49 protein-coding genes, 1 tRNA gene and 2 pseudogenes (1 of these 52 cut by a window edge) are annotated in these 56,557 nt (G+C 66.1%); 37 read left to right on the top strand and 15 right to left on the bottom strand.

The window, feature by feature from the left end; translation table 11 throughout:
- Positions 1-585 carry the 5' portion of a LysR family transcriptional regulator AmpR gene (ampR, locus tag AC5P7X_RS19745; RefSeq protein WP_053501019.1) on the bottom strand. Its footprint begins 282 nt before the window's first position, so only the first 585 of its 867 coding nucleotides appear in the window; the start codon lies at positions 583-585; its stop codon lies off the left edge, out of view.
- 174 nt (positions 586-759) lie between these two features.
- Here ampR and blaL2 point away from each other — a divergent pair, with 174 nt between their 5' ends.
- The 4 genes from blaL2 to AC5P7X_RS19725 all read left to right on the top strand — a co-directional run bounded on the left by blaL2 (position 760) and on the right by AC5P7X_RS19725 (position 5,348).
- Positions 760-1,674, top strand: a complete 915-nt coding sequence (gene blaL2, locus AC5P7X_RS19740; RefSeq protein ID WP_053501017.1) for a L2 family extended-spectrum class A beta-lactamase — start codon at positions 760-762, stop codon at positions 1,672-1,674.
- Between the two features lie 84 nt (positions 1,675-1,758).
- A complete protein-coding gene (locus tag AC5P7X_RS19735) occupies positions 1,759-2,988 on the top strand; it encodes a cation:proton antiporter (protein ID WP_095377239.1) in 1,230 nt (409 codons plus the stop codon).
- Positions 2,989-3,090: 102 nt separating this feature from the next.
- A complete protein-coding gene (locus tag AC5P7X_RS19730; RefSeq protein ID WP_346607920.1) occupies positions 3,091-4,647 on the top strand; it encodes an ArnT family glycosyltransferase in 1,557 nt (518 codons plus the stop codon).
- Positions 4,648-4,706: 59 nt separating this feature from the next.
- Positions 4,707-5,348 carry a hypothetical protein gene (locus AC5P7X_RS19725; protein ID WP_053501011.1) on the top strand — a complete coding sequence of 214 codons (642 nt, stop codon included), beginning with the start codon at positions 4,707-4,709 and terminating at the stop codon, positions 5,346-5,348.
- A gap of 133 nt (positions 5,349-5,481) precedes the next feature.
- Here the strand turns inward: AC5P7X_RS19725 and AC5P7X_RS19720 are convergent, their stop codons facing one another.
- A complete protein-coding gene (locus AC5P7X_RS19720) occupies positions 5,482-6,228 on the bottom strand; it encodes a DUF3011 domain-containing protein (RefSeq protein ID WP_346607918.1) in 747 nt (248 codons plus the stop codon).
- Between the two features lie 158 nt (positions 6,229-6,386).
- Between AC5P7X_RS19720 and aspS the strand changes: the two genes are divergently transcribed.
- From aspS to queC, 18 genes are all read left to right on the top strand, one after another.
- Entirely contained in the window at positions 6,387-8,138 is a 1,752-nt protein-coding gene (gene aspS, locus AC5P7X_RS19715; RefSeq protein ID WP_495215274.1) for an aspartate--tRNA ligase, read from the top strand.
- A gap of 16 nt (positions 8,139-8,154) precedes the next feature.
- Complete coding sequence (locus AC5P7X_RS19710) at positions 8,155-8,502, top strand: DNA primase (RefSeq protein WP_495215273.1); 348 nt, start codon at positions 8,155-8,157, stop codon at positions 8,500-8,502.
- A 31-nt stretch (positions 8,503-8,533) separates the two neighbouring features.
- Positions 8,534-9,055 carry a GNAT family N-acetyltransferase gene (locus AC5P7X_RS19705; protein WP_005418521.1) on the top strand — a complete coding sequence of 174 codons (522 nt, stop codon included), beginning with the start codon at positions 8,534-8,536 and terminating at the stop codon, positions 9,053-9,055.
- A gap of 75 nt (positions 9,056-9,130) precedes the next feature.
- Entirely contained in the window at positions 9,131-9,763 is a 633-nt protein-coding gene (locus tag AC5P7X_RS19700; RefSeq protein ID WP_032954421.1) for an esterase/lipase family protein, read from the top strand.
- Positions 9,764-9,938: 175 nt separating this feature from the next.
- Entirely contained in the window at positions 9,939-10,670 is a 732-nt protein-coding gene (locus tag AC5P7X_RS19695) for a YebC/PmpR family DNA-binding transcriptional regulator (protein ID WP_005418519.1), read from the top strand.
- A 105-nt stretch (positions 10,671-10,775) separates the two neighbouring features.
- Positions 10,776-11,297, top strand: coding sequence for a crossover junction endodeoxyribonuclease RuvC (gene ruvC, locus AC5P7X_RS19690; RefSeq protein ID WP_005418518.1), 522 nt, complete (start codon positions 10,776-10,778; stop codon positions 11,295-11,297).
- Between the two features lie 13 nt (positions 11,298-11,310).
- Positions 11,311-11,904: a Holliday junction branch migration protein RuvA gene (gene ruvA / locus AC5P7X_RS19685; RefSeq protein WP_005418517.1), complete on the top strand. Its 594-nt coding sequence runs from the start codon at positions 11,311-11,313 to the stop codon at positions 11,902-11,904.
- Positions 11,905-11,953: 49 nt separating this feature from the next.
- Positions 11,954-13,873, top strand: a complete 1,920-nt coding sequence (locus AC5P7X_RS19680; RefSeq protein ID WP_072167670.1) for a potassium transporter Kup — start codon at positions 11,954-11,956, stop codon at positions 13,871-13,873.
- Positions 13,874-13,998: 125 nt separating this feature from the next.
- Positions 13,999-15,039, top strand: a complete 1,041-nt coding sequence (gene ruvB / locus AC5P7X_RS19675) for a Holliday junction branch migration DNA helicase RuvB (RefSeq protein WP_005418515.1) — start codon at positions 13,999-14,001, stop codon at positions 15,037-15,039.
- Positions 15,029-15,460, top strand: coding sequence for a tol-pal system-associated acyl-CoA thioesterase (gene ybgC, locus AC5P7X_RS19670; protein WP_005418514.1), 432 nt, complete (start codon positions 15,029-15,031; stop codon positions 15,458-15,460). Before ruvB ends, ybgC begins: the two co-directional genes overlap by 11 nt.
- 10 nt (positions 15,461-15,470) lie before the next feature.
- Positions 15,471-16,250, top strand: a complete 780-nt coding sequence (gene tolQ / locus AC5P7X_RS19665; RefSeq protein ID WP_005410752.1) for a protein TolQ — start codon at positions 15,471-15,473, stop codon at positions 16,248-16,250.
- A 24-nt stretch (positions 16,251-16,274) separates the two neighbouring features.
- Positions 16,275-16,703, top strand: coding sequence for a protein TolR (tolR, locus tag AC5P7X_RS19660; protein WP_065196677.1), 429 nt, complete (start codon positions 16,275-16,277; stop codon positions 16,701-16,703).
- On the top strand, positions 16,693-17,748 hold the full coding sequence (gene tolA / locus AC5P7X_RS19655; RefSeq protein WP_069139342.1) for a cell envelope integrity protein TolA: 1,056 nt from the start codon (positions 16,693-16,695) through the stop codon (positions 17,746-17,748). The genes tolR and tolA overlap by 11 nt, the downstream gene beginning before the upstream one ends.
- Before the next feature lie 283 nt (positions 17,749-18,031).
- A complete protein-coding gene (gene tolB / locus AC5P7X_RS19650; protein ID WP_005418511.1) occupies positions 18,032-19,351 on the top strand; it encodes a Tol-Pal system beta propeller repeat protein TolB in 1,320 nt (439 codons plus the stop codon).
- A 64-nt stretch (positions 19,352-19,415) separates the two neighbouring features.
- Positions 19,416-19,934: a peptidoglycan-associated lipoprotein Pal gene (gene pal / locus AC5P7X_RS19645; protein WP_005418510.1), complete on the top strand. Its 519-nt coding sequence runs from the start codon at positions 19,416-19,418 to the stop codon at positions 19,932-19,934.
- Between the two features lie 3 nt (positions 19,935-19,937).
- Positions 19,938-20,756 (top strand): tol-pal system protein YbgF, encoded by an 819-nt coding sequence (ybgF, locus tag AC5P7X_RS19640; protein ID WP_053499377.1) that lies wholly within the window; start codon positions 19,938-19,940, stop codon positions 20,754-20,756.
- Positions 20,757-20,932: 176 nt separating this feature from the next.
- Positions 20,933-21,634: a 7-carboxy-7-deazaguanine synthase QueE gene (gene queE / locus AC5P7X_RS19635; RefSeq protein ID WP_065178898.1), complete on the top strand. Its 702-nt coding sequence runs from the start codon at positions 20,933-20,935 to the stop codon at positions 21,632-21,634.
- A gap of 77 nt (positions 21,635-21,711) precedes the next feature.
- The gene (queC, locus tag AC5P7X_RS19630; RefSeq protein WP_005410745.1) at positions 21,712-22,377 is read left to right on the top strand and encodes a 7-cyano-7-deazaguanine synthase QueC; all 666 of its coding nucleotides are present in this window, start codon (positions 21,712-21,714) and stop codon (positions 22,375-22,377) included.
- Between the two features lie 65 nt (positions 22,378-22,442).
- Here the strand turns inward: queC and AC5P7X_RS19625 are convergent, their stop codons facing one another.
- Positions 22,443-23,438: a DUF2268 domain-containing putative Zn-dependent protease gene (locus AC5P7X_RS19625; RefSeq protein ID WP_495215272.1), complete on the bottom strand. Its 996-nt coding sequence runs from the start codon at positions 23,436-23,438 to the stop codon at positions 22,443-22,445.
- A gap of 167 nt (positions 23,439-23,605) precedes the next feature.
- Here AC5P7X_RS19625 and AC5P7X_RS19620 point away from each other — a divergent pair.
- Positions 23,606-23,681, top strand: a tRNA-Lys gene (locus AC5P7X_RS19620).
- Positions 23,682-23,753: 72 nt separating this feature from the next.
- Here the strand turns inward: AC5P7X_RS19620 and AC5P7X_RS19615 are convergent.
- Positions 23,754-24,071, bottom strand: a complete 318-nt coding sequence (locus tag AC5P7X_RS19615; protein ID WP_206620868.1) for a hypothetical protein — start codon at positions 24,069-24,071, stop codon at positions 23,754-23,756.
- A 78-nt stretch (positions 24,072-24,149) separates the two neighbouring features.
- Positions 24,150-24,506: a hypothetical protein gene (locus AC5P7X_RS19610; RefSeq protein WP_253136189.1), complete on the bottom strand. Its 357-nt coding sequence runs from the start codon at positions 24,504-24,506 to the stop codon at positions 24,150-24,152.
- A 755-nt stretch (positions 24,507-25,261) separates the two neighbouring features.
- On the opposite strand from AC5P7X_RS19610, the gene AC5P7X_RS19605 reads away from it, so the two are divergent.
- The 7 genes and pseudogenes from AC5P7X_RS19605 (at position 25,262) to AC5P7X_RS19575 (ending at position 33,363) form a co-directional block, all read left to right on the top strand.
- Complete coding sequence (locus AC5P7X_RS19605; protein WP_329843610.1) at positions 25,262-26,113, top strand: alpha/beta hydrolase; 852 nt, start codon at positions 25,262-25,264, stop codon at positions 26,111-26,113.
- 667 nt (positions 26,114-26,780) lie between these two features.
- Entirely contained in the window at positions 26,781-27,638 is an 858-nt protein-coding gene (locus tag AC5P7X_RS19600) for an MBL fold metallo-hydrolase (RefSeq protein WP_134972925.1), read from the top strand.
- Positions 27,635-28,804 carry an SLOG cluster 4 domain-containing protein gene (locus AC5P7X_RS19595; RefSeq protein WP_253136180.1) on the top strand — a complete coding sequence of 390 codons (1,170 nt, stop codon included), beginning with the start codon at positions 27,635-27,637 and terminating at the stop codon, positions 28,802-28,804. The genes AC5P7X_RS19600 and AC5P7X_RS19595 overlap by 4 nt, the downstream gene beginning before the upstream one ends.
- Before the next feature lie 2 nt (positions 28,805-28,806).
- On the top strand, positions 28,807-30,015 hold the full coding sequence (locus AC5P7X_RS19590; protein ID WP_329843655.1) for a methyltransferase domain-containing protein: 1,209 nt from the start codon (positions 28,807-28,809) through the stop codon (positions 30,013-30,015).
- Positions 30,016-31,029: 1,014 nt separating this feature from the next.
- Positions 31,030-32,238 carry an MFS transporter gene (locus tag AC5P7X_RS19585; RefSeq protein ID WP_134972406.1) on the top strand — a complete coding sequence of 403 codons (1,209 nt, stop codon included), beginning with the start codon at positions 31,030-31,032 and terminating at the stop codon, positions 32,236-32,238.
- Positions 32,193-32,342: pseudogene (locus AC5P7X_RS19580) on the top strand (alpha/beta hydrolase); the annotation flags it as partial. The gene AC5P7X_RS19585 and the pseudogene AC5P7X_RS19580, both read left to right, overlap by 46 nt.
- 82 nt (positions 32,343-32,424) lie before the next feature.
- Complete coding sequence (locus AC5P7X_RS19575) at positions 32,425-33,363, top strand: alpha/beta hydrolase (RefSeq protein WP_495215271.1); 939 nt, start codon at positions 32,425-32,427, stop codon at positions 33,361-33,363.
- Positions 33,364-33,439: 76 nt separating this feature from the next.
- Here the strand turns inward: AC5P7X_RS19575 and AC5P7X_RS19570 are convergent, their stop codons facing one another.
- The gene (locus AC5P7X_RS19570; protein ID WP_005418495.1) at positions 33,440-33,862 is read right to left on the bottom strand and encodes a response regulator; all 423 of its coding nucleotides are present in this window, start codon (positions 33,860-33,862) and stop codon (positions 33,440-33,442) included.
- Positions 33,863-33,954: 92 nt separating this feature from the next.
- Positions 33,955-34,722: pseudogene (locus AC5P7X_RS19565) on the bottom strand (CPBP family glutamic-type intramembrane protease).
- Between the two features lie 150 nt (positions 34,723-34,872).
- Between AC5P7X_RS19565 and AC5P7X_RS19560 the strand changes: the two are divergent.
- Positions 34,873-35,175, top strand: a complete 303-nt coding sequence (locus AC5P7X_RS19560) for a TFIIB-type zinc ribbon-containing protein (RefSeq protein WP_329843657.1) — start codon at positions 34,873-34,875, stop codon at positions 35,173-35,175.
- 77 nt (positions 35,176-35,252) lie between these two features.
- Here the strand turns inward: AC5P7X_RS19560 and AC5P7X_RS19555 are convergent, their stop codons facing one another.
- The 6 genes from AC5P7X_RS19555 to AC5P7X_RS19530 all read right to left on the bottom strand — a co-directional run bounded on the left by AC5P7X_RS19555 (position 35,253) and on the right by AC5P7X_RS19530 (position 42,205).
- Positions 35,253-35,765, bottom strand: a complete 513-nt coding sequence (locus tag AC5P7X_RS19555; protein WP_005418491.1) for a GNAT family N-acetyltransferase — start codon at positions 35,763-35,765, stop codon at positions 35,253-35,255.
- A gap of 81 nt (positions 35,766-35,846) precedes the next feature.
- Positions 35,847-36,872, bottom strand: a complete 1,026-nt coding sequence (locus tag AC5P7X_RS19550) for a copper resistance protein B (protein ID WP_053499355.1) — start codon at positions 36,870-36,872, stop codon at positions 35,847-35,849.
- Positions 36,869-38,677, bottom strand: a complete 1,809-nt coding sequence (locus AC5P7X_RS19545; protein WP_329843658.1) for a copper resistance system multicopper oxidase — start codon at positions 38,675-38,677, stop codon at positions 36,869-36,871. Before AC5P7X_RS19545 ends, AC5P7X_RS19550 begins: the two co-directional genes overlap by 4 nt.
- Positions 38,678-38,752: 75 nt before the next feature.
- Positions 38,753-39,136 (bottom strand): CopL family metal-binding regulatory protein, encoded by a 384-nt coding sequence (locus AC5P7X_RS19540; RefSeq protein ID WP_329843659.1) that lies wholly within the window; start codon positions 39,134-39,136, stop codon positions 38,753-38,755.
- Between the two features lie 204 nt (positions 39,137-39,340).
- Complete coding sequence (gene recQ / locus AC5P7X_RS19535) at positions 39,341-41,146, bottom strand: DNA helicase RecQ (protein WP_005418471.1); 1,806 nt, start codon at positions 41,144-41,146, stop codon at positions 39,341-39,343.
- 510 nt (positions 41,147-41,656) lie between these two features.
- A complete protein-coding gene (locus AC5P7X_RS19530) occupies positions 41,657-42,205 on the bottom strand; it encodes a Dps family protein (RefSeq protein ID WP_005418469.1) in 549 nt (182 codons plus the stop codon).
- An 86-nt stretch (positions 42,206-42,291) separates the two neighbouring features.
- Between AC5P7X_RS19530 and hrpA the strand changes: the two genes are divergently transcribed.
- Entirely contained in the window at positions 42,292-46,374 is a 4,083-nt protein-coding gene (gene hrpA, locus AC5P7X_RS19525; protein ID WP_329843653.1) for an ATP-dependent RNA helicase HrpA, read from the top strand.
- A gap of 74 nt (positions 46,375-46,448) precedes the next feature.
- Here the strand turns inward: hrpA and AC5P7X_RS19520 are convergent, their stop codons facing one another.
- Positions 46,449-46,973 carry a hypothetical protein gene (locus tag AC5P7X_RS19520; RefSeq protein WP_053500608.1) on the bottom strand — a complete coding sequence of 175 codons (525 nt, stop codon included), beginning with the start codon at positions 46,971-46,973 and terminating at the stop codon, positions 46,449-46,451.
- A 130-nt stretch (positions 46,974-47,103) separates the two neighbouring features.
- Between AC5P7X_RS19520 and AC5P7X_RS19515 the strand changes: the two genes are divergently transcribed.
- Both AC5P7X_RS19515 and AC5P7X_RS19510 read left to right on the top strand, forming a co-directional pair.
- On the top strand, positions 47,104-49,260 hold the full coding sequence (locus AC5P7X_RS19515; RefSeq protein WP_206620877.1) for a RelA/SpoT family protein: 2,157 nt from the start codon (positions 47,104-47,106) through the stop codon (positions 49,258-49,260).
- A 30-nt stretch (positions 49,261-49,290) separates the two neighbouring features.
- Positions 49,291-50,856, top strand: coding sequence for a hypothetical protein (locus AC5P7X_RS19510; protein WP_053500604.1), 1,566 nt, complete (start codon positions 49,291-49,293; stop codon positions 50,854-50,856).
- Here AC5P7X_RS19510 and AC5P7X_RS19505 read toward each other — a convergent pair.
- Complete coding sequence (locus tag AC5P7X_RS19505; RefSeq protein WP_053500602.1) at positions 50,853-52,952, bottom strand: glycosyltransferase; 2,100 nt, start codon at positions 52,950-52,952, stop codon at positions 50,853-50,855. The genes AC5P7X_RS19510 and AC5P7X_RS19505 overlap by 4 nt on opposite strands.
- A gap of 96 nt (positions 52,953-53,048) precedes the next feature.
- Between AC5P7X_RS19505 and mrcB the strand changes: the two genes are divergently transcribed.
- From mrcB to AC5P7X_RS19490, 3 genes are all read left to right on the top strand, one after another.
- The gene (gene mrcB / locus AC5P7X_RS19500; RefSeq protein ID WP_069139358.1) at positions 53,049-55,475 is read left to right on the top strand and encodes a penicillin-binding protein 1B; all 2,427 of its coding nucleotides are present in this window, start codon (positions 53,049-53,051) and stop codon (positions 55,473-55,475) included.
- On the top strand, positions 55,472-56,008 hold the full coding sequence (locus tag AC5P7X_RS19495; protein WP_050562713.1) for a hypothetical protein: 537 nt from the start codon (positions 55,472-55,474) through the stop codon (positions 56,006-56,008). The genes mrcB and AC5P7X_RS19495 overlap by 4 nt, the downstream gene beginning before the upstream one ends.
- Before the next feature lie 457 nt (positions 56,009-56,465).
- The coding region (locus AC5P7X_RS19490; RefSeq protein ID WP_495215275.1) for a transposase at positions 56,466-56,557 on the top strand (92 nt) is incomplete at its 3' end.

The following is a 56,557-nucleotide window of genomic DNA, read 5'->3' as shown; positions in this document are numbered from 1 at the left end:
GTCGCTGCGATAGGAACGCAGCAACGGCAGCGTGGCCAGGTCGCGCGGCTGCTTCAGCCGCCGCGCCAATGCCGGGGCGCACAGCGGCGCGAAGGGCGCATTGAGGATCGCCGTGCAGGCCTGGCCCTGCCAGTCGCCATCACCGAAGCGGATGGCCAGATCCAGCCCCTCGCCGGCCAGGTCGATGCGGTTGTTGTGGGTCTGCAGGCGCAGCTCGATGTCCGGATGCGCGGCCTCGAATGCGGCCAGCCGTGGCAGCAGCCAACCGGTGGCGAAGGTGCCGACCACCCCCAGCGTCAGCACTTCGCGGGCGGGCCCGCCGGTGTAGCGCGCGATGCTGGCCGAGATGCGTTCGAACGATTCGTTGAGCACCGGATACAGTGCTGCGCCTTCATCGGTCAGCGCCACGCCGCGCGGCAGGCGATGGAACAGGCGGATGCCGAGCCGGTCTTCCAGGCCCCGGATCTGGTGGCTCAGCGCGGCCTGGCTGACGCACAACTCGAGCGCGGCACGGGTGAAGTTCTGATGGCGGGCGGCGGCTTCAAAAGCACGCAGCGCGTTGAGCGGCAGGGTCGGGTGCAGCATCGGAAAGCCGTGAGCCAGGGTGATGGCTGATCCTACCGTTCAATAAGGAATTTCGTAAATCTCAACAAGTTGATTACGACAGGTATGAGTTCAACTTATGGCTTGCCATTATTCTTCGCGCTGGTCGGCTGCAGGGGAAGCGCCAATAATCGAGCGGTCACCAGGAGAACCCCTATGCTCGCCCGTCGCCGATTCCTGCAGTTCAGTGGTGCTGCCGTTGCGTCCTCGCTGCTTGCCCCGGCGCTGGCGCAACCGGTTTCCGCCTCGTCTGGCATAACCGCCGCGAACGCCGCCATTGCCGGCGCCGCCGATTTCGCCGCGCTGGAGAAGGCCAGCGGTGGCCGTCTGGGCGTCACCGTGCTGAACACCGGTAACGGCCGTCGCATCGGCGGACATCGTCAGGACGAGCGCTTCCCGATGTGCAGCACGTTCAAGTCGATGCTGGTTGCCCATGTGCTGAGCCTTGCCGATGCAGGCCGCGTTTCGCTCGACACACGTGTGCCCATCGCCGAAAAGGATCTGCTGTCCTACGCCCCGGTGGCGCGCCGCCATGTGGGCAAGGACCTGACGGTGCGCGACCTGTGCCGGGGCACGCTGACCACCAGCGACAACACGGCGGCCAACCTGCTGCTGGAGGTGGTGGGCGGGCCGTCGGCGCTGACGGCATTCCTGCGCGGGCAGGGCGACAGCGTTACCCGCAATGACCGCAACGAGCCGGACGTGAATCTGTTCGCGAAGGGAGACCCGCGCGATACCACCAGCCCGGCCGCGATGGCCACCAGCTTGGCCCGCTTCGCGGTGGGCAATGGCCTGCAGCCGGCATCGCGCCAGCAGTTCACTGATTGGCTCATCGACAACCAGACCGGCGATGCCTGCCTGCGCGCCGGGCTGGGCAAGCGCTGGCGGGTGGGGGACAAGACCGGCAGCAACGGTGATGACACGCGCAACGACATTGCCGTGCTGTGGCCGCATGCGGGCGGCGCAGCGTGGGTGGTCACCGCCTATCTGCAGGGCGCGTCGGTCGATGACGATCAGCGCGCAGCGGTGCTTGCACGGGTGGGGGCGCTGGCCGACGCGATGATCGGATGAGGTAACCGGGGTCATTTGAAAATGGCTTGCCGGATCGGTTCAGCGCGCGCATCCTGCGCGCGTTCCAACCCCACGGAAGACCCCATGAGCCATGAACTGATCTACCTGTTGCTGATCTTCGCGCTGCTGGTGATCCCACGCGCGTTGCAGCGTTTCAGCCTGCCTGCCCCGTTGACCTGCCTGCTGTTCGGCATCATCGGCATGCTCTGGCTGGGGGATCAGGCACATGATGCGGTGATCGGACTGCTGGCCACCCTGGGCATTTCCTCGCTGTTCCTGTTCGCCGGCCTGGAAGTGGATCTGCAGGCGCTGCGCCGGGGTATGTGGCCGCTGCTGGCACATCTGGTCATCCGTACCGGCACGCTGTTCGGCGTCGGCTGGTTGGCCTGGCGTTACGCAGGATTGCCGTGGCAGGCCGCCGGGCTGCTGGCGTTGGCGCTGCTGACGCCCTCCACCGGTTTCATCATGGACTCGCTGTCGCGGCTGGGCCTGAGTGAGGACGAACGGTTCTGGGTGACCAGCAAGGCCATCGCCGGTGAGCTGCTGGCGCTGGCTGCCTTGTTCATCGTGCTGCAGGCCGGCGATCCGGGCCACATGGCGCTGTCCAGCCTGGCGCTGCTGGCGATGATGGTCGGCCTGCCGCTGCTGTTCATCGCGCTGGGCCGCTGGGTGGCGCCGCACGCGCCGGGTTCGGAGTTCTCGCTGCTGGTGATGGTCGGCATGGTGGCGGCCTACATCACCTACCTGCTGGGCGTGTATTACCTGGTCGGCGCGTTCATTGCCGGCCTGGTCGCGCGCCTGCTGCACCAGCGCATGCCGCTGCTGGCCTCTCACGAGAACCTGCACGCGCTGCGTCTGTTCGCCTCGTTCTTCGTGCCGTTCTACTTCTTCAACGCGGGCACCAAGGTGCCCAGCGAAGCGTTGAGCTTCGAGGCGCTGGGGCTGGGCATCGTGATCACCCTGGTGGTGCTGCCGCTGCGCATCGGCGTGGTCTGGCTGCAGCGCCGGGTGATGTTCGGCGAGAGCTTCCGCAGCAGCCTGCGGGTCTCGCTGGCGCTGGCCCCGACCCTGATCTTCACTCTGGTGCTGGCGGCGATCATGCGCGAGCGTTTCCAGATTCCGGCGGTACTGTTCGGTGCGTTGCTGCTGTACGCCGCACTGACCACGCTGCTGCCGTCGCTGGTGTTCCGCACACCCTTCGACGTCGATCCGGTGGAGCAGGAACCGGCGGGCGAGGGCGAGACCGCACCGGTAGCGGCCACCGAAGTCGTCCACGCCGAGCCACCGAAGGCCCCGCTGCCACCGCAGGGCTGAGCCGCAGCCGCGCAGCGGCTTGCACTCCCGTGCGTCAACACAGACACTGCGCGCCCGTGAAGCGCGCCCTGTCGTGGGCGGCCACAGTCAGGAGCAACAGGCGTGACCCAGGAAAGCAACCCAGACCGCAGCCTGTTGCCGGGCAAGATCCTGTTGTGGTTTTCGGCGGTCGCGCTGCTGATCCTGCTGGTCTGCAGCTGGTCGATGCCACCGGTCGATGCCTCCGGTTTCCGGCAGACGCAGACTGCACTGTCGATCGACTGGTTGCTGCGCGGTGGCCCCTGGCTGGACTACGTGACCCCGGTGCTGGGCGCGCCCTGGTCGATTCCCTTCGAGTTCCCGTTCTACCAGTGGTTGGCGGCGTTGCTGTCCAGCCTCACCGGCATGAGTGCGGACAACAGCGGGCGGCTGGTCTCCACTGCTTTCCATGTCGGCTGCGTCTGGCTGGTCTACCGCACGCTGCTGGCATGGCGCCCTGACCGCACGCTGGCGCTGTGCGTGGCCGGCGCCTTTGCCGTCTCGCCGTACGCGCAGTTCTGGGGGCGCTCGGTGATGATGGAGTCCAGCGCGGTGTTCTTCGGCCTGCTCTTTGTCTGGGCGATGGCGCGCCTGCGCAGCCAGCCGCGCGTGTGGGTCGGCCTGGTCGCCATCGTCGCAGCGGTGCTGTCGGCAGCCATCAAGGTCACCTCGTTCTTCGGCTTTGCCGCATTCGTTGCACTGGCCTTCCTGTGGCTGGCCCTGCACGAGCATGGCTGGCGCCCGCAGTGGCTGCAGCAGCATTGGCGCCTGATGTTCTGGGGTGGCCTGTCCGCGCTTGCCGTGCTGGCCACGCTCAGCCTGTGGCTGCAGCACGCCGACGCGCTGAAGGCGCAGTCGGCGCTGGGCCGGCAGATCACCTCCGATGCACTGTCCACCTGGAACTACGGCACCCTGCAGCAGCGCCTGGATCCGGCCACCTGGTGGGGCACCGTGTTCAAGAAGCGCTTCTCCGGTGCGATCGGCTCCAATTGGATCTTCCTCATTTTCATCATTGCCGGGCTGTGGCAGAAGCGCACGCGCGTGGCAGTGGGGATCCTGCTGCTGGCCTACCTGGCGCCGTTCCTGGTCTTCACCAACCTGCACATCGCCCATCCCTACTACCAGGCGGCAAACATCGTGTTCGCCACTTCGATCATCGGCCTGGTGCTGTGGTCGACGGTGCTGGCGGCCGAAGCGGTGGGCAAGCCGCGCCGTGGCGTCGCCCTGGCGATCTTCCTGTGCGTGCTGTCGGTGGGCTTTGGCCTGGTGAAGTCGCTGAAGGACATCAGGGAAGCCCACCAGCCGACACCGGTTTCGCAGATCGCCGAGGCCATCCGGACCGGCACCCCGGCGCAGGGCGTGGTGGTCGCGTTCGGTCAGGACTGGTCCTCCGAGCTGCCGTATTTCTCCGGCCGCCGTGCCGTGATGATTCCGGACTGGGCATCGGACGACGTGCTCGCATCGCTGGCTGCAGATGACGCAGCACTGGGGGGACTGCCGCTGGCCGCGCTGGTCAACTGCCCCAACCAGGTGGGCAGCAGCCCCGGGCGCGTGCAATGGCTGGCCGAGATCACCCGCCGCTATGCCGCCGGTGGCCAGAAGCAGGACGTGGGCGGTTGCGAGGTCTGGCTGCACCCCTGACGTGACGTGGCCGGTCAGCGCGGTTTGCGCGCACCGGCCCGGGTCGTTAGGGTTGGGGCATGAGACTGCCTGCCGTTGTTGCCGCTTCCGCCCTCCTGCTCAGCCTCGCTGCCTGCTCGCAGCGTTCCGATACGGTCGCCCATGATCTGGCGACCGCACCGGCCGATGCCTTCATGGCCGCCATCGCCGCGCATTGCGGCCAGGCCTTTGAAGGCCGGGTGGTGGAGGACACGCCGGCGCCGACCGGCAAGGACCCGTTCGCCGGGCAGCGCCTGGTCATGCATGTGCGCGGCTGTGCCGATCCTGCCCATGAATTGCGGATTCCCTTCCATGTGGGGGATGACCACTCGCGCACCTGGGTGCTGACCCGCACCGAAAACGGCCTGCGCCTGAAGCACGATCATCGCCATCAGGATGGCAGCGCGGATGCGATCACCCTCTATGGCGGCGACAGCACGCCACCGGGCACCGCCGAGCGCCAGCAGTTCCCGGCCGACTCCGATTCGGTGGCGATGTTCCGTCGTGCCGACATGCTGGCCTCCACGCACAACACCTGGGCGATGGAGATCGACCCCGACCAGACCTTCGTCTACGAGCTGGGCCGCCCGGACGGCCGCCGCTTCCGCGTGAAGTTCGACCTGAGCAAGCCGGTCGATCTGCCGCCGCCGCCGTGGGGTGACGACAAAGCGCCCGCACCGTGATCGCGGGGTCGGATGCCTCCTGTAAAGCGCTCCGCCCCCGGAAAGACCCCCAGTAGATCCGCGCCATGCGTGGAAGCGGGATACCTGGTCGGGTCAGAGCCCCGGCCGCTGGCCAGGGATCCGACGCCGCAACTCAACGCGTACCGAAGCGCGCCCGGCAACCGTTGCTCACCCACACCTGGCCCCGTGCGTAGCCCCAGCTGCGGCCCTCCTGGCAGGCGCTGCCGGACAGCTGCTGCTGCAGCACCGGCCGGCCCTGGCGCTCATCCCAGTCACAGTTCTGCGTGCGGTTGTTGTTGCTGCTGCAGGTGATGGAGTAGTTGCTGTTGCCGCCGCCCCAGCCACCGCCCCCGCCGCCACCCCATCCGCGAGCTTCGGCGAATTCGGCGCGGCAGCCGTTGCTGACCCACACCGCGCCGTTGCGCACTCCCCAGGTACGGCCTTCGTCGCAGGGGCTGCCGGACAGCTGGCGGACCAGGCGGGCATTGCGCCAGCCGACCGGGCAGCTGCGTTCGCGATTGTTCTGGCTCTCACAGCGGATGGTTTCGCCGGGCCGGCCATTGCTGCCGCCCCAGCCACCGCCGTTGCCGCCGCCCCAGCCACCACGGGCCTCGACGAATTCGGCGCGGCAGCCATTGGTGACCCAGATGCTGCCATTGCGGCTGCCCCAGGTGCGGCCCTCGTCGCAGGCGCTGCCGGAGAGCTGGCGGACCAGCTGCGCATTGCGCCAGCCTGTGTTGCACACGCGTTCTCGGTTGTTCTGGCTCTCGCAACGGATCACCCCGCTTTGCGCGGCGGCCGGGGCGGAGGGCAGGGCGAGCGTGGCGATGGTGCCCAGGCTCAGGGTCACGGCCAGGCGGGCCAGGGACAGCGGATTCATGGCGGCATCCCATACGGTGGCAGGTGCCTGACTATAGGGAGGGGGATGATCAAGCCGGTGTGACTGGCCGGATTTGCCCCGGCCGGGGCCTCGGCCGCAGAATACGAGGCTTTCCGGCCCCCATCCGGTGCCGGCGTTCTCCAGCGGAGCTTCCCCCAATGCGTACCCACTTCTGCGGCCTGGTCGACGAGACCCTGATTGGCCAGACTGTCACCCTCGCCGGTTGGACCGACGTGGCCCGTAACCAGGGCGGCGTCTGCTTCATTGATCTCCGCGATCATGAAGGCATCGTGCAGGTGACCGTGGAGGTCGACAACGCCGAAGTGTTCGCCGTGGCGGCTTCGCTGGGCTACGAAGACGTGCTGCAGGTGGAGGGCGTCGTGCGCGCCCGCCACGCGGTGAACGACAAGATGCGCACCGGCAAGGTGGAAGTGATCGCCACTGCCATCACTGTGCTGAACAAGGCCGCGCCGCTGCCGTTCCACGCCCACGAGAACCCGGGCGAGGAAACCCGCCTGAAGTACCGCTACCTGGACCTGCGCCGTCCGGAAATGCAGCGCATGCAGCGCACCCGCATCAAGCTGGTGCAGGCCCTGCGCCGCCACCTGGACGAGAAGGGCTTCCAGGACATCGAAACCCCGATCCTGACCAAGGCCACCCCGGAAGGCGCGCGCGACTTCCTGGTGCCGGCGCGCATGCACCCGGGCGAGTTCTACGCCCTGCCGCAGAGCCCGCAGCTGTTCAAGCAGATCCTGATGGTGGCCGGCTTCGACCGCTACTACCAGATCGCGCGCTGCTTCCGCGACGAAGCGCTGCGTGCCGATCGCCAGCTGGAGTTCACCCAGCTGGACATGGAATTCGCCTTCGTGCGCGAGCGCGACGTGCAGGACTTCGTCGAAGACATGATCCGCGCCATCTTCAAGGAAGTGGTCGACGTCCAGCTGGATGCCAGCTTCCCGCGCATGACCTGGGCCGAGGCGATGCGTCGCTACGGTTCGGACAAGCCGGACCTGCGCATCGCGCTGGAGCTGGTCGACGTGGCTGAGCTGGTCAAGGACAGCGAGTTCCCGGTGTTCACCGGCCCGGCCAACGATGCCGAAGGCCGCGTCGCCGCGCTGCGCATCCCGGGCGGTGCAGCGCTGAGCCGCAAGCAGATCGACGAGTACTCCGCGCATGCCGCCAAGTACGGCGCCAAGGGCCTGGCCTACATCAAGATCGCCGACAACGGCGAAATCAGCTCGCCGATCCAGAAGTTCTTCAGCGAGGCCTCCTTCGCTGCGCTGGTGGCCCATGTTGGCGCCGGCAACGGCGACATCGTGTTCTTCGGCGCTGGCGGCTACAACAAGGTCTCCGACTTCATGGGCGCGCTGCGCCTGAAGGCTGGCAAGGACTTCGGCCTGATCGCCGATGGCTGGGCGCCGCTGTGGGTCACCGACTTCCCGATGTTCGAATGGGACGAGGAAGAACAGCGCTACGTCGCGCTGCATCACCCCTTCACCGCACCGGCCGTGGATGACATCGCCGACCTGCGCGCCAACGCCCGTACCGCCGTCTCGCGCGGCTACGACATGGTGCTCAACGGCAATGAAATCGGCGGCGGTTCGATCCGTATCCACCGTCCGGACATGCAGAGCGCAGTGTTCGAGCTGCTCGGCATCGGTGCCGAAGAAGCCCGCGCCAAGTTCGGCTTCCTGCTCGACGCGCTGAACTACGGCGCGCCACCGCACGGTGGCATCGCCTTCGGCATCGATCGCATCGCCGCGCTGATGGCCGGCACCGAATCGATCCGCGACGTCATCCCGTTCCCCAAGACCACCGGTGCACAGGATCTGATGACCGACGCGCCGTCGCCGATCGTCGACGCGCAGCTGGCCGAAGTGCACATCCAGGTTCGCCCCAAGACCAACTGATCAGGAGATCCAGGCAATGACCGAGTTTGCGTTTTCGCTGGAGTGGGAAAAGCTGGGCAATGAAGGCTCCGAGGCCAACCTGGTCACCGAGCGTGCACGTGTGTTCGGTGGTTGGCTGGTCCGCGTCGGTACCAACCCGGCGGCAATGGCCCTGACCTTCGTCGCCGACGGCGAAGGCCGTTGGGACGGTGAAGACTTCGGCGTCGAGGATTACGAGGACGACGAAGAGGAAGAGTACGACGAGGACGACGAAGAGGAAGAGTACGACGAGGACGAGGAAGGCGAGGAAGAAGACGACGAGGACGAAGAAGAGTACGAGGAAGAGGACGAGGAAGAAGAAGCGGAGTCGCCTGAAAAGGCTTGACCCCCGCTTCGCCCTGGCGTCAACTTCCTGCATGTATTCGATCCGCCGCGCCACTGTGGACGATGCGCCGACCCTGTCGGCGCTGGCCGCCCGCACGTTCACCGAAACCTTCGGCCATCTGTACCCGCCGCAGGACCTGCAGGCCTTCCTGGAGGAGGCCTACACGCTCGAGCGCCAGCGCGTGATCCTGGCCCATCCCGATTACGCGGTGTGGCTGCTGGAACTGGATGGGGAGGCGGTCGGCCATGCCGCCGCCGGCCCCTGTGGCCTGCCGCATCCGGATGTGAAACCCGGTGACGGCGAACTCAAGCGCCTGTACCTGATCAAGACGCAGCAGAGCTGCGGCTGGGGCAGCCGGCTGCTGGAAACCGCGCTGGCCTGGCTGGAGCGCGAAGGCCCGCGCACGCTGTGGCTGGGCGTGTGGTCGGAGAACTTCGGCGCGCAACGCTTCTACGCCCGCTATGGTTTCGAGAAGGCCGGCGAGTACCTGTTCCCGGTTGGCGATACCAACGATCTGGAATTCATCCTGCGCCGCGCACCGCGCGCGGCCTGACGTTCACCGCCGCTTGCTGCGCGCGCGTGTTCAATCACCTCACGTTCCTGCCCCGCTGACCGCCAGGCTGTTTGCATGACTCCCCCCGTATTGCTGCTGCATGGCATCTGGAATGCCCGCGCCTGGGTCGGGCCGCTGGCCTGGCGCCTGCGCGCGCGTGGTTTCCAGGTGCATGCGTTCGGTTACTCCTCGGTGTTCGGTGGTCCCGACGTGGCGGTGCCCCAGCTGCTGGAACGGTTGGCCGACGCCGGGCCGTTGTCGCTGGTCGGCCACAGCCTGGGCGGGTTGCTGGCGCTGGAAGCGCTGCGGCGCAATCCGCAGCTGCCGGTGCAGCGGGTGGTCTGCCTGGGTTCACCGCTGCGCGGCAGTGGCACCGCACGCTCGTTGTCCGAGCACGGCTGGGGCCTGGCGCTGGGACGCAGCAGCGAGCTGCTGCTCGATGGCCTGCCGGACTGGCAGGGCAGGGCCGAGGTTGGCCTGATTGCCGGCTCGGTGCCGCACGGGCTGGGCAGCCTGCTGGGTGCCATCGACGATGCCTCCGATGGCACCGTGGCACTGGCCGAGACCCGGCTGCCGGGCCTGGCCGACCATTGCGTGGTCCGCACCAGCCACAGCGGCCTGGTGGTGTCGCCCGACGCCGCGCGGCAGACCGCGCATTTCCTGCGCCATGGCAAGTTCGACCACAGCCGCGACGCGGCGGCAGCATAGGGGCGGGGGAGGCAGGCCGCCCTGTAGAGCCGGGCCCATGCTCGGCTGCATTCCGTCGGGCCCATTGAGCCGAGCATTGGCTCGGCTCTACAACAATACGGGCCTAGACACGGTTGCAGCGCCCGATCAGGTAGAATCCGCGCCTTGATCCTGAAGCAGCCAGACGGTAGCACCCATGGGTAGAGGCCCCTCCATCGAAGCCCGCAAGAACGCGTCCGACGCGAAGCGCGGCAAGATTTTCACCAAGATCATCCGCGAGATCGGCGTTGCCGCGCGCGGCGGTGGAGGCGACCCCAACAACAATCCGCGCCTGCGCGTGGCCGTGGACAAAGGCCTGGCCGTGAACATGTCCAAGGACGTGATCGAGCGTGCCATCAAGAAGGCGACCGGTGAGCTGGAAGGCGTCGACTACGAGGAAGTCCGCTACGAGGGCTACGCCCCGGGTGGCGTGGCCGTGATCGTCGACTGCCTGACCGACAATCGCGTGCGCACTGTGGCCGACGTCCGCCATGCGTTCAGCAAGTGCGGTGGCAACATGGGCACCGAGGGCTCGGTGGCCTTCATGTTCAAGCGCCTGGGCGTGCTCAGCTTCGCCGCAGGGGCCGACGAGGAAGCCATCACCGAAGCGGCCATTGAGGCCGGTGCCGATGACATCGTGGTCTACCCCGATGACGGCTCGATCGATGTGGTCACCAGCCCTGACGCGTTCAACGCGGTGAAGGATGCGATGGCCGCCGCCGGCCATGTCGCCGACCACGCCGAGATCACCTTCCGCGCGGACAACGACATCAAGGTTGAAGGCGATGTCGCCCTGCAGGTCAAGAAGCTGTTGGACATGCTCGAAGACCTGGACGACGTGCAGGACGTGTATTCCAACGCCGAACTCGGCGCCGACGCCTACGCCTGAGCCGTCTTCGACGGCCTGGGCGCGGGCCGTTGAACGGTCACCGCGGACAGTCATGAGCCCCTACGCCTGCCAGCGCATCCCGTTCCGCCCCGCCAGGAGTGCAGCATGACCCGCATCCTCGGCATCGACCCCGGTTCGCAGCGGACCGGGGTCGGCATCATCGATGTCGATGCCGCCGGCCGCGTCACCTACGTGCACCACCAGCCATTGGTGCTGCTGGGCGCCGACGACTTCCCGCAGCGCATGAAGCTGCTGGTGCTGGGCCTGGCCGACCTGTGCCGCGAGTACCAGCCGCAGGAAGTGGCCATTGAAAAGGTGTTCATGGCCCGTAATCCCGATTCGGCGTTGAAGCTGGGCCAGGCCCGGGGCGCGGCGATCTCGGCCGTGGTGCTGCGCGACCTGCCGGTGCACGAATACGCCGCCAGCGAGATCAAGCTCGCCGTGGTTGGCCGTGGTGGCGCCGAAAAGCAACAGGTTCAACACATGGTCGGGCTCATGCTCAACCTGAAAACCAAGCTGCAGGCCGACGCGGCCGACGCGTTGGCGGTGGCGATCACCCATGCCCACGTACGGGCAACGGCCAACCGCCTGGGGCTCAGTGCCCGCCAGGCGTGGGGCCGCAAATGAGGAGCTGCACGCAATGATCGGTCGACTGCGCGGCATCGTCGCCTACAAGGCGCCGCCGTGGCTGGTGGTGGATGTGAACGGGGTGGGCTACGAACTGGAGGCGCCGATGAGCACCTTCTACGACCTGCCCGAGCTCGGCCGCGAGGTCACGCTGTACACCCACTACGCGCAGAAGGAAGACAGCGTTTCGCTGTACGGCTTCCTGCGCGAGGGGGAGCGGCGCCTGTTCCGCGACGTGCAGAAGGTCAGTGGCATTGGCGCGAAGATCGCGCTGGCGGTGCTGTCCGGCGTTTCCGTCGAGGAGTTCGCGCGCATGGTCCAGGCCGGTGACATCACCGCGCTGACCCGCATCCCCGGCATCGGCAAGAAGACTGCCGAGCGCATGGTGCTGGAACTGCGTGACCGTGCCGCCCAGTTCGGCGCCGGCGGCGCGCTGCCCACCGGCAGCGGCCCGGCCCCGGCCGACCCGCTGTCCGATGCCACCGTGGCCCTGCAGCAGCTGGGCTACAAGCCGGCCGAAGCGGCACGCATGGCCCGCGACGCCTTCAATGAAGGCGACGAAGTGGCCACCGTGATCCGCAAGGCGCTGCAGTCGGCGCTGCGCTGAGCCGCGTCCCTTTCCTTCAACGAACCGCCTGAGCGTCGCCAGGAGTCCCATGTCCAGCAGTCAAACCCCGCACGCAGCTGCCCCCGGCAGCCACGGTCACGCCCCTCCAGCAGGAGGCATGGCGCTGATCATCGGTGCGATCGGCGTGGTGTTCGGCGATATCGGTACCAGCCCGCTGTACACGCTGAAGGAGGCGTTCTCGCCACACTACGGGCTCAACAGCGACCACGACACCGTGCTGGGTGTGCTGTCGCTGGCGTTCTGGGCGCTGAACATCGTGGTCACGCTGAAGTACGTGACCATCATCATGCGCGCCGACAACGACGGCGAGGGCGGCATCATGGCGCTGATGGCGTTGACCCAGCGCACGCTGCGCAACGGCTCGCGCTCGGCCTACGTGGTCGGCATCCTCGGCATTTTCGGTGCCTCGCTGTTCTTCGGCGACGGCGTGATCACCCCGGCGATATCGGTGTTGGGTGCGGTGGAGGGCCTGGAGGTGGCCGCGCCGGGCCTGCATGCCTTCATCGTGCCGATCACGGTGGTGGTGCTGTTGATGGTGTTTGCGGCGCAGCGCTTCGGTACCGAGAAGATCGGCAAGGCCTTCGGCCCCATCACCTCGGTCTGGTTCATCTCGCTGGCGGCGATCGGCATCTACAACATCGTCGATGCTCCGGAAGTGCTCAAGGCGTTCAACCCCTGGTGGGCGATCCGCTTCTTCATGGAGCACAGCTGGCATGGGATCTTCATCCTCGGCGCAGTGGTGCTGGCGGTGACCGGTGGCGAGGCGCTTTACGCCGACATGGGCCACTTCGGCGCCAAACCGATCCGCCACGCCTGGTATTTCTTCGTGCTGCCGTGCCTGGTGCTGAACTACCTGGGGCAGGGCGCACTGGTGCTCAACCACCCCGAGGCGCTGAAAAACCCGTTCTTCGAGGCGGTGCCGCCGTGGGCGCTGTACCCGATGATCATCCTGGCCACCATGGCGGCGGTGATTGCCTCGCAGTCGGTCATCACCGGTGCGTTCTCGGTCTCGCGCCAGGCGATGCAGCTGGGTTACATCCCGCGCATGCGCATCAAGCACACCTCGCACGACACCATCGGCCAGATCTACATCCCAGGCATCAACTGGGGCATCGCGGTGATGGTGATCGGCCTGGTGCTGGCCTTCCGCAGCTCGTCCAACCTGGCGGTGGCCTACGGCATCTCGGTGTCGGCCACCATGCTGATCGACACCCTGCTGCTGGCCCTGGTGGCCCGTTCGCTGTGGCCGAAGGCGCGCGCCTGGCTGCTGCCGCTGTGCGTGGTGTTCTTCATCATCGACCTCGGCTTCGTCATCGCCAACGGTGCCAAGCTGCTGCAGGGCGCCTGGTTCCCGGTGGTGCTGGGCATCTTCCTGTTCACCATGATGCGGACCTGGCGCCGTGGCCGCGAGCTGCTGCGCGATGAGATCCGCAAGGACGGCATCCGCCTCGATACCTTCCTGCCTGGGCTGATGCTGGCACCGCCGGTGCGCGTGCCGGGCACTGCAGTGTTCCTCACCGCCGACCCGACCGTGGCCCCGCATGCGCTGATGCACAACCTCAAGCACAACAAGGTGCTGCACGAGCGCAACGTGTTCCTGCACGTGGAGACCCTGCCGATCCCGTATGCGATGGAAGGGCAGCGGCTGAAGATCGAATCGGTGGGCGACGAGTTCTACCGCGTCTACGTGCGCTTCGGCTTCATGGAGACCCCGGACGTGCCACTGGCGCTGATGCGCTCGTGCGACCACGGTGGCATCTACTTCGACCCGATGGACACCACCTTCTTCGCCAGCCGCGAAACCATCGTGGCCACCGCCAACCGCGGCATGCCGATCTGGCGCGACAAGCTGTTCGCGCTGATGCACCGGAACGCCGCGCCGGCCACGGGCTTCTTCCGCATTCCGGGCAACCGATTGGTCGAACTCGGGGCCCAGGTCGAGATCTGAGGTCTGGTAGTGCCGGCCGCTGGCCGGCATCCGCCACACCGCCGGTGTTCATGGGTTGCCGGCCAGCGGCCGGCACTACCGTGCTTCCGGCCCCGGAATGCAACTATTTACCGCATAATCACGGCATGACCGACGACCGCATCATCGGCGCCGGCGCCACCCGCGAGGATGACGCCGCCGACGCCAGCATCCGCCCCAAGCGCCTGGCCGACTATCTCGGCCAGGCCCCGGTGCGCGAGCAGATGGAGATCTACATCGAAGCGGCCAAGGGGCGTGGCGACGCGCTCGACCACGTGCTGATCTTCGGGCCGCCCGGCCTGGGCAAGACCACGCTCAGCCACGTCATCGCCAACGAACTGGGCGTGGCCCTGCGGGTGACCTCCGGCCCGGTGATCGAGAAGGCCGGCGACCTCGCCGCACTGCTGACCAACCTGCAGCCGCACGACGTGCTGTTCGTGGACGAGATCCACCGCCTGTCGCCAGTGGTCGAGGAAGTGCTGTACCCGGCGATGGAAGACTTCCAGATCGATATCATGATCGGTGAGGGCCCCGCGGCCCGTTCGATCAAGATCGACCTGCCGCCGTTCACCCTGATCGGTGCCACCACCCGCGCCGGCCTGCTGACCGCGCCGCTGCGCGACCGCTTCGGCATCGTCCAGCGGCTGGAGTTCTACAGCGTCGAAGAGCTGACCCGGATCGTGCGCCGCTCGGCCACCATCCTCGGCATCGACTGCACCGCTGATGGCGCCGGCGAGATCGCGCGCCGCGCGCGCGGCACCCCGCGTATCGCCAACCGCCTGCTGCGCCGCGTGCGCGACTATGCGCAGGTGAAAGCGGGCGGCCACATCGACGAGGCCGTGGCACAGGCCGCGATGAAAATGCTCAAGGTTGATCCGGAGGGCTTCGACGAGCTCGACCGGCGCCTGCTCAAGACCCTGGTCGACTACTTCGACGGCGGCCCGGTCGGCATCGAATCGCTGGCCGCGGCGCTGTCCGAAGAGCGCGGCACGCTGGAAGACGTGGTCGAGCCGTACCTGATCCAGCAGGGCTTCCTGGTGCGCACCGCGCGCGGCCGCATGGCCACCCACAAGGCCTACCGGCACATGGGCCTGAAGCCGAAGAACCCGCCGCAGGACCTGTTCGCGGAGGTTCCCGATGTCGGTTGAGCCACTATTCAGTTGGCCGACACGCATTTACTGGGAAGATACCGACGCAGGCGGCGTGGTCTACCACGCCCGCTACGTCGCCTTCATGGAACGGGCACGGACCGAATGGATGCGTGCTCTCGGCTACGGCCAGGAGCGCATGCGCGCCGAGCACGGGATGGTCTTCGCAGTGCGTTCGATGCAGATGGATTTCATCAGGCCGGCACGGCTGGATGACACCCTGCAGGTGAGCGCCCGCCTGGTCCAGCTGAAGAAGGCCAGCATGGTCTTCGACCAGCAGATCCTGCGCGACGGCGAGCTGCTGCTGTCGGCCCAGGTCCGCATCGCCGCACTGGAAGCGGCCAGTTTCCGCCCGCGTGGCATGGACGAGGCCGTCCTTGCCATGCTGCAACCCCACCTCCACCCCGAATCCGAACACTGAGGAACAACGGATGATCGCAACGCTCCTGGCCCTGCAGGCCACGGTCACCGAGGCACTGCCGGCCGACGTCAGCAACGCCGCGACACAGACCCTTGCCCAGGCCACCACCGGCGGCGGCATCAACTACCTCGAACTGATGGCCAAGGCCAGCCTGCCGGTGAAGATCATCGTGCTGCTGCTGCTGGTCGGCTCGTTCGTCAGCTGGGTGATCATTTTCCGCAAGGCCCGCGTGTTCAAGCAGGCCACCCGCGAAGCCGACGAGTTCGAGAACCGCTTCTGGTCCGGCGCCGACCTGGGCAAGCTGTACAGCGCCGCCACCGACCGCAGCCGCAGCGTGACCGGCCTGGAAGCCATCTTCGAAGCCGGTTTCCGCGAGTACACCCGCCTGCGCGACAAGCGCCGCCTGGATGGCCGTGCGCAGCTGGAAGGCGCGCAGCGTGCCATGCGCACCACCTACACCCGCGAAGTGGACCAGCTTGAGCGCAACCTGGAACTGCTGGCCAACATCGGTTCGACTGCCCCGTACGTGGGCCTGGTCGGTACCGTGTTCGGCATCATGGTGACCATGCACGACATGATCAGCAGCGGTGCGCAGGCCGGTATCGCCGCCGTCGCGCCAGGTATCTCCGAAGCCCTGTTCGCCACCGCCATCGGCCTGTTCGTGGCGATCCCGGCGGTGTGGGCCTACAACCGCTTCACCACCCGCGTGGAGCGCATGTCGGTGCGGTTCGAGACCTTCGCCGAAGAGTTCAGCTCCATCCTGCAGCGCCAGAGCGCTGGCGACGAGTAAGCGCCTGACCCGGGAGTCCAAGCCATGTCCGCTGCCATCGGTCGCCGCAAGCGCCGCAAGCTGAAATCGGAAATCAACGTCGTTCCCTACATCGACGTCATGCTGGTGCTGCTGATCATCTTCATGGTCACCGCGCCGCTGCTCACCCTGAGCTTCGACGTCGACCTGCCGCAATCCAACGCCAAGGCGCTGGAAAGCAAGCAGGACCCGGTGATCGTCTCGGTGCGCCAGGACGGCCAGCTCAGCCTGAAGCTGCCCGACGCCAAGGAGCCGACCGCCGTGTCGGCCGAGGAACTGGAAGGCCGCCTGGCCGGCATCGCCGCCCAGGACAAGGGCGTGCGCGTGATCGTCGCCGCCGACCGTACCGTGGCCTATGAAAAGGTCATCGCCGCGATGGATGTGATCAAGCGCGCCAAGGTAGACAAGGTAGGCCTGGCCACCGATGCACGCTGACGCCCTGCCACCTCCACAGCAGCGCGAGCCCGGCTGGGGCCTGCCCCTGGCGCTGGCGTTGCTGGTGCACCTGCTGGTCGCGCTGGTCTTCATCGTGGCCTGGTTCTGGTCGCCCGAGCGCAACACCGACGCCGCCGCCGGTGATCCGTCGGTGGAGGCCAGCCTGGCCCTGTCCGCGTCCGAGGCGTCCGCCGCCCGCCAGGCTCTGCGCCAGTCCGAAAAGCTGGAGGACCTGCCGCCGCCGGTGGCCGAGCCGGTTCCGGTGCCGGAAGACACCATTCCGCCGCCACAGCCGATTCCCGAGCCGCGCCCACAGGACGCCCCCACGCCGCAGCAGCAACAGGCACAGGAGCGTGTCGCGCAGCCGGATACCAAGGACCAGGAAGCGGTGAGTGCGCTGGCCATCTCACAGGAGAAGGCCAGGCAGGAGCAGGAAGCCAAGCGCCGCCAGGAGCAGATCGACCTGACCGAACGCAAGCGCCAGGAAGAGGCCGAGCAGAAGCTGCGCCTGGCCAAGCAGCAGGAAGAAGACGCGAAGAAGAAGCTGGCCGATCAGGCGCGTCAGGCTGCGGACAAGGCCGAGGCCGAGAAGCAGAAGAAGATCGCCGAGATCCGTGCCCGTCGCGAGCAGGCCGAGAAGGAAGCCAAGCTGGCCGAGCAGAAGCTGCGCCAGGTGGCTGCTGCGCGCAATGCCGCCGGCAGTGCCGCAGCCGGTTCCAGCGGTGCGTCCCAGCCGGCTGCCGGTGGTGGTGGCAACAGCGATGATCTTTCGGCCAAGTACGCCGCGGCGATCCAGGCCAAGGTGCTGTCGCAGTGGGTGCGGCCGGACACGGTGCCGCTGGGCCAGCGCTGCCAGATCACCATCACCCAGATTCCGGGTGGCACGGTGATGCAGGCCAAGGTCAGCCCGAACTGCCCGTACGACGAGGCCGGCAAGCGTTCGATCGAGGCCGCCGTGCTCAACGCGCAGCCCCTGCCGTACCGTGGCTTCGAGTCGGTGTTCGCACGCACGCTCAACTTCACTTTTACTGCCCAGGATCGCTGAGGTAGTCGGCCAGGGAGGCTTTCGGGCCAACCGCGCCCACCGTTGTCGCGCTTGCCTCTGGTGTGCTCGGTTTCGACCGGGCAGGCTGTGGGCTGCTGTCGAACACCGTCCTCCGGGGCGGCGTGACCAGGGCAGACGGTGCGATGTTAGCCACGACGTTAACGGTGCGTGAGAAGACGGGCTGGAACTGACCCGGAATTCACGTACCCTTGGTTCATGATTGCGAAGCGGTTCACTCCTGCTTTGTTATCCCTCGTTCCGGTTTCCCCTTATTGAGCGCTCCATGAAAAAGATGCCTCGCTGGCTTGCCGTGTTTGCGGCCCTGTTGCTGCCCTTTGCTGCCGTCGCGCAGCAGAAGGGGCTGGATATCGACATCATCGGCGGCAATGCCTCCGCGCTGCCGATCACCATCGTGCCGATGCCCTATCAGGGTTCGTCGGCCGCTCCGCAGACCGACGTCGCCGGCGTGGTCCGTGCCGATCTGGAGCGTTCGGGCCAGTTCCGCACGCTGCCGGAAGCGCAGATCGTCGAGAAGCCCGTGCGGGGGGGGGATATCCAGTTCGCGACCTGGCGCGCGCTGAAGCAGAACTACATCGTGGTCGGCCGCGTGCTTGATGCCGGTGCGGGTGCCTACCGCGTCGAGTACGAACTGTTCGACGTGCCCAAGGGCGAGCGCCTGCTGGGCCTGGCGATGACTGCCCGTGGCAACGCCATGCGCGACGTTGCCCACCAGATGGCCGACGCCATCTACGAAAAGATCACCGGTGTGCGCGGCGCCTTCTGGACCCGCATCGCCTACGTGACCGCCAGTGGCAAGGGCGACGCCATGCGCTACGCGCTGATGGTGGCCGATTCCGATGGCTTCAACCCGCAGACCATCGTGCGCTCGGCCGAGCCGCTGCTGTCGCCGTCGTGGAGTCCGGATGGCAGCAAGCTGGCCTACGTCAGCTTCGAGCGTGGCAATTCGGCCATCTACATCCAGAACATCGGCACCGGTGCACGCGAGCTGGTCACCAGCTTCCGCGGCATCAACAGCGCCCCGGCGTTCTCGCCGGACGGCCGCAAGCTGGCCCTGACCCTGTCGCGCTCCGGTAACCCGGAAATCTACGTGATGGACCTGGGCAGCAAGCAGCTGACCCAGCTGACCAACCACTTCGCCATTGATACCGAGCCGACCTGGGCACCGGACGGCAGCGCGGTGTACTTCACCTCCGATCGCGGCGGCCGTCCGCAGGTCTACAAGGTCGGTGCCGGTGGCGGCAGCGCCGAGCGCGTCACCTTCCAGGGCAACTACAATGCCAAGCCCTCGGTGTCCTACGATGGCAAGAAGATCGCCGTCGCCCAGGGCTCGGGCAACAGCTACAAGATCGCGATGATGGACAGCTCGCTGGGGTCGCCCCGCTGGAGCACGCTGTCCCCGGGTTCGCTGGATGAATCTCCGAGCTTTGCGCCCAACGCAAGCATGGTGCTGTACGCCGCCCGCGAAGGTGGCCGTGGTGTGTTGTATGCCGTTTCGGCCGATGCGCGGGTTCGCCAGCGCCTGGTCCTGGCCGACGGTGATGTGCGCGAACCGGCATGGTCCCCATACCGTACCCAGCGCTAAAAGAGTGTTAATATTTTCGTTGTCTTGAACCCCTCATCGGCTTAGGAGCCACAAAGGTATCGCCATGAACAAGTCCACCCGCGTTCTGCTTGTTTCCCTGCTGTCTGTGGCCGTCCTGGCCGGTTGCTCGAAGAAGGTGAAGGAAGAGCCGGCAGCCCCGGTCGACACCGGCACCTCGACCACCACCCCGACCGGTCCGTCGACCTCCGGCCTGTACGGCCCGGGCGACCTGGACACCGACGCCTGCCTGCGCCAGCGCGTTGTCTACTTCGACCTGGACAAGGAAGACGTGAAGCCGGAATTCCAGGCCATCATGGCGTGCCACGCCAAGTACCTGCGTGACCGTCCGTCCTCGCGCATCACCCTGCAGGGCCACACCGACGAGCGCGGTTCGCGCGCGTACAACCAGGCCCTGGGTGAGCGTCGTGGCAACGGCGTCAGCTCGGCCCTGCAGGCCAACGGTGGTTCGGCTTCGCAGCTGACCGTCGTGTCCTACGGTGAAGAGCGTCCGGTCTGCACCGAGTCGAACGAGTCGTGCTGGTCGCAGAACCGTCGCGTCGAAATCGTCTACACCGCGCAGTAATCCATGCGCATTGGCATCAAACTGATGCTGGTCGTTGCGGCAGCCCTTGTGGCTGCCGCACCGGCGCACGCACAGCGACAGAGCCTGGCTGACCGTGTCGGCGCGCTCGAGCAGCAGATGTACAACAACAGTGCCAACCAGGACCTGTTGAACCAGATCAATCAGCTGCGGCAGCAGGTCACCAGCCTGCAGGCCTCGATCGAGCAGTTGCAGCATGACAACGCCCAGCTCAAGCAGTCCGCCCAGGACCAGTACCTGGATCTGGACAGCCGCCTGAACCGGTTGGAAGGGGGCAACGCCGCCCCGGCCCTGCCGCCCGTTCCGGCGAGCGCGCCGAAGGCCGCACCGGCCCCGGCAAAACCCGCAGCGGCGGCCACTTCCGAGCGGCCGCCTTCCGTCCATGGTGATGCTGGCAGCCTTGCCGCCACCGGCGATGAGCGCACCTCCTACAACGTTGCCTTCGATGCGTTGAAGGCCGGCAGGTACGACGATTCGGCGCAGCTGTTCCTGAGCTTCCTGGAGTTGTACCCGAACGGCGTCTACGCGCCGAACGCGCTGTACTGGCTGGGCGAGAGCTACTACGCCACCCGCAATTTCCCGATGGCCGAGACCCAGTTCCGAGAGCTGCTCTCGCGCTATCCGACCCACGACAAGGCCGCGGGCGGCCTGCTCAAGATCGGCCTGTCGCAGTACGGCGAGGGAAAGGTCGACCAGGCCCAGCAGACGCTGGAGACCGTCGTGGCGCAGTACCCCGGCTCGGATGCCGCGCGCACCGCGCAGGACCGTCTGCAGTCCATCCGCCTGGGCAGGCAGATCCGCTGATCCGCTGGGCGGGCGTACAATAGGTGCCCTGTAGAGCCGAGCCCACGCTCGGCTGCTTTCGTTTCCGGACCAGCAAAGCCGTCCGGTTGCTGTTGTAGAGCCGAGCCATGCTCGGCTGCTTTCGTTACCGGCCACGGTAGCCCACCCGCCACGTGTCCCACCAAGAAGTACCCGCCATGACCGCCGTTACCCCGTCAAACGCCGTCGCCACCCCCAGCGACATCGTGCAGTCGCCGCTGCCGCGCCTGAAGATCACCGAGATCTTTACCTCGCTGCAAGGCGAGGCCGATACCGCCGGCTGGCCGACCGTGTTCGTGCGCCTGACCGGCTGCCCGCTGCGCTGCCAGTACTGCGACACCGCCTATGCCTTCCACGGCGGCACCTGGTGGGACATCGACGACATCGTGGCCGAGGTGCTGGCCCAAGGCGTCCGCCACGTCTGCGTGACCGGCGGCGAGCCGCTGGCGCAGAAGCGCTGCCTGGTGCTGCTGCAGAAGCTGTGCGATGCGGGCATGGATGTCTCGCTGGAAACCTCCGGCGCGCTGGATGTCAGTGCAGTGGACCCGCGCGTGTCGCGCGTGGTCGACATCAAGACGCCGGGCTCGGCCGAAGCCGTCCGCAATCGCCTGGAAAACCTGCCGCTGCTGACCGTCCGCGACCAGATCAAGTTCGTCATCTGCAACCGCGAGGACTACGACTGGGCCAAGGCCATGGTCGCCGAGCACGGCCTGGTGAAGCGTTGCACCGTGTTCTTCTCGCCGAGCAAGGGCGAGATCAGCGCGCGGCAGTTGGCCGACTGGATCGTCGAAGACCGGCTGCCGGTGCGCTTCCAGATGCAGTTGCATAAAATCCTGTGGAACGACGAGCCGGGCCGATGAGCCGGCGCAGCGTTCCCTGATGTAGCTCCGGCGCGGGACAGCGTGCTGGCTTTCCCCTCCCAACCGGAAGATTTTCCATGAAGAAGGCAGTCGTGCTTCTCTCCGGCGGCATGGATTCAGCCGCCGTCATCGCCATGGCCCAGGAACAGGGCTTTGCCGTGCATGCCCTGAGCGTGCGCTACGGCCAGCGCCATACCTCCGAACTGGATGCCGCCGCCCGCGTGGCCAAGGCCCAGGGCGTGGTCGCGCACAAGACCGTGGACGTGGACCTGCGCAGCATCGGTGGCTCGGCGCTGACCGATGACATCGACGTGCCAGAGGCCGGCGGTGCCGGCATTCCGGTCACCTACGTGCCGGCGCGCAATACCATCATGCTGTCGCTGGCCCTGGGCTGGGCCGAAGTGCTCGGCGCCAACGACATCTTCTGCGGCGTCAACGCCGTCGACTACTCCGGCTACCCGGACTGCCGCCCCGAGTTCGTGGCCGCGTTCCAGGCGCTGGCCAACCTCGCCACCAAGTCGGGTGTGGAGGGCGCGGGCATCAAGGTGCACGCGCCGCTGCAGTTCCTCAGCAAGGGCCAGATCGTCAGCGAAGGCGTGCGCCTGGGCGTGGACTTCGGCCTGACGGTGTCCTGCTACAACGCCGACGCCAACGGCGCCGCCTGCGGTCATTGCGATGCCTGCCGCCTGCGCGCGCAGGGCTTTGCCGAGGCCGGCGTGCCCGACCCCACGCTGTACGCTTGAGGTAATGGGGGTGATGCCCCCCCGTGGTGGGTGCGAACCGTTGGTTCGCACTCTCTGTCCCGGCGCTACCGGCGGCTGGAGTCTGGTAGTGCCGGCCGCTGGCCGGCAGCCTCATCAGGCAACCATCCCGACGCGTCAATAAACGCCCGCACCGCAGCCGGATCGGCATAGTCCAACTCGATCATCCGCGCGACAGCAGTCCTCTCGTCGGTCTGCCGGCGCATGTACTCCTGCGCAATGCGGTAGCCGGCGTAGTAGCCCAGGTCACTCACCCCGAATGGATTGTGCGCGCTGTTGTACAGCCAATTGTCCAGGTTGTCCCCGTGCATCTCCGTGCGGAAGCGCGCGCGGATTTCCGCTTCGTGCGCTGGCCCATAGGTGTACAGCGGCAACGCCGGGCGGCGCCCGCTGATGCGCTCTGCCACGTATTCGGCCACGCCTTCGCGTACCGCGTACTGGGCCAGGCTGCCGGTGGTCTCGCGCTGCTGGGTGTGCACGTATTCGTGCAGGTTGTTCTGCGCGTTGTTCGCACCCGGCCGGCTGTCGTAGAAGATCCGCAGGCGGTCGCGCATCTTCGCCGGCAGCTCGCTCACGTCCACGCGCTCATCGCCCAGCGCCATCTCCGCGCCGATCAGTACCTTGTCATCCAGCGTGGTGCCACCGGTGCGCAGCACGCCCACCGCATAGGTGATGGTGGCCGGGCGCAGGGCAGGGTAGAGCGCACGGAAGGCGACAAGATCGCGCTCCAGCGTGGCACTGGCCTGCTTTGCGTTGGCGGTGAGCGGCCGCACCGATGTCCAGAAGCGCGGCCACGCGTTCATGGCCTCGGCGTATTCGCGGGCGGTGTAGTTGCGCACCTGCATCAGCGCATGCAGTCCCGGGCTGCCCGGATCGATGTAGCGCTGCTGGACCAGCGCCACCCGGCGCTCGGCATCGGGTTCGGCGCGCACCGCGTCATAGGTGGCCCAGAAGCGGGCGATGTCGTCGGTGACGACCTGGGGCGGCGAAGCCAATGCTGTGTAGGGCAGCAGGGCGGCAAGCAGGCTGACGATCAGACGCATCCATGGCTCCAGAAAGGACCCCAGATGGGATGCGCCAGTGGCGCCAAAGGTTTAATCCCGCTGGTAGTGCCGGCCGCCGGCCGGCAACCCCGACACACCGGGGTTCCACGCGACCGGCCAAAATAGGGTAGAATGCCCACCCCGCCGAAAGGCCGGGGCAATGCACCGGGCCGTTAGCTCAGTCGGTAGAGCAGAAGACTTTTAATCTTTTGGTCGAAGGTTCGAATCCTTCACGGCCCACCAATTGCATCAATGATCCAGGTCATTCAAAAAGGCACCGCCAAGCGGTGCCTTTTTTGTTGCTTGTGCCAACCCCTACTTGGTCTTGGCACCCTGCGCTCGCGCCGTCTCGCGCTCCGCCGCTGCCTGTGCGGCAGAGGCCGCTGCATTGGCGGCCCGCTCGGCCGCGGCACGATCCGCATCGAACCGCGCCTGTCGTTGGACGCTGTAGGTGCGCTCCAGTTCCAGTGAGGCAAGGAAACTGTCGGGATGCTTCGCGGCGCAGGCCTGCTGCACAAGTTGCACAGCGCGATCGGACAGGCCAGGCTGAATGTTGCTGAGCAGGCAATCGGCGTACGGTACGGATGCAACGGGGCCAGCAGCCAGTGCGGCAACGATCACGAGATTCAACATGCAAACCTCCTTGCAGGCTTCGATGGGACTCGGGGTCGGTCCGGCCCCAGTATGGTCCAGTTCGTGGCACCGCGGCATCTACTCCGGCCGCACATCCCGGCACACCAGTTCCGCCAGCCCGCGGACGGCAAAGAACAGCCCTTCAACCACGCCGGCATCCAGATGCCGGTCCGGCGTGGCCATTGCCCGGCAGCGGTCGGCGGCGTGCAGCATTTCCGCCACGGTCAGCATGCCGATGGCGGCCCGTTCCACCCGCGACAGGGCAACCCCGCGCCCTGCGGAAATGCGGGTTTCAGGCCAGGGCAGGCCATCGGCGCCTTCGCCCGCGCGGATGCGTTTGAGGCAGCCCAGAAACGTGCTCAGTTCGGGTGAAGGGTTGTCGTCGTCATCGTGGGTGCTGGCGGTATCTGAAGCATAGGGCGGACGTTCAGTCATCTCGGCTTCCTCGGCTCTGGAGTGGGCGTGCCACCGCGCAGGGCGGGTGGCGGGCGATGCGTGGCTGCAAGCCGGAATGACATCACGCAGTAACCGGCGGGCCCGAAGGCCCCCACGCACCGCCCACCATGAAGGCCGACGGATCGCCCGCCGGCACGGTCCAAGGACAGTGTCGGCGGGTGAGCGCAAACAACAGCGTGAATGTCATTGCGGGCTTGCAGGCCCGGTGCCACCCGTTGTCGGTGGCGCTGCATGGTGTTTACGCACGCGCTTGGATTTCAATGAGGATTCTCCGAAGAGAAATGCAGTACCCAGGCGCGCGACGATGGTGGCGCAGGCACATCTGATGCAGCAAGCGACAGCGCGCGACGTGTTCATGCTTGCGCCCGGCCTATCACGGTGGAAGATGTCGAGAACAGCTGGTGGCGGCGACGATGCCGTGATGTATCACGCGGAAAGTTGGCGTGATTTTCGCCTGCAGTGGTGGCACGACCAGCGAGTCATGCCCTCAAATGTCGGTGTATTTGCGACGACCGAGGTGTTGGCGTCCGCGCCTGGGTGAGGTGTTGTAGAGCCGAGCCATACTCGGCTGCGGTTCGCGCCAATGCCGAGCCGAGCGTGGGCTCGGCTCTACAGTGGTCCATCCACGCATGGCGTGGATCTACGCATCCGGCAGGGGTGTTGAGCGTGCCGAAGCCGCCAATGCCTGCGGCAGGGCGGTATCCTCGGTCTCTTTCCCAGGATGGGTTTTCCCCATGCGCCTTATCGTGCTGTCGCTGTTGTTGTCCGCTGTCTCCACCACGCCACTGATGGCCGCCGAACCGGCGCCGTCCGCGCAGACAACGCCGGCTACGCCGCTGGTCATTGGCGAAACCTTCACCATCGAATCGAAGGCGCTCGGCGAGACTCGCCGCATCAACGTCTACCGCCCGCAGCCATGGGGCCTGGACCCGAAGACGCCGCTGCCGGTGCTCTACATGCCCGACGGCGGTATCGGCGAGGACTTCCTGCATGTGGCTGGGCTGGTGCAGGTGCTGACCGGTAACGGCAGCATGCGCCCGTTCCTGCTGGTCGGCATCGAGAACACCGAGCGCCGCCGCGACATGACCGGCCCCAGCAACGACCCGCAGGACCAGAAGATCGCGCCACGCATTGGTGGATCGGCGGCCTATCGCAGCTTCCTGCGCGATGAACTGATGCCGCAGGTACGCCATCGCTACCCGACCACCGACGAGCGCGCGCTGATCGGTGAATCGCTGGCCGGCCTGTTCGTGGTCGAGACGCTGCTGCAGGAGCCAACGTTGTTCAACAGCTACATCGCGCTGGACCCCAGCCTGTGGTGGAACCGTGGTGCAATGCTGGCCGGGGCGGCCAAGCAGCTGCCGGCGGTGACGCGTGCGCAGCCGCGCGTATTCCTGGCCAGCAGTGGGCAGCCAGAGCTGGCTGCGTCCGCCGCGCAGTTGGCCACGCTGCTGCAACAGGCGTCGCCGTCGCCGCTGGTGAAGTACCTGCCGTTGCCGGAGGAAACCCACGCCACGATCTATCATCCGGCCGCGTTGCAGGCGCTGCGCACGCTGTTCCCGGCGCCGCCGCCGGCCTCGCCCTGATCGCACTGGCAGCGGGTCGAGCAGCATCCAGGGTTGTTGGAGATAGAAATTAGGTCACTGCCGGATCGATCATGGCCGCGATGGCAATGGTCGGGCCGACGGAATCAAGTCTGCCCGTCGAGGTGAGCTCGGTAGTCATTCTTGGCAGTCACTCAGCAACGGCCCTCCGATGGGTGCGACCAGATAAACGGAAGTCGTCTTTGTAGTTTCATCTCTGTTCTCTCCGTTGGGTGCAAGGTGCGGCGCGCACCATTCTCTTGGCGGTTGCACTGCGATCGAGCTGGAGTGAGTGCGGTGATGATCACGCTTGATGCGTATGCTCGCAGTGAGCTGTGGAACGACACATGCTTCTAAAGTGCCGCATTTGGCCTGTTCTTACAGAAAGGGGGGATAGATGGTGCGGGCATTTGTGTGCATACCTCAGGCCGTATGTACGTGCGGAGGACTACTGCAGTCGGATAGCGACCGGCCCATCCTCAAAATCAAACCTACGCACCGCTTGGCTCAATCCACATCCATCCGACATTGCCGGGCGACACCGGGTCAATTGCGAAAGTTGACCCCTTTTTTGAGAATAATCTGAAAAGTTCAGGGGCGACCCCTCGGTCCCGCAAGCTGTGCTAGCTTCATCGCCCTCACGACATGGAACGAGGTGCAGTCAGTCGCTATGAGTTCTCTTGCGCTTATGGATAATGTTGGAACGCAGTCTCACTTCCCGCTACGCGTAACTGTATACAAGGTGCTCGCGGGAGATCTGATACATGTACAGACGCCGAATCAAGAGAGTCTCCTTATTGATTGCGGTTTTCACCATGGGAAAGCCATTTTGGAAGATGTTCTGGGGCAGAAGTGTCGTCTAGATGTCATTGTTGTCACTCATCAGCATCTCGATCACTTCGCAACCCTTGCGAGCTTTGTCTCATCGTCGGAGGTGCGGCCGCGGATCTATCATTCTGGAGTGTCGTATCCCCCTGGCTACACCCCCTCTGTTTCGCTAAGCACATGTCCTCACTACGGTGGCTTGGAAGCTCCTCTTTGGCAGCAATATTCAACCTACATACGCGGTACGGATCGTTGGACGGTGATTGATGGCCTGTGCGGTGTAAAGGTGTCGAATCTCTTGCCGTCTGAACAGTTTCAAGTGAAGTCGGATGGCGAGTACCATTCGCTCAATCGATCAGCGACACCCGTCCTTATTGAATATGCCGGACATCGCATTATGATCGGTAGCGACGCTGAAGCTGATCAACTGATAAGCGCGATCGAGCAGAATGGCGTCACTGCCGCCCTATACATCGCGAGCTCACATGGACGACCGACACACAATGACGCCTCTGCGCTGCAGGCATTGAGCCCAACCTTTATTTGTCTCACGGATTCTTTCGAAGGATCTGACTTCACTGAACACTATCGTAAGGCCGTTCCTGGCGTCGACGTCAGGAGCGTCAACATCGACGGGAGTCAGTGTTATTCGTTCTGGAGCGATGGTCGTGTGGAACGGGAGTCCGTGGGGGTGTGTGGATGACGAGTCAAGTCGCAGTGCTAGGAGTCAGTTCATTTCAGGGCGATAGCGAGCTACTGGCTCGCTCAGTACTTGAAGATGTTGTACGGATCGCGAAACATCATCGATCTACTCTGCTGACTGGCACCGGCGGAGGCGTGTCTAGTCTGCTGGCAAAAGTGGCGGCCCAGGGCGATGTCCCAGTAGTCGGCATCTCTCCTGCCACAGATGCCAGATCGCATATCGACCTCACCGGCGAAGATCCGTCTCTCTATGCAACGATGATCTATACCGGGATGGGATACAAAGGACGAAATGTTACGCTGGTTAGATCCGCAGACGTCGTCGTAGCGGTCGGAGGGCAAACTGGCACGCTCAATGAGCTAACGATCGCTTGGGATGAAGGCAAGCGTATCGCCATAGGTCAAGATGGCGACGCACTGGGCTGTGCCCCCACGATTTTCAGGGATCTGGTGCCGCGCGTTAGCAGGAAGGCGCGTAATGCCGAGCTTTTTGATGCACCAAGTGTGGCAGCCGCACTTGATGCTGCCTTGATCTCCATTGAGACCTTGCCGAGGCTTGCACCGGCTATGGAATGCTCAATTGAGGATCTGTTCCGCCAGGCTGGTGCGATCAGCGAAGGTCATTTCGCGATCAAGTCTGGTCATCACACGGTCGAGTTTTGGGAGAAGGCTCGATTGCTGGCAATGCCCGATCTCGTCGCTGAGATTGCCCGCCGTATGGCGTCGATAGTTAAAGAAACCGGCGCAGAAGTTCTAATTGGCCCTCCGATTGGCGGAGCTATCCTCGCTCATGCGGTAGGCCTACATTGCGAACTCCCCGCTCTGTTCTTCGATAAGGGGCCGGAGGGCGAGATGATGGTCTTGCGCGGGTATAGCTTGAAGAAGGGCGCAAGAGCTTTGATCGTCGACGACATCGTGTCAGTGGGAGGTACGATCGCATCAGCTGAAGAAGCCATTGAATCGCTTGGACTTCAGAGCGTGGGCTCTCTAGTGATTGTTGACCGACGTGGCGGATCACCCCAGGGATCCCTGGCGAAGCTAAGGCATCCGTTACGGGCGCTCTTGGTGAAGGACACTCCTCGCAACGAATCACCTGATGATTGTTCAGCGTGTAAGCAGGGAGTGCGATTCGAAGTGCATAAGGAACGGCTAGCCTCGGCCGACTGACGATGGAAATCCCAAGTGATGAGCGATGGATGCGTTGCGCACTACTGGCAGGTCGACGTGCGCAGGGAATTTCCTATCCAAACCCGCCCGTTGGAGCCGCATTGGTCCACGAGGAAAAATTACTCGCCGTAGGTTGGACTCAAGCTCCTGGTCACGAACACGCTGAAGCCATGTGCTTTAGGCAGCAAGCAGCGGTCCCACCCAATAGCACACTGTACGTCACCCTGGAGCCGTGCAGCCATGTAGGAAGAACGGGGCGATGCACGGACCTGGTTATAAACGCTGGGATCGCCCGGGTGGTCGTGGGCCTTGAGGATCCGAACCCGTTGGTTGCAGGAACCGGAGTTTCCCGATTGCGCGCCGCTGGGATAGATGTGGCCGTGGGCGTTCTAGCGAGCAGGCTCAGGGAAGATCTGGCGGAATACTTGTATCGGGTAGGAGAAGGTCTAACTAGTGGCTTTCTTCAGCAGTCGCGCCAACGCTGGGATGATGCAGCACAGTCCTGGGAGCAGCATAGAGCCGGAAATCGCTGGACCGAAGAGCTAATTTACAGACAAAGCCTGAGAGAGCAGCTTGGCAACGTAAGCGGACTAAGGATCCTGGACTTCGGTGCCGGGAGTGGCGAACTCTCGGAGTTCCTGCATGAGAATGGCGCGATAGTGACGTATGTCGATCATTCCGCACAAATGCGGGAAATTGCGAGACACAAGACGAATGGGGTCCTTGCGGCATATTACTTAATCGAAGATCTGGAAGGTTCGGCTCGGTCGCCACTGTTCGACGTTGTTGTCGCCAATATGGTGCTTCATGACGTTGAAGATCTTGGTGGAACGCTAGGCTGGCTCGCGAGTCGACTGGAGGTGGGAGGGCGTTTGTTCGTGACTATATTGCATCCTTGCTTCAAGCCCCCAGTGCACGGATGGGGCGCGCTGAGTGAGTCGAGCGTCCGGTACATGATCGATCGATACGGCAATATAGGTTTGAATCTTACGGCGGCTTCCGGCGGCGGCCCCTCGGGCATTCCCACGCTCAACATTCATCGCCGGTTGTCTGACTATCTGACTGCTCTCTTGGCTGTCGGTCTCGTACTCGAGTCCGTCTTCGAGCCCGATGGTCGTTGGCACCCAGATTATTTTTCGAGTCCGTTGGCATTGGCTGATGATTGGTTTAGGCGCGCTCCTGTCTTGGGATTTTTGGCTCACAAGACCTAATGCTAGCCACTGCGATCAATTTCCAAGTTCATAATGATAGAGAGCTTAGACGAAGCGAGCGAGTGCTTGGCAACCGTATTGCGGAGTACGACTCAGTCAGCATGTTCTCTATTGAATTGGTGGAGGTCTGTAAGCGCTACCTTTCTGAACGAGCGAATGAGCTAGGCGGAATTGCGCGGGCGGGAAAGCTGCACCAACTCACCCAATCCTACCTGTCAATACTGCGCCCCATCCCGTTGCCGTTTGCTGGTCGGCTTAGGAACATCGCTGACCTTCACCTGGTGCTTAGTGGTTCGGGTAGCATTCGTGAGTTGCAAGCCACCGTTTGGCGAACCATATGTTTTGTCCTTTTCCCGGATCTCATAGCAGGAGGAGCTCGGTCAAAGGCTGCCAGGGCCGCACGAAACGCCGGGCTGGACGTCGACTTTTGTCTGGAGTTGATCGAACACGCAAAATCGAAGCTACAAAGGTCGCAGCTCCTCTCTCACCGGGAGGTTCTCTGTCCGCCCGCAGACCCGATCAAGTTCTGGCAATCCGACACTAGGATCCGCCCTCCCGACCTAGGCCGATCCAGCCGGTGCTGGAGCGGACATCGCCGTACCGATTTTCTGCGCGAAGGTGGCGCGTTCAGTGGTGTCGAGATTGCACTGAGAAGCCCTCGCGGCGAAGAATATGTTCCTTGGCTGGACGGAGCTCGTCTGGTTTGTATACGGTCGAACTCGGTATTTGCTAAGGCTGCGGCAGCTTTGCAAGAGCCTGTGATAACCGGCCCCTCAAACACGGCGGCGGATATGATGAAGTTTGCCCGTATTCTCGGTGCCGATGGCGACCCTCGGCTCACGCCTGCTGCCATTGCCTACTTGCTTCCGACTGGATCACATTCGCTCTTCGAAGTTCTATTTGGATTGAAGATGGGTGCTGCTTTCCCTGATGTCCACGAGCTGGCCTATTGGCGAGGTCAGGCACTAGGTGGAGATCCCTATAACAATCATTCCGATTAAACGATAATCTGCTATGCATTCACGTTTAGCGCCAGCCTACGTGGCGGTGTTCTTGGATCATGTCGCCTTTGGTTTGGCTGCACCCACGATTCCCATTGCGTTGAATGAAATTTCAGGTGATGCATCTTCTAGTGCCGTACTAATCGGGATATCGGTATCGGTGTTCGCGCTCGCTCAACTCATTGCTTCGCCTCTTGCTGGATGGTGCTCTGATCGCCTAGGTCGCAAACGGCTGTTGGTCGTGGGGAGTGTGTTGCTCAGTAGCGGGTTTATCGTCATGGCTGCTGCGCAAACTGCTTCTTCCTTGATCATTGGTCGACTAATCTGCGGGATTGGAGCAGCAAATGCTGGGGTAGCTTCTGCTTATGTGGCGGACTGGACCGCGCCGGAAGAGCGGGCGCGCGCGTACGGCTGGTTGGGCGCGGCTTTCGGCTCTGCCTATGTTGTTGCCCCAGCTGTAGGCGGCCTCCTGGGGGATATTAGTTGGCGCCTGCCTCTTGCGGTTGGCGCGCTCGTCGCCATGCTGAATGCTTTGGCTTGCAGATTGTTTTTGACGAATCCTGCACCGTCGCTTACCGCGAGCCTCGCGGATTTGGTGGAGCCGGGGATTGCCGCTAGAGTCCAATGGCGACGATTGATGTTCATCACATTCTTGTCATCATTAGCGAACACTGTTTATCCGACAGCCCTTGCGTTACTTGTCATGAGTCGGTATCAGTGGAGTGTTAAAGACATTGGTGCGCTATTGGCTGCTGTTGGGTTTTGCACACTGATAGTGCAGGTTGCTGTCTATCAAAGGGCCGCGAGAAGGTTTAGGCCAAGTTTCATGCTAGTTGTCGGTTTAACGTGTGGCATTGTAGGATTCGTTGTTTACGCTTTGGCGCCCACATCAGGATGGTTCTACGCAGGGGTTCCAATCATGGCGTTATCTGCATTTGGCCCGCCTGCGTTGCAATCGATGCTCGCAGACGCAGCGGCCGCGCGTGACGCTGGCCGTACGCAGGGTATTTATATGGCGACTTCGGCAGCGGCTAATCTGGCTGGACCTGCGACCTTTTCCCTGTTATTAGCGGGGCAGCTTCGAGGTGGCACATCCCTCGATTACATCGCCTATCCCTTTCTGGCATCTGCACTTATTCTCGTAGTCGCTTTGATCCTTTCGCTTAAAGGATTGAACGACCGGCCGAGTTGCTGCACCAAGCCTCGCCGTCGCCGCTGGTGAAGTACCTGCCACTGCCGGAGGAAACGCACGCGACCCTCTATCACCCGGCCGCAATGCAGGCGCTGCGCACGCTGTTCCCGGCACCACCGCCGGCCTCGCCCTGACCGCACTGGCACCGGGCTGCACGCCATGCAAGGGTGCGGCAGCGGTGCCATGCGGTGCGCCGCCCGCAATGGGAGAGTGTGGATGCAGCGTGTGCGTGGATGGAGTATGGCGGCCTGCCTGGCCATGAGTGGCTGTGCGATGTCGGTGGCGCCACCGGCAACGCAGAATGAAGCGAAGGAAAGCGCGGCCACCGCTGCGCCGGGCGTGGTGCTGCCGGATACCGAAGCGCTGCGCGTGCACGATCCGGTGGGCCGCGATTACCCGATCTGGGTAGCGCTGCCGGCTGACTACGCTGCGCATCCGGAGAAACGCTACCCGGTGCTGTATGTGACCGACGCGCTGTACAGCTTCCCGCTGGTGCGCAGCGTGCGCAACATGGTGGGGCAGAAGGGCGTCAACATCGAGGATTTCATCCTGGTCGGGCTGCCGCCGCAGGAAGGCCTGACGTCCAAGCAGAGCCGCTCGCGCGATTACACGCCCAGCGATCCGATGCGCACCGATCCGCGTGACTACAGCGACGACGTCAGCTACGGCGGCGCGGCACATTACCGCGATTTCCTCGCCGAGCGCGTATTGCCGCTGATCGATGCACGCTACCGCACCGATCCGTCGCGGCGCGCCTATGCCGGTCATTCCTATGGCGGCCTGTTTGGCGCCTACGTGCTGACCACGCGCCCGGACATGTTCCACAGCTACATCCTGTCAAGCCCGTCGCTGTGGTTCGACAACCATCGGGTGCCGCGCATGCAGGCCGAGGCCAAGGCGCCCACGCAGCCGACCACGGTGGTGCTGTCGATCGGCAGCTTCGAAACGGTGAAGCCGGAGCCGCGATATTTCACCCGCAACGACATGCTGGGCCACAACGCCGAGTTCGCCGAGCAGCTGCGCGCCAGCGGGCATTCGTTGAAGGTGGAGAACATGGTGATCGACGACGAGGACCACTTCACCGTGTATCCGGACATGATCACCCGCGCGCTGCTGAAGGTGTTCCCGGGTACCGGACCGTACAGCAGCGGTTGAAGGTGGGCGCCATCCACGCATGGCGTCGATCTACTGCAAGAACCCGGTAGATCCACGCCATGTGTGGATGAACGCCTCACGCTGCCTGCGCATCCGGCCCGATCAATACGCCCACATCGGCGTGCCGGAAGCACAGGCGGATGGCGTCGAGCAGCTCGCTCATGTTGTAGGGCTTGGGCAGGAAATGAATGCCGTCGCGCAGCTGCGGCAGCACCTGGTGCTGGTCCATGCCCGACGTCACCAGGATCGGCAGCTGGGGATACAGGCCGCGGACCCGGTTGGCAGCTTCAATGCCGCTGATCGGGCCCAGGTTGACGTCGGTGAACAGTAGGTCGAAACGCTCACCTGCGGCCAGCAGGCCCAATGCTGCTTCGGCAGAGCTCACGCCCACCACGTGGCAGGCCTGGCTTTCCAGCGCAAGACGGCTCAGCTCGCGAGTTTCCTCTGCGTCCTCGATCAGCAGGACGCGGGGTTCAACGTGGCGCTTGGACAGCAACATGGCGCTACAGCTCCGGCAAGCAGCAATGAAAAGGCGCGCAAGTATGCGCAAGCCGGGGGTGATCCCGGCGTGCACGGCAGGCTAAGTGAGCGTTACAGCAGGCGCGGGCGTCGCTGGCGTACCTGCCAGGCCAGCACCGCCACCGCCAGCAGCGCGGCGCCGATACGCAGGCTGGTGGCCTGCCAGCCCAGCGCGACGGCGTCGTCGAGGTTGAACACGTTTTACGCCATGTTCATCGATACATGCAGCACCAGGCCGCACCACAGGGTGTCGCCGTCCAGATGGTCAAGCCAAGCGAAGATGAAGCCGCCCAGTGCGATGACCGCGCCGACGAACAGGGCAGTGCCGCCGCCGTCGAAGCCGCCGAAGCCCAGCCAGTGCACCCAACCGAACAGCAGCGCCTGCGGCAGCGCAAGCAGGGACCATGGGCCACGCATGAGCTTCACCAGCAGCACGAAGCCGAGGCCACGGAACAGCACTTCCTCGGCCAGTGGGAACAGCACGGCGAGCATCGTCGCATCGAGTGCGGTCAGTGCGGTGTTGGGCGTGCCCAGCACCGCCAGGCCCAGCCAGCAGGGCAGGCTGGCCAGCAGCACCCAAAACGGGCCGCGCCAGCCGTTCCCGTGCAGCCCCAGGCTGGCCATCAGGCCCACCCCACGCGGGCGCAGCAGTGCGGCCAGGAGCAGCGCCAGCAGGACGGCCAGTGCGTTGTCCAGCAGGCTGCGGCCGTAGGGCATAGGCAAGGCGGAAATCGGCGCGCCTGCGGCCGCAGCGACATCGCGCAGATTCAGGCCAACGCCGACGCCGAGCAGCACCAGCAGCAGGCGCGCGGCGTCGGGCAGGCGGGACAGGACGGTCATGCACGCACTCCCTGCGGAACCAGCGTGGAGTGTGGAAGGCGGCCGGGGACGCTGGCACGCGCCGGAAGTCTGTGTGCCATCGGTCATGTGTTACCGCACAGTCATCGGTGGGCAGGTAGAGTCGTTGCCGGACCTTCAGGAGCCATGCCCATGCTGTGCCCCGTGTGCAAGACCCAGACCCTGCAGATGGCCGAGCGCCATGGCATCGAGATCGATTACTGCCCCGGCTGCCGTGGCGTGTGGCTGGACCGTGGCGAGCTGGACAAGATCATCGAACGCGCCGGCGCTGCGCTGCCGCCGCCGGCACCTGTGCAGGCGCAGCCGGCGACCACGCCGCCGCCGGTGATGCATCGTGATACCCGCCACTTGGGCCAGCGCTACGAGGACAACCGGGGCCACGGATACAAGAAAAAGAAAAAAGGCAGCTTCCTGTCTGAGTTGTTCGATTTCTAGTTTGTAGCGTCGAGCCATGCTCGACTGGATGTTGCCGCCTATAGTCGAGCAAGCTCGACTCTACATGGAGCGCGTGATCACGTCCGCCGCAGGATGAACTCGCGGTCGCGCGTATCCCCGACGATGAAGTCGTACTCGCCGACCTTGCTGCAGCCATAACGCGCGTAGAAGCGCTGCGCGCCGAAGTTCTCCTCCCAGACGCCCACCCACAGGGTGCGGCGGTGCGGTTGGTCCAGCCAGGCCATGAACGCGTCCATCAGGCGTGCACCATGGCCGCCGTTCTGGTGTGCGGCCAGGATGTAGAACCGCTTCAGTTCGATGTCGCCTTCGCGGGCCTCGGCATGCGGCAGGGTGTTGGCACCAGCAGCCAGGTAGCCGACCACGTTGTCGCCGTCCACCAGCAGCCAGATCGCGCTGCGCGGGTCGGACAGTTCGGCGCGCTGCGGCTCGCTGCTGTAGTGCGCCTGCAGGAAATCCTGCAGCTCCTGCGCCGGATACGAGTCGCCCCAGGTTTCGTTGTAGGTGGCAATCGCGATGGCCGACAGGGCGTCGACATCGGCAAGGGTGGCGCGGCGGATCTGCAGCGACATGGCGGAGCCTGCATTGGAACGTGGCGCAGTGTAGCCGGCCCCGGCGGCTGCCGGGGCTGGCCAATGCTCACGAACCGCTGCTCAGAACCACATGCGCACGCCCGCCACCCAGCGCGTGTCGCGTGCGTGGTCGCCAGCATGATCGGCGGTGTCGCCAAACGTGCGCTCGTGGCTGATGCCGATGTACGGCGCGAAACGGCGGCTGAACTCATAACGCAGGCGCAGCCCGGCTTCGACCTTGTTCAGTCCGCGACCAATGCCGTACTCCGGCTCATCCTTGGCTGCGACGGTGGCTTCCAGCAGCGGCTGCAGGATCAGGCGGTTGGTCAGCAGCACGTCGTACTCGACCTCGGCCTTGGCCAGCACCTGGCCACCGGAACCCATGTACAGCGTCGCCGAGCTTTCGAACTTGTACGGCGCCAGGCCCTGGATGCCGATGGCCGCCCAGGTGCGCGAGTCGGCCGGCCGGAAGTCCTGGCGCACGCCGATCAGCACGTCCCACCACGGCGATACGCTGCGACCATACAGTGCTTCCAGTGACGACGATTCCGTGCTGCCGCGGCTGCGTTCGCCATCGGTGCGCAACCACAGGCGGTTGATGTTGCCACCGATCCAGCCGGTGGCCTCCCAGGCCTGGCCGGTGCTGTTCTTGCCGTCCCAGTGTTCGAGGCGATCGATCAGCAGCAGGCTGTTGATCTGTGGTGCATGCTCCATCGCACCATGCGCGATCGGAGGGAAGGCGGCAGCGCGGTCGGCATCGGTGGGAACCGGGATCGGCTCGCGCGGTTCGATCGGTGCGGGCGTGCCGTGACCCATGGCGGCGTGATCCATCGTGGAATGGTCCATCGCCGCTGGCTGCATCGCGCCATGGTCCATCTTCGAGTGGTCCATCGTGGAGTGGTCCACGCCGGCCTGACCCGCCGCACCCATGTTCATCTTCGAATGATCCATCTTCGAATGATCGACCGGTTCGGCCGGGGTCTTCGCGGTCTTCGGCGGCGGGTCCATCGTGCCCATGTCATGCCCGGCATGCGACTGCGCGAACACCGGCAATGCGGTGGCCAGGCCCAGGGCCAGCAGGCTGGGGGAAAGCAGTGAGCGGCTCATTCTTCGATCCTCACTTCGCGCATCATGCCCGCTTCCATGTGGTACAGCAGATGGCAGTGGTAGGCCCAGCGACCGAGCGCATCGGCACGCACGCGGTAGCTGCGGCGGGTGCCGGGTGGCATGTCGATGGTGTGCTTGCGCAGCTGGAATTCGCCCTGCGCGTTCTCCAGATCACTCCACACGCCGTGCAGGTGGATCGGGTGCTGCATCATGGTGTCGTTGACCAATACGATGCGCATGCGCTCGCCGTAGTTCAGTCGCAGCGGCTCGGCGCTGGCGAACGGAATGCCATCGAATGACCAGGAGAACTTCTCCATGTGGCCGGTCAGGTGCAGCTCGATCTCGCGGCTCGGCTCGCGGCCATCGGGGTCCTCGAACAGGCTGCGCATCGCGCCGTAGGTGAGTACCTGGCGACCGTTGTCGCGCAGGCCGATGCCGGGATCGTCCAGCTTCGGTTCGGTAGCCGAGCTCTGCATGTCCACCAGCGGGTTGTTGCGCTCACTGGCCGGGTGCTTCGGTGCCCTGCTGGCGGTATCGCCGTCGTGGCCCATGCTGGCGCCGCAGCCGCCTTCCATGCCCTTCATCGCGGCCATGTCATGGCCACCATGGCCACCATGGCCACCACTACCCATGTCGTGCCCCATGTCGCTCATCGTCAGCAACGGGCGTGGGTCGCGCGCGGGAATCGGTGCCTGCAGGCCATGGCGGACTGCCAGCGTTCCGGCGGCAAAGCCGGTACGGCCCATGTCCTGGCAGAAGATGGTGAACGCATCCTGCCCGGTCGGTTCCACCAGCACGTCGTAGGTTTCGGCCGGCGCGATGCGGAACTCGTCGATGCTGACCGGATGGATGTACTGGCCGTCGGCGGCGACCACGGTCATTTTCAGGCCGGGAATGCGCACGTCGAAGTAGGTCATCGAGGCGCCGTTGATGAAGCGCAGCAGCACTTTCTCGCCGCTGCGGAACAGCCCGGTCCAGTTGCCGGCCGGAGCGGTGCCATTCATCAGGTAGGTGTAGGTGTGCGCATTGATGTCCGAGATGTCGGTGGGCGTCATCCGCATCCGCCCCCACATGCCACGGTCGGACAACGCGGCCGACCAACCGTCGCGCTTCACGTCACGCAGGAAGTCGGGCAGGGTGCGCTTGTAGTAGTTGTCATGCTCGGCGAGCTTCTTCATGCGCCGGAACAGCGCGCCGGGGTCCATGTCGGTCCAGTCGGACAGCAGGATCACGTGCTCGCGGTCGTGGTGGTAGGGCGCCGGCTCGGCCGGGTCGATGATCAGCGCTCCGTAAAGGCCGGCCTGCTCCTGGAACATCGAGTGGCTGTGGTACCAGTAGGTACCCGACTGCTTCAGTTCGAAGTGGTAGTGGTAGGTCTCACCGGGGCCGATGCCGTTGAAGCTCAGCCCCGGCACACCGTCCATGTTGGCAGGCAGCAGGATGCCGTGCCAATGGATCGAGGTCGGGTGGCGTTCCAGGGTGTTGCGCACGAACAGGTCCACGGTCTGGCCTTCGCGCCAGCGCAGGATCGGTGCCGGCAGCGAGCCGTTGACGGTGATCGCCGGGCGGGTGCGGCCAGTGAAATTGGCCAGCGATTCGCCGATGGCCAGTTCGATGCGGGTGTCGCTGAGCACGGCGGGGGCGCCGGCCAGGCGTGGGGCGGCCGTGGCGGCGGCGAGCGCGCGCTGCGGCACGCCGACAGCGGCGATGCCGGCAACCACGCCACCGGCGGCCAGGCCCTGCACGAACAGGCGGCGCGACGGCATGGGCACAGCGCCCGGACCGGGGGGAATGCGGGTATTCATGGTGGTGACTCCAGACACGTAAAGACGCCGGCAGGCGGCCGGCTGCGGTGCGCAGGGCGCACGGTGCGTGTGGAATCAGCCGATGGGAGGGCGTGAGATCGGCGGCAGCGGCGGCGCCGGCCGGCCGGTGGCCGGCATCGGCTGCGGGGCCAGCGACAGTGCCGGGCCGGCCATGACCGGCAGCGGCAGCACCGCCAACAGCGGGTGCTGGGCGCAGCTGCGCACGCAGTCCTTGATCTGGCAGTGGGCGTCGTGGGCCGGGGCCTTGGCCTGCGGGGCCGGGTCGGCCTGCATGCCCGCGTGGTGGTGGCAGTCGGCAGTGCCGCCATCAACAGCCGCGGCTGCGGCGTGGGCCATCCGCCCCATTTCTTCGTGACCACGGGCCAGGGCCGCGTTCAGCCCGTTGAGCAACAGGCTGAGCATGAGCACGACGCGGAGCAGGGTTGAGGCCAGGGACATGACGCTAATCTAGCCGCAAGCGGACGCGGATGCACTTCCGGCTGAATGGCCGGTTCAAGATTGGACCTGCACCAGCGTAGAGCCGAGCCCACGCTCGGCTGCTGTTCGCGCAGAGGCAGCCGAGCGTGGGCTCGGCTCTACAGGGGCGCCCGCGCGCCGTTGGGGCCATGCCCGGCGGCCGCGCAGCGCGGCAACGCGATACCGTCAGCCCTCTTCACGGACGATCTCGACCAGGCGCGGGCCGTAGCGGCTCAGCTTGGTACCGCCGATGCCGCCGACCCGGGCCAGTTCATCCAGGCTGGTCGGGCGCTGCTCGGCGATGTTGCGCAGGGTGCTGTCGTGGAAGATCACGAACGCCGGTACGTTCTGTTCCCGGGCCAGTTCGGCGCGCAGGCCGCGCAGCGCGTTGAACAGGGCCAGGTCCTGCGGCAGCACCGACAGGCCGGTGCGCTGCGCACTGCGCTCGCGTCCGCTGGTGCTGCTGGCCGGGTCGCGGCGCATGCTGATCTGGCGGCGGCCGGTCAACACGTCGCGGCTGGCATCGGTCAGGCGCAGGCCACCGTGACCCTCGCTGTCCACTTCCAGCAGGCTGGCCGCGACCAGCTGGCGGAACACGCTGCGCCAGGTGCGTGCATCGAGGTCGCGGCCGATGGCATAAGTGCTCAGCTTGTCGTGGCCCTGCTGCCTCACCTTCTCGTTCTCGCTGCCGCGCAGGATGTCGATCAGGTGGCCGACACCGAAGCGCTGGCCGCTTCGATAGACGCAGCTCAGCGCCTTCTGTGCCGGTATGGTCGCGTCCCACGAGGCCGGTGGCGTCAGGCAGTTGTCGCAGTTGCCGCAAGGCTGGGGGTAGGTCTCGCCGAAGCCGGCCAGCAGCACCTGGCGGCGGCACTGCATCGATTCGCAGTAGCCCAGCAGATGGTCGAGCTTGGCCCGCTCCAGCTGCTTGCGCTCTTCGCCCGCCTCGGACTGCTCGATCATCTGCTTGAGCAGTACCACATCACCCAGGCCGTAGCACAGCCAGGCCTCGGCGGCTTCGCCATCGCGGCCTGCGCGTCCGGTTTCCTGATAGTAGCCCTCCATCGACTTGGGCAGGTCGGTATGCGCGACGAAGCGCACGTCCGGCTTGTCGATGCCCATGCCGAAGGCGATGGTGGCACACATCACGATGCCGTCCTCGCGCAGGAAGCGGCGCTGGTTGCCGGCGCGCACTTCCGGCGGCAGGCCGGCGTGGTAAGGCAGAGCGTTGAAGCCCTGGCCGCAGAGGAATTCAGCGGTCTCCTCGACCTTGCGCCGCGACATGCAGTAGACGATGCCGGCCTCGCCACGGTGGCCGCGCAGGAAGTCGGTCAGCTGCTTGCGGGCGTTGTCCTTCTGCACCACGGTGTAGCGGATGTTGGGACGGTCGAAGGAACTGACAAAATGGCGCGCTTCCTGCAGATCGAGGCGCTCGGCGATCTCGCGCTGGGTCGGCGGATCGGCGGTCGCGGTCAGCGCGATCCGCGGGATCTGCGGCCAACGCTCGTGCAGCACGGTCAACTGGCGATATTCGGGGCGGAAGTCATGGCCCCACTGCGACACGCAGTGTGCTTCGTCGATGGCGAACAGGGCGATCTGGCTGCGCGACAGCAGCGACAGGAAACGCCCGGTCAGCAGCCGCTCAGGGGCGACATACAGCATGTCCAGTTCGCCGGCGAGCAGCTCGCGCTCGACGCGGCCGGCGGTCTCGGCATCCAGGGTTGAATTCAGGTACTCGGCGCGCACGCCGAGCTGGCGCAGGGCTTCGACCTGGTCCTGCATCAGTGCGATCAGCGGCGAGATGACGATGCCGCAACCGTCACGCAGCAGGGCCGGGACCTGATAGCACAGCGATTTGCCGCCGCCGGTGGGCATCAGCACCAGGGCGTCGTGACCGGCAGCCACATGCTCCACGATGTCCTGCTGCGGACCACGGAAATCGTCGTAACCAAAGACGCGTTGAAGCAGGTCGTGCGCGGGACGGGAAGCCATCCGGCTAGTTTACCCCGGCGGGGGTGTCTCGGCAGGGCTGCGCCTTGGGAACGCGCCATCGCATGCGCGCTGCCGCTCCCACGCTTCGCTGCGCGAAACGCGGGCCCCACTTACCAGCTCCCAGACCCCCGCCGCTTCGCGTCCGCCCCCTGACTCAGGGGGCTCTCCCCCAGACTTGGCCCGGTGGCGGGTAGATCCACGCCATGCGTGGATGAAATCTGTCAGATATCGACAATCAAAATGGGGTCAGATCCGTTTTCCTGCGGAAAACGGATCTGACCCCAAGCAATGCCCTGGCAGATCGCGGAAATCTGTCGAAGGCGGGGTGGGTCCGGTTGAGGGGGTGTGAGCGGCATGGATGCCGCGACCAAGCCCCCATGGACGGGTTCACGGCGTCCCCCTCAACCGGACCCACCCCGCCAACCTTCAGGAAACTGGCTTTTGCTCTGGCTCTGGCTTGAAGGCTTCGGCGGGTGCAGGGCTGCAAGCCCTGCCGAACACCCCCAACCCTTACTGCAACAGCGAGCGCAGCATCCAGGCGTACTTCTCGTGGGTCTGCAGGCGCTGGGTCATCAGATCCTCGGTCGGGGCATCGTCACCCTTGGCCGCCACATCCAGCACTTCACGCGCCGTACGGCATACCGCTTCGTTGGCGACCACCAACTGGCGTACCATTTCACGCCAGTCCGCACTGTCGGTCAGGCCCGGTTCCTCGACGATCGAGGTCAGCGCAGCGAATTCCCGGTAGGAGCCCGGGGCATTGAAGCCCAGCGCGCGGATGCGCTCGGCCACGTCGTCCAGTGCCGCCCACTGCTCGGTGTACTGCGTCTCGAACATGGTGTGCAGCGAGTTGAACATCGACCCGGTCACGTTCCAGTGGAAGTTGTGCGTCTTCAGGTAGAGCGTGAACGCATCGGCCTGGAAGCGCGACAGACCGTCGGCGATCTTCTTGCGGTCGCCCTGGGTGATCCCGATATCGATGTTCGGCGCCGACGGTGCCGCCGCTGCAAGCTTCTGCTTGCCGGTCTTGGCCTTGGTCGTGCTTTTGGTCTTCGCCATGAGGTTCCTCCTTATGGAATCGTTGGCCTTCACAATAAACCGGTCGTGATGACTGGTCGCTTTCAAAGTTTTGAACGAACCGATTGATGAACTCTATCGATAAAAATCCATCGCCCCGCCTGCGCCAACAGCGCGCCGCCATCGACGGCGCCATGAGCCGCGACCGGGGCCGTTTGCTGGGAATGCTCTCGCGTTGCCAGGCCAAGCCGCAGGATGCGGCACTGGCCGCTACTTTCGAGCAGGCCTTGCAGGCGTCGGTGCAGCGCCGGCAGGTGCGGGCGCAACAGCAGCCGTCCATTACTCTGGACCCGCAGCTGCCGATTGCGCGTGAAGCCGACGCGATCATCAAACTGATCCGCGACCACCAGGTGGTGGTGATCGCCGGTGAAACCGGTTCGGGCAAGACCACCCAGCTGCCGAAACTGTGCCTGGCCGCAGGCCGTGGCCAGGCCGGCATGATCGGCTGCACCCAGCCGCGACGGATCGCCGCACGTGCGGTCGCCAGCCGCGTGGCGCAGGAACTGCAGAGCGAACTGGGCCAGCTGGTGGGCTACCAGGTACGCTTCAATGACAAGGTCAGCGACGACAGCCGCATCAAGTTCATGACCGACGGCATCCTGCTGGCGGAGATCGCCAGCGACCGCTGGTTGTCGAACTACGACACGATCATCGTCGACGAGGCACACGAACGCAGCCTCAACATCGACTTTCTGCTGGGCTACCTGAAGCAGCTGCTGCGCAAGCGCCCGGACCTGAAGCTGATCGTCACTTCGGCCACCATCGACACCGAACGCTTCGCCCAGCATTTCGACAACGCACCGGTGATCAGCGTCGAAGGCCGCACCTACCCGGTGGAAGTGCGCTACCGCGCGCTGGAAGGCGAGGGCGAAGACCAGGGCGAACGCACCGTCAACGATGCCATCGTGTCGGCTGTCGACGAGATCACCCGCCTGGACGCACGCGGCGACGTGCTGATCTTCCTGCCGGGCGAGCGCGAGATCCGCGATGCGCACCAGTCTCTGGAACGGCGCAAGTACCGCAATACCGAGGTGCTGCCGCTGTACGCGCGCCTGTCCAACCAGGACCAGGACCGGGTGTTCAACCCCGGGCCGAACCGGCGCATCGTGCTGGCCACCAACGTGGCCGAGACCTCGCTGACGGTGCCACGCATCCGCTACGTGGTCGATCCGGGCTTCGCCCGCGTCAAGCGCTACAGCCCGCGCAACAAGCTGGATCGCCTGCACATCGAGCCGATCTCGCAGGCCAGCGCCAACCAGCGCAAGGGCCGCTGCGGCCGTATCGCCGAAGGCATCTGCTACCGCCTGTACGCCGAGGCGGATTTCCAGGCGCGGCCGGAGTTCACCGATCCGGAAATCCGCCGTTCCAGCCTGGCCGGCGTGATCCTGCGCATGCTGCAGCTGGGCCTGGGCCGCATCGAGGAGTTCCCGTTCCTGGAGGCGCCGGACGAGCGTGCCGTTGCCGATGGCTGGCAGCAGCTGACCGAGCTGGGCGCGATCGATGCCGAGCGGCGCATGACCACCATCGGCAAGCAGATGGCGCGCCTGCCGGTGGACGTGAAGCTGGCGCGCATGCTGGTGGCCGCACAGGCTGCAGGCTGCCTGCGGCCGATGCTGGTGATTGCCTCGTTCCTGGGCATCCAGGACCCGCGCGAACGCCCGCCGGAAGCGCGCGGTGCCGCCGACAACGCGCATGCGCAGTTCGCCGATGGCCGCTCCGAGTTCGTCGGCGTGCTGCGCCTGTGGGATGCCTACCGGCAGGCCCACGAAGACCTGACCCAGTCCAAGCTGCGCGACTGGTGCGGACGTCATTTCCTCGGCTTCCTGCGCATGCGCGAGTGGCGCGAGCTGCATCGCCAGCTGCGCCTGCTGTGCGAGGAACTGGGCTGGAAGGAAGAAACCACCGATGCCTCGATGGCACCGCTGCTGGCTGGCAGCAGTGCGCCGGCCCCAGCGCGTGATGATGCAGCGGCGGTGAAGGCCACCCGTGGCCAGCTGCACCGCGCCGCGCGCTTGGCCCGCGAAGGCAAGGCCGAGGCCGCACCGGCCCCGGTGGCCGTGCGCGAACAGAGGGAACAGGCGCCGGCTGGCGGTGGTTTCAGCGAGCGTGTGCGCGCGGCCGCCTACCAGACCCTGCACCGTGCACTGGTGGCGGGCCTGCCGACGCAGATCGGCCACCGCACCGAGAAGGGCGATTTCCAGGCGCCGCGCCAGCGCCGCTTCCTGCCGTTCCCGGGCTCGGCGCTGTCCAAGCGCCCGCCGCCGTGGCTGCTGGTGGCCAACCTGCTGGACACGCAGAAGGTCTGGGGCATGACCCTGGCCGCGATCGAACCGGACTGGGTGATTGCCGAGCTGCCGCACCTGCTGCTGCGCAAACACTTCGACCCGCACTGGTCGCGCGCGCAGGGCCAGGTGCTGGCGTCCGAGCAGATCAGCCTGTTCGGCCTGGTGCTGGCACCGAAGAAACCGGTCCATTACGGCCGCATCGCGCCGGGCGAGGCGCATGACATCTTCGTGCGCCAGGCGCTGGTGACCGGCGAGATCAATACCCGTGCCAGTTTCGTCGCCGACAACCAGAAGGTGCTGGAGGTCGCGCGCGAGGAAGAAGCCAAGCTGCGCCGCGCCGGCATCGTTGCCGACGAAGACTGGCAGGCACGCTGGTACCTGGACCGGGTGCCGCCGCAGATCCACTCGGCGGCGGGACTGGATAGCTGGTGGAAAGGGCTGGCGCCGGAGCAGCGCAAGGCGCTGCACTGGTCGTTGGCAGACCTGTTGCCCGGTGAGGGCAGCGAACAGGAACGCTATCCGAAGTACCTGGCGCTGGGCCAGGCGCGCTTGCCGCTGCACTACCGCTTCGAACCGGGGGCCGACGACGATGGCGTGACCCTGGACGTGCCGCTGCACCTGCTCAACGCATTGGATCCGGTGCAGCTGGGCTGGCTGGCGCCGGGCTTTGTCGCCGACAAGGCCTCGGCACTGATCCGCAGCCTGCCCAAGGCGATGCGCCGCAACTACGTGCCGGCGCCGGACTTCGGTCGCGCGTTCTACGAGGCCTTCCCGCAGCCCAGCGCTGATGCCATCACTGGCGAGCTGGCGCGTTTCCTGTCACGTGCGACCGGCGCGACGGTGACCGCACTGGATTTCGAGCCGGGTTCGATCGAGCCGCACCTGCACATGAACCTGCGGCTGCGCGACGAACAGGGCAAGGTGCTTGCCACCTCGCGTGATCTGGAAGCGCTGCGCGCGAAATTCGGTGGCCGTGCTGGCGATGCCTTCGCCGCGCGTGCCGGGCGCGAGATGGCGGCTGACGGCCTGCGCACGTTCCCGGCCACGCCGATTCCGCTGCAGGTACCCGGTGAAGCCGGCGTGCCGGCCTATCCGGCGCTGCTGGACGAGGGCGACAGCGTGGCGCTGCGCATCTTCGCCGATCGCCAGCAGGCGCAGGACGCCCATCCGCTGGGCGTGCGCCGCCTGCTGGAGATCGCCCTGGCCGAGAAGGTGAAGCAGGCACGCAAGCAGTTGCCGGTCGGTGCCAAGACCGGCCTGTTGTATGCCGCGATCGAATCGCAGGAGCGGCTGCGTGGTGACCTGGTCGATGCGGCGATGAACGCGGTGCTGGCCGAGGGCCTGGAGGAAATCCGCGATGCGACGGCGTTCGAGCAGCGTCGCGAACACGCCGCCAAGGCCCTGTTTGGCGAGGCGATGTCGCGGCTGAAGCTGGCCGAGACCATTCTGGCGCTGGTGGCGGAGCTGAAGCCTATGCTGGAAGCGCCGTTGATGGGCTGGGCGCGCGGCAACCTGGACGACATGGAAGCGCAGCTGGCCGGGCTGATCCACCCCGGCTTCCTGCGCGACACGCCGGCCGACGCGCTGGCGCAGTACCCACGCTATCTGAAGGCGATGATCCTGCGCACCGAACGTGCCAAGCGTGATCCGCCGCGTGACCAGGCGCGCATGCTGGAACTGCACCCGTTCCTGGAAGCGCTGGAGGCGGGCGAGCAGCAGGGCCTGCGTGATCGCCCGCAATGGCAGGCGCTGCGCTGGGATCTGGAAGAACTGCGGGTATCGCTGTTCGCGCAGGAGCTGGGTGCACGCACCGGTATCTCGGCGAAGAAGCTGGCGCAGCGCGTGGCTGCATTGCGCCAGGCCTGAGCGCGCCACGGTCGCCCCGTCGGGCGACCGTGGCCGGCCGGGCAGGGAGCCGGCATGGCCGGAATGCCCGGGCGTTACTTGGTGCGGCGAACCTTCGGCTGCACGTTCACCCCGTCCACCTTCATATACCACGCGCCCATCACCCCTGGGCGCATGCTGACGCCCGGGGCGTCCTTGCGGCCACCGGAATAGTGCGTGGCGTCTATCTGCTCCCACTCCTGGCCGTTCTGCAGCACGTAGCGGCGGCCCTGGCCGAATCCACGGAATTCGCCCTGCAGGTTGCTTTCGATCGGTTCGCTGCTGCCGAAGTCCAGGAAGCCGCGGTTCTTCTTGATCACTTCCTGGCGGCCTTCTTCGCGCGCTGCGGCGACGGCCTGGGTGGTGGCCGCCTCGACCTTGCCCTGCAGCCAGCGGTTGAGCGTGGCCAGTTCACCGGCACTGAGCTTGTCCAGGCCGGCGGCCTTGAACTCGGAGGGCGACATCTGCTGCTGCAGGTCGCCCTCCACCACGCGCTGGGCCAGCGCAGGCGCGGACAGGGACAGCAGCACGGCGGCACAGGCCAGCAGCCGTGGACGGACGCGCGGGGCAATCGAAGGCATGGCGGGTCTCTCCTGGGTGTGTGGGCGAGTGTAGCGGCATGTCTTCATGCCGGGTGATGGTGGGTGCAGTGATTGTCCCTGAACGGCGCCGGCGCTAGTGTAGAGGCCTCTGTCTTGCCTGCTCGATGCTGTGAACCGCGCTTCCGTCCCTGGCCTGGATGCCTTGTTGAACCGTCCCTCGGCAGCGGTGCTGCCTGCTCCGCTGCGCCAGGCCCTGCGTGAGCATTGGGAAGCGCCGGATTGCGAGCACCAGATGCGTGCCACCTGGTCGGTGCTGGGCGATACCCTCGATGCGCTGGCGATGCTCTCGGCCGATGAAGGCGCAGTGGTGGCCGCATTGCTGTTCGACCTGCCGGGCCTGCGCGCCAGCCTGGACCAGCTGCCGCTGGGCAACCACAAGGCGGCGGTGATCGGCCTGCTGGATGGCCAGGATGCGGCCGACCCGGTGTGGGCGCTGCACGCCGGCCGTGAGGCGGGGCGCAACAGCGAAGGCCTGCGCCGGCTGCTGCTGGCGATCATCCGCGACCTGCGCGTGGTGCCGATCCTGCTGGCACGGCAGCTGGCGCGGATGCGCGCGGCCGACAAGCTGGACGAGGAGCAGCGCCGCGCGCTGGCCCAGCTGACCCGCGACATCCACGCGCCCCTGGCCAACCGGCTGGGCATCTGGCAGCTGAAGTGGGAGCTGGAGGACCTGGCGTTCCGCCACCTGGAACCGGAAACCTACCGCCGCATCGCCCGCGAGGTGGATGAAACCCGCATCGCCCGCGAGCGTTACGTCGAGAACGTCAAGAAGGTGCTGTCGCGCGAGCTGGTCGCCCAAGGCATCAAGGCCGAAGTCAGCGGCCGCCCGAAGCACATCTACAGCATCTGGCGGAAGATGCAGAAGAAGCGGCTGGCCTTCGACCAGCTGTATGACATCCGTGCGGTGCGCGTGATGGTCGACGACGTCGCCGCCTGTTATGCCGCGTTGGGCGTGGTGCACGCGCTGTGGGCACCGGTACCCAGCGAGTTCGATGATTACATCGCACGCCCGAAGGCCAACGACTATCGCTCGCTGCACACCGCCGTGGTCGGCCCGGAAGGGCGCACCATCGAAGTGCAGATCCGTACCCACGAGATGCACTCGCAGGCCGAGCTGGGCGTGGCCGCGCACTGGAAGTACAAGGAAGGTGGCAAGGGCGCGGAGAAGTCCTTCGACCGCAAGATCACCTGGATGCGCCAGTTGCTGGAACAGGCGCAGGACGGGCAGGGTAATGAACTGGCCGGGGCGCTTGATGCCGAGCTGACCGAGGACCGGGTCTATGCGCTGAGCCCGAAGGACGAGGTGCTGGACCTGCCGCAGGGCGCTACCCCGCTCGATTTCGCCTACCAGGTGCATACCATGGTCGGGCACCGCTGCCGCGGCGCAAAGGTCAACGGCCGCATCGTGCCGCTGACCTACCGCCTGCGCAGCGGCGACCGCGTCGAGATCCTGACCGGCAAGGAGGCCGATCCGCGCCGCGACTGGCTGATGCCGGCCAACGGCTTCCTGGCCAGCAACCGCTCGCGCGAAAAGGTGCGCAGCTGGTTCCACAAGCTGGACCGCGCGCGCAACGTGCAGGCCGGTCGCGAGCTGCTCGAGCGCGAGCTGAAGCGGCTGGGCCTGCAGCACGCGGACCTGGCCGTGGCGGCGAAGAAGTTCCATGCCGACAGCGTCGATGACCTGTACATCCAGGTGGCGCTGGGCGATACCGGCCCGAGCCAGGTCAGCCGTGCGCTGCTGGAGGCGGAGCGTGCCGCCAGCCAGCCCGCGCCCGCACCGTCCCTGCCGCGGCCAACCGCGCGCCGCGAGAACCTGGGCAAGTCCAAGTTCACCGTGCAGGGCGTGGGCAACCTGCTGGTGCAGCTGGCACGCTGCTGCCAGCCGGTGGCCGGCGAGCCGATCATCGGCTACCTGACCCGTAGCCGGGGTGTCACCGTGCATCGTGCAGACTGCGCCGCGCTGGCCCGGCTGGCGGCCAGCAGCCCGCAGCGCATCCTGCCGGTGGAGTGGGGCCAGGCCGGGGGCGGCTACGAGGTGGACGTGGTGGTCGATGCGGTCGATCGCCGCTGGCTGCTGAAGGACATCACCAACCTGATCGCCCAGGAAGACGCCTACGTGCTCGACATCCACAGTGACAACGTGCGCAACAGTGGCCGTGCCCACCTTCGGCTGCGCCTGAAGGTCAGTGACTACGGGCAGTTGTCGACGCTGCTGGGCAAGCTCGATGCGCTGCCGGGCGTGAGCGAGGCGCGTCGCCTCGGCTGAGCTTCACGCTGCCCCGGCTACCCTGCACGCATGGAACGCGAGCCCCCGCATCGCCCGCATGGCGCTGAACACCCTGCGCTGGACCGCGTCCGTCGCGAGGGGCGTTGGTGGTGGCTGCAGGCGCGCCATGCGCGCCGGATCTGGCGCTGGGCGCTGCTCGCAGCGCTGGCCGTGTTCGTGCTGCTGGTCCTGCTGCGCAAGCCGTTGGCAGACTGGTTCTGGGATGAGCCGCAGATCGAACAGCTGCTGGCCGAGGGGGATCGTGCATTGGCGGCTGGGCGCCTGAGCGATGCCGATGGCAGTGGTGCGCGCGAGCGCTACCAGGCGGCGCTGGCGCTGGACGGTGATCGCCCGCAGGCGCGCCAGGGCCTGGCCAATACCGGCGCGGCAGCGCTGCAACAGGCGCGCGATCGCCTGCAGGCGGATGACCTGGACGGCAGCGCGCAGGCTCTGGCACTGGCCCGTGAGCTGCAGGTGCCGCAGGGCGACGCCGATGCGGTTGCCCGCCAGTTGCAGGCGCGACGCAGCGCCGGAGCCGGTATTGGTGCGTTGTTGGCGCAGGCGCGTAACGCGTTCGCGGCCGGACGCCTGGATGACGGCGACAACAGTGCGTTGCCCTTGTTCCAGCGCATACTGGCCCTGCAGCCGGACAACCTGCCGGCGCTGGAAGGGCGCGAAGATGCGCTGAGCGACCTGCTGCTGCAGGCACGCACGCTGGCGGAGCGAGGGGAGTTGGCCGAGGCGGCCGCGCTCCTGCGTCGTGCCCGTCAGTTCGATGCTGGTCATGCCGATCTACCGGCGAGCGAGGAGGCCCTCGCGCGCGCCGCCGACCGGCGCCTGCGGCAGGCGCAGCGTGCGTTGCGACGGCAGCAGCTGGAAGCTGCGGCCAAGGGCTTCCAGGCGGTGCTGGTGGTGGCCGCCGATGATTCCAATGCCCAGCGCGGGCGTGAGCAGACCCTGCAGGCAGTGGTTGCACGCAGCCAGAAGTCCGCCGACGACTTCCAGTTCGATACGGCGCAACGTGATGCGGCCCTGGCGGCGGAGCTGGGGGCTTCGCAGGCAGTCCGGCAACAACTGGCGCAGCGCCTGCAGCGCGCGCAGCAGGCGCAGCGGGCCCTGCAGCAGCCCGCGGTCAGCACGGCGCAGCGCGAACGCCAGCTGCGCGACCACCTGCGGAAGATCGAACGTGCCGAGCGCGCGGGGCAGTGGATCAGCCCACCCGGGCACAGCGCGTTCGACGCGTTGCGCGAAGCCCAGTCGCTGGCTCCCCGCGATGCGCGGGTGAAGGCAGCCGCCGCACGCTTGCTGCCCGCCAGCCGACGCTGCTTTGACGACAATCTGCGGCAGAACCGCGTGCAGGCGGCAGGCGCCTGCCTGCAGGCCTGGCAGACCCTGTCACCGACCGCAGCCGGACTGCCCTCGGCGCGGCTGCGGTTGGCCCAGCGCTGGCTGGCGATCGGCAGCGAGCGGCTCGGCAACGGTGACCTGGCCTTCGCCGCGCATGCCGCCGAACAGGCGCGGTTGCTGCAGCCGGATCTGGCCGAACTGCCGGCGTTTGAAGATCGCCTGCGCCGCGCCGGTGGACGGGCGGACTAGGCGAAGAACACCCGCTGCACGGTCGCACGGGCGGCTTCGAGTGAGAAATGTTCGGCGACGTTGGCCAGGCCAGCATCGGACAACTGCTGCCACAGCTGCGGGTCCTGGTACAGGCGGACCACCGCATCGGCGAAACCGGTAGCGTCATCGGCCACCAGTACGTCCTGGCCGGGATGCAGGTGCATGCCTTCCACGGCGCAGGTGGTACCGACTACCGGTTGGCCATGGGCCATGCTCAGGTTGATCTTGCCTTTTACGCCGGCACCGAACCGCAGCGGTGCGATGGCAATGCGCGCGCCGTCCATGTAGGGCGTGATGTCTTCGACGAATCCGTGCATCTGCACGCCGGGGTGGCGTGCGGCCAGTGCCAGCAACGATTCCGGCGCCGCGGCGCCGATGCAGTGCAGGCGTACCTCCGGTAGCCGGGCGCGGATGTGGGCGAAGACCTCGCCGATGAACCACTCCATCCCGTCCAGGTTCGGCGGATGGCGGAAGCCACCGACAAACACCAGATCGTGTCGTTGCTCGTAGACGGCGCCGGCGCCGGCAACCTCGTGCAGGTTGGAAATCAGTTCCACCCGTACCCGCGGCGCATCGGCCTGCAGCTGCTCCCGTTCGGCCGCACTGACCAGCACGGTGATGTCGCACTGCTCCATCACTGCCAATTCACTGCTGCGGGTGCGTTCTGCTGCGCGCAGCAGCGCCGTATCACCGGCCACTTCGGCACCGCGGCGTTCGCGCAGGTAGTGCAGGTCGACCGTGTCGAACACGGTTCGTGCCTGCGGCGCATAGCGCTTGAGCAGGGGCAGGCACTCGTGGGCGACGTGGTGGCGCACCAGCATCGCCACGTCGAAACGCGACCCATGGCTGCGCAGCCAGCCGGCCACGCCGTCCAGGAAGGGGGCGTACCAGACTTCCACGCCCATCCGCTGCAGCGCCTCGGTCGCCGCGCCGGCATGCTCGCGCCGGGTCGGGACGAATACCACGTGGGCACCGCCCTGCAGCAGCAGGCGGATCAGATTGACCTGGCGCAGCGACCCGGAATCGCGATCGGGCTGCGGTACTTCCTCGTCCAGGATCAGCACCTGGCGCCGGCCGCGCAGCAGCAGCGCTGGCGACGGCACTGCGCCGACCGCCGGATGGCGGGCCAACTCGGTGGCCCAGCGCGCGGCGAAGATGGCCTGGTTGCGCACCTGGTAGGCCTTAACCCCGCTGCCGGTGTCGGTGCCGTTGCTGGTGCCTTCGTCGTGGATCACCCGGCTGGCCGGCTGCACCAGCACGCGCAGGCCCTGTGCACGCACGCGGAAGGCCAGGTCGGTGTCCTCGTAGTACGCCGGCCTGTAGCGGGTATCGAAGCCGTCCAGCTGCTGCCAGAGGGTACGCGGCAGCATCAGCGCCGCACCGGAGCAGTAGTCGACGTCGCGCAGGCTGGCAAAGCGCGGGTCGTCAGCGGCCTCGAAGCGGCCATAGCTCCAGCCACTGCCATCGGCGAAGATCACTCCGCCCGATTCCTGCAGGCGGCCATCGGGATACAACAGCTGGCTGCCGACCAGGCCGGCGTCGGGGACGCTGCCGAAGGTGTCCAGCAGGGCGTCGAGCCAGCCCGGCTGCGGCACCGTATCGTTGTTGAGCAGCACCACGTAGCGGCCGCGTGCGCGCGATACACCCTCGTTGCAGGCTTCGATGAAGCCGCCGTTGTGCGCACGCACCTCATAGCGCAACCCCGCCACCTGCGGCATCCACTGTGCGGTGGCGTCGCTGCTGCCGTCATCCACCACCAGGATCTCGCACGCGGCTGCGGGCGGGTGTGCCGCCAGGGCGCGGAGGCAGGCCAGGGTGTGGCCGACATGGTTGTAGACCGGGATGACGATGCTCACCTCCGGCGACTCGCTGAACGGCACCGTGAAGGGGGCGAAAGCCTGTGCTGGCGGCAGGAACAGGGGCGTGCGCGGCGCGGGAACGGCGCGCTGGGTGTGCACGCGGATGCGTTGCCAGGTGGCCCGCCACCCGCGGGTGCGCAGGCTTGCCAGGCTCCGGCGGGCCAGGCCCGACAGGCGGTTGATCAGGTATCGGATCTCGGCCAGGGACATCGCCATCCGGTTGCAACTCCAGCTTAAGCAGGGGAACCCGGGAGAATTCGCCAGCCGCAGTGGCTGGGGTAGACTCGCCAGACCCTACATTCTCGCATTCCCGTGCCCCGACGCTACGATTCCGACGACATCGACGATTTCGACGACGACCAGCAGGACAGCGGTCCGCTGTGGCGGCGCCGGCTGATCACCTGGAGCATGGCTGCGGTCGCATTGGGATTGGGTTTCCTCATTCCCTATACGCTGTACCTGAACCAGCAGGTGACCCAGCGTTTCGGCGAGCTGCGCTGGCAGATTCCGACGCGCGTGTATGCGCGCCCGCTGGTGCTCACCCCCGGCAAGGCGATGGATGCGTCCACGCTGAAGACCGAACTGGCCGCCTCCGCCTATCGTGATGACGGGCAGGGCAAGGAGCCGGCCACCTATGCGGTGAACGGCGGTCGCTTTGTGATCTCCAGTCGTGGCTACAACGACGTCGATGGCCGGGTGGCGCCGCGCCGGGTGGAGCTGTCGCTGGCCGATGGCGGCGTGGCCTCGCTGCGCGACGCCGACAGCCGCAAGGCACTGAAGGCCGCGCGGCTGGATCCGGCGCGCATCGCCACGCTGTACGGCCAGAAGCAGGAAGAACGCCGCCTGATCCGCATGGACGAGGCGCCGGACCTGCTGGTGACCGGCCTGCAGGCAGTGGAAGACAAGGACTTCAACCGCCATCACGGCATCGACCTGTCAGGCATCGCGCGCGCGGTGTGGGTGACGATCCGTTCCGGTGGCCAGAGCCGCCAGGGCGCTTCGACGCTCACCCAGCAGCTGGCCCGCAGCGGCCTGCTTGGCATCGGCAAGGAACAGACGCTCACCCGCAAGTTCAATGAGGTGCTGTACGCGCTGATCATGGAAGCGCGCTACGACAAGCGCACGATTTTCGAGGCGTATCTCAACCAGGTGTACCTGGGCCAGCGTGGCAGCCAGGCGATCCATGGCATGTCCTCCGGCGCCGAATTCTGGTTCGGGCGTGACCTGCAGTCGCTGGAGACCGAGCAGATCGCCCTGCTGATCGGCCTGGTCAAGGGGCCGTCCTTCTACGACCCGCGGCGCAACCCGGAACGCGCGCTGGATCGCCGCAACTTCGTGCTGGGCAAGCTGCACGACGCCACGCTGATCGACGATGCCGAGTACCAGCGCGCGCTGAAGGCTCCGCTGGGCGTGCCCAAGACACCGGGCCTGGTGGCTGCCAACCGCTTCCCCGCCTACGTCGACCTGGTCCGCCGGCAGCTTGCGCATGACTATCCGGAATCTGCGCTGCAGGGCGCGGGCCTGAGCGTGATGACCGGCATGTCGCCGTCCGCGCAGGCCTATGCCGAAGGCGCGGTGACCCGCACCATCAAGTCGCTGGAAAGCCAGCGTCGCCCTGAGCTGCAGGCCGGCATGGTGCTGACCGACGTGCACAACGGCGACGTGCTGGCGGTGATCGGCAGCCGTGAGGTGTCCGAGGTCGGCTTCAATCGTGCGATCGAGGCGCAGCGCCCGGTCGGTTCGCTGCTCAAGCCGTTCGTGTACCTGCTGGCCCTGGCGCAGCCTGACCGCTATTCGCTGGCCAGCTGGGTCGATGATTCGCCGGTGACGGTGCAGCTCGGCCGCGGCCGCAACTGGAGCCCCGGCAACGCCGACAACCGCAGCCACGGCACGGTGCGCCTGATCGATGCGCTGGCGCATTCGTACAACCAGGCGACGGTGCGCTTGGGCATGCAGGTCGGCCCCGAGCGCGTGACCCAGCTGATCCATGTGCTGGCCGGCATCAAGGCCGAGGCCAATCCGGCGGTGATCCTCGGCTCGACCGACCAGAGCCCGTATGCGATGGCGCAGCTGTACCAGTTCCTCGCGTCCGGTGGTGAGATCCAGCCGTTGCACGCCGTGCGTGGCGTGCTCGATCCGCAGGGCAAGCTGCTCAAGCGCTACGACAAGACCCCGGCACCGGCACAGGAAGGCGATTCGATTGCCGCCAACCTGATCAGTGTCGGCCTGCAGCAGGTCGTCGCCAGCGGTACCGCGCAGCGGCTCAATGCTGATGGCCTCGGCCGTCTGCAGCCAGCCGGCAAGACCGGCACCACCAACGATGGCCGTGACAGCTGGTATGCCGGCTACACCGGCGACCACCTGGCGGTGATCTGGATCGGCAACGATCAGAACCAGCAGGCCGGCCTGTATGGCGCCACTGGCGCGATGCGGGTCTGGTCGGGCATCTTCCAGCGCCTGCCGAGTGCGCCATTGCGGGTCAGCAACAAGGGCCTGGATTGGCAGCCGGTGGCTCCCACCGGTCTCAACAGCACCGATGAAGGCTGCCCCGGCGCGCGTCGTTTCCCGTTCGTGGTGGGCTATGCGCCTGCCTATGCGCCGTGCGCGCCGGCCGCGTCGCCCGAGGGGCAGGGCGAGGCTGAAGGCGAGGGCGGTGGCTGGCGCAGCTGGTTCGGCCTGGACCGCAAGCCGGAAGCACCCGCCGAACCTGCCGCCACCACTTCTCCCCCGAGCCGATGATGCCGATGAACATGCGTACCCTGCTGCAGCCCCTGGCCCTGACCGGCCTAAGCCTGGCCTTGGCCGCCTGCGTGAGCAGCGCGCCGCCGGTAGTCAAGCCGGTCGATACCACCACGCCGGCGCAGCGCCTGGCGGCCGTGGATGCTGCAGCGGGTCCGGACGACAAGGAACTGTCGGTGCAGCCGCTGCGTGATTCGCAGGTGGAAGACCTGAGGCTGGCCGCACAGGCGCAGCGCCAGGCCAACGACCTCGCCGGTGCCGCCAGCAGTCTGGACCATGCGCTGGAGATCGTGGCCGGTGACCCGGCCGTGCTGCAGGAGCGTGCCGAACTGGCGCTGCTGCAGGGGCAGTGGGCACAGGCGGAGACGTTCGCGCGCAAGGCCGTGGATCTGGGCTCGAAGACCGGGCCGCTGTGCCGCCGGCACTGGGCGACGATCGAGCAGTCGCGGCTGGCCCGGGGCGAGAAGGAGAATGCGGTGTCGGCGCATGCGCAGATTGAAGGCTGCACCGTGCCGGGCATCAAGCGGTACTGAGGTATTCCACTCCACCGGGCGCTGCCCCCTCTGCGGCGCGCGCACTGATGGATGCGGGTGATGGGCCGGGCGGGTGGGGCGTGCAGGACACGCCGTAAACCCATCCATGGGGGCTCGATGGCGCCATCCATGGCGCCAACGGTCCTGCACGCCCCACCCACCCGGCCCGCCATACATCGCGCGGGCCGCAGGCAAGAACAAAATCAAAAACAAAGGCGGGTCGCGCGCTGCGCGCGCTCGCAGTAATCCGTCTTCTTTTCCCGTTCCTTCCACCGCTTCCGAGCTGCCAGTAGAGCAGGCTCGACGCTACGAAGCGCGTCCCGCCGTCACCGGGAAACTGTCGAAGGCAGGGGACTGTGGGTTTGCGGGGTGTCCGCGGCATGGATGCCGCGGCCAAGCCCCCAGGGATGAAGTGACCCCCAGGAGTTGGACGCCAGATCCAACCTCCGAGGGATACATGAACAGATATGACGCGCGCTTCAAGCTGCAGGTTGCCAAAGAGGCCTGCAAGACCTCCACATCGATCAAAGCCATTGCCCGTCGCCACGG

This window comes from Stenotrophomonas sp. YJH_SMC_53 (assembly GCF_059369995.1).
This window is presented reverse-complemented; position numbering and strand designations above follow the sequence as displayed.

What these genes read in the sequence shown, in the direction of transcription:
- blaL2 (WP_053501017.1), top strand. Translation starts at nt 760, where the DNA reads ATGCTCGCCCGTCGCCGATTCCTGCAGTTCAGTGGTGCTGCCGTTGCG.
- AC5P7X_RS19735 (WP_095377239.1), top strand. Translation starts at nt 1,759, where the DNA reads ATGAGCCATGAACTGATCTACCTGTTGCTGATCTTCGCGCTGCTGGTG.
- AC5P7X_RS19725 (WP_053501011.1), top strand. Translation starts at nt 4,707, where the DNA reads ATGAGACTGCCTGCCGTTGTTGCCGCTTCCGCCCTCCTGCTCAGCCTC.
- AC5P7X_RS19720 (WP_346607918.1), bottom strand. Translation starts at nt 6,228, where the DNA reads ATGAATCCGCTGTCCCTGGCCCGCCTGGCCGTGACCCTGAGCCTGGGC.
- aspS (WP_495215274.1), top strand. Translation starts at nt 6,387, where the DNA reads ATGCGTACCCACTTCTGCGGCCTGGTCGACGAGACCCTGATTGGCCAG.
- AC5P7X_RS19710 (WP_495215273.1), top strand. Translation starts at nt 8,155, where the DNA reads ATGACCGAGTTTGCGTTTTCGCTGGAGTGGGAAAAGCTGGGCAATGAA.
- AC5P7X_RS19705 (WP_005418521.1), top strand. Translation starts at nt 8,534, where the DNA reads ATGTATTCGATCCGCCGCGCCACTGTGGACGATGCGCCGACCCTGTCG.
- AC5P7X_RS19700 (WP_032954421.1), top strand. Translation starts at nt 9,131, where the DNA reads ATGACTCCCCCCGTATTGCTGCTGCATGGCATCTGGAATGCCCGCGCC.
- AC5P7X_RS19695 (WP_005418519.1), top strand. Translation starts at nt 9,939, where the DNA reads ATGGGTAGAGGCCCCTCCATCGAAGCCCGCAAGAACGCGTCCGACGCG.
- ruvC (WP_005418518.1), top strand. Translation starts at nt 10,776, where the DNA reads ATGACCCGCATCCTCGGCATCGACCCCGGTTCGCAGCGGACCGGGGTC.
- ruvA (WP_005418517.1), top strand. Translation starts at nt 11,311, where the DNA reads ATGATCGGTCGACTGCGCGGCATCGTCGCCTACAAGGCGCCGCCGTGG.
- AC5P7X_RS19680 (WP_072167670.1), top strand. Translation starts at nt 11,954, where the DNA reads ATGTCCAGCAGTCAAACCCCGCACGCAGCTGCCCCCGGCAGCCACGGT.
- ruvB (WP_005418515.1), top strand. Translation starts at nt 13,999, where the DNA reads ATGACCGACGACCGCATCATCGGCGCCGGCGCCACCCGCGAGGATGAC.
- ybgC (WP_005418514.1), top strand. Translation starts at nt 15,029, where the DNA reads ATGTCGGTTGAGCCACTATTCAGTTGGCCGACACGCATTTACTGGGAA.
- tolQ (WP_005410752.1), top strand. Translation starts at nt 15,471, where the DNA reads ATGATCGCAACGCTCCTGGCCCTGCAGGCCACGGTCACCGAGGCACTG.
- tolR (WP_065196677.1), top strand. Translation starts at nt 16,275, where the DNA reads ATGTCCGCTGCCATCGGTCGCCGCAAGCGCCGCAAGCTGAAATCGGAA.
- tolA (WP_069139342.1), top strand. Translation starts at nt 16,693, where the DNA reads ATGCACGCTGACGCCCTGCCACCTCCACAGCAGCGCGAGCCCGGCTGG.
- tolB (WP_005418511.1), top strand. Translation starts at nt 18,032, where the DNA reads ATGAAAAAGATGCCTCGCTGGCTTGCCGTGTTTGCGGCCCTGTTGCTG.
- pal (WP_005418510.1), top strand. Translation starts at nt 19,416, where the DNA reads ATGAACAAGTCCACCCGCGTTCTGCTTGTTTCCCTGCTGTCTGTGGCC.
- ybgF (WP_053499377.1), top strand. Translation starts at nt 19,938, where the DNA reads ATGCGCATTGGCATCAAACTGATGCTGGTCGTTGCGGCAGCCCTTGTG.
- queE (WP_065178898.1), top strand. Translation starts at nt 20,933, where the DNA reads ATGACCGCCGTTACCCCGTCAAACGCCGTCGCCACCCCCAGCGACATC.
- queC (WP_005410745.1), top strand. Translation starts at nt 21,712, where the DNA reads ATGAAGAAGGCAGTCGTGCTTCTCTCCGGCGGCATGGATTCAGCCGCC.
- AC5P7X_RS19625 (WP_495215272.1), bottom strand. Translation starts at nt 23,438, where the DNA reads ATGCGTCTGATCGTCAGCCTGCTTGCCGCCCTGCTGCCCTACACAGCA.
- AC5P7X_RS19615 (WP_206620868.1), bottom strand. Translation starts at nt 24,071, where the DNA reads ATGTTGAATCTCGTGATCGTTGCCGCACTGGCTGCTGGCCCCGTTGCA.
- AC5P7X_RS19610 (WP_253136189.1), bottom strand. Translation starts at nt 24,506, where the DNA reads ATGACTGAACGTCCGCCCTATGCTTCAGATACCGCCAGCACCCACGAT.
- AC5P7X_RS19605 (WP_329843610.1), top strand. Translation starts at nt 25,262, where the DNA reads ATGCGCCTTATCGTGCTGTCGCTGTTGTTGTCCGCTGTCTCCACCACG.
- AC5P7X_RS19600 (WP_134972925.1), top strand. Translation starts at nt 26,781, where the DNA reads ATGAGTTCTCTTGCGCTTATGGATAATGTTGGAACGCAGTCTCACTTC.
- AC5P7X_RS19595 (WP_253136180.1), top strand. Translation starts at nt 27,635, where the DNA reads ATGACGAGTCAAGTCGCAGTGCTAGGAGTCAGTTCATTTCAGGGCGAT.
- AC5P7X_RS19590 (WP_329843655.1), top strand. Translation starts at nt 28,807, where the DNA reads ATGGAAATCCCAAGTGATGAGCGATGGATGCGTTGCGCACTACTGGCA.
- AC5P7X_RS19585 (WP_134972406.1), top strand. Translation starts at nt 31,030, where the DNA reads ATGCATTCACGTTTAGCGCCAGCCTACGTGGCGGTGTTCTTGGATCAT.
- AC5P7X_RS19575 (WP_495215271.1), top strand. Translation starts at nt 32,425, where the DNA reads ATGCAGCGTGTGCGTGGATGGAGTATGGCGGCCTGCCTGGCCATGAGT.
- AC5P7X_RS19570 (WP_005418495.1), bottom strand. Translation starts at nt 33,862, where the DNA reads ATGTTGCTGTCCAAGCGCCACGTTGAACCCCGCGTCCTGCTGATCGAG.
- AC5P7X_RS19560 (WP_329843657.1), top strand. Translation starts at nt 34,873, where the DNA reads ATGCTGTGCCCCGTGTGCAAGACCCAGACCCTGCAGATGGCCGAGCGC.
- AC5P7X_RS19555 (WP_005418491.1), bottom strand. Translation starts at nt 35,765, where the DNA reads ATGTCGCTGCAGATCCGCCGCGCCACCCTTGCCGATGTCGACGCCCTG.
- AC5P7X_RS19550 (WP_053499355.1), bottom strand. Translation starts at nt 36,872, where the DNA reads ATGAGCCGCTCACTGCTTTCCCCCAGCCTGCTGGCCCTGGGCCTGGCC.
- AC5P7X_RS19545 (WP_329843658.1), bottom strand. Translation starts at nt 38,677, where the DNA reads ATGAATACCCGCATTCCCCCCGGTCCGGGCGCTGTGCCCATGCCGTCG.
- AC5P7X_RS19540 (WP_329843659.1), bottom strand. Translation starts at nt 39,136, where the DNA reads ATGTCCCTGGCCTCAACCCTGCTCCGCGTCGTGCTCATGCTCAGCCTG.
- recQ (WP_005418471.1), bottom strand. Translation starts at nt 41,146, where the DNA reads ATGGCTTCCCGTCCCGCGCACGACCTGCTTCAACGCGTCTTTGGTTAC.
- AC5P7X_RS19530 (WP_005418469.1), bottom strand. Translation starts at nt 42,205, where the DNA reads ATGGCGAAGACCAAAAGCACGACCAAGGCCAAGACCGGCAAGCAGAAG.
- hrpA (WP_329843653.1), top strand. Translation starts at nt 42,292, where the DNA reads ATGAACTCTATCGATAAAAATCCATCGCCCCGCCTGCGCCAACAGCGC.
- AC5P7X_RS19520 (WP_053500608.1), bottom strand. Translation starts at nt 46,973, where the DNA reads ATGCCTTCGATTGCCCCGCGCGTCCGTCCACGGCTGCTGGCCTGTGCC.
- AC5P7X_RS19510 (WP_053500604.1), top strand. Translation starts at nt 49,291, where the DNA reads ATGGAACGCGAGCCCCCGCATCGCCCGCATGGCGCTGAACACCCTGCG.
- AC5P7X_RS19505 (WP_053500602.1), bottom strand. Translation starts at nt 52,952, where the DNA reads ATGGCGATGTCCCTGGCCGAGATCCGATACCTGATCAACCGCCTGTCG.
- AC5P7X_RS19495 (WP_050562713.1), top strand. Translation starts at nt 55,472, where the DNA reads ATGATGCCGATGAACATGCGTACCCTGCTGCAGCCCCTGGCCCTGACC.